We start from the raw sequence: 42,104 nt of genomic DNA on the forward strand, positions 1-42,104 counted from the left end.
AATGTAAACAGGGGCAACTGCCAGAAATTGACCGTCAGGGCTGAAACGAAGATAGTGGGGAGTAAACCAATTTATGCTTGAGGATTTGATGGTGCTGACAGTTCCTTCCTGGTAGTTCCAGAGCTTCACAATCCCATTTGCGCTGGCATATGCCAGGATGGGATCTGTAGGGCTAAAGCTGAGGCAGATGGCAGCATCATGATGTTCGCTTAACTCCTGGTGGAGGCTACCGTCTATTCTCAAAAGTTGAATGCGGCTCTGGAAGCCTTCGGTTCCGTGGTCGATCACAACCGCCAGGATTTGCCCATCGGGACTATAGCAAAGGCTGTTGATGGAGAGTCCATAGATTAATTCTTCATCTTTTGCATCAATCTGGATGGTTCTCAATTCCTGTCCGCCCCTGCTCCAGAGTTTGATGATGCCGTTTGAACTGGCGGTTGCCAGGGCAACGGTAGTATCTAGGCTGACGTACTGGTCTACGCCATTTAAGTAAAGGGCGGAGGATAGGGGAGGATAGCGCAGTTGTTCTGACGTGACGACGAAGTCTTCGATGAAGCTGCGGAGTTTGGGGAGGTCACGGCTTTGCCACTGCAAATCTTCCACAATCCGGCAAATTCGTACCCCCTGATATGCCTCAATGTCTATGGATTTTGCCTTGCCTGAGACCGAAGGAGACGGTGGATTGGTTGGGTTGCTGTTTGGGGTTGCTGTAGGGGTTGGGGTTGGGCTAGGTTCGGGGTCTGGTTTGGCGATCGCCGCATGGTGCAATGCCACCAGATCCCAGTTGGTGTTGAATACGGGACTGCCAGAGGAACCATAGTCCGACACGGCAGAATAGCGCAGGTAATATTTCAGCAAGCCATTGTTGCTGTAATCCAACACGCGGTTGTCGTTCTGCACAATCTGCTTTTGCTGACCTTTGGGGTGCTGCACCAGGAAGACGCGATCGCCCAGAATGGGTTTAGTTTTTACAGATTGACTTACGGCAGAACTATTCCCGCTGTTGGATTGACCGTTCAACTGCTCAACTTGCTCAACGGTTAAACCAGGGGCAATTCGCGTATCGTCGCCCGAAAGTTGAAGCCAACCAAACAGATATCCTGCTTGGCGAGTAAACATTCCCGCCTTCAGTTGCACCAGCGTGTAATCCAGATCGGGGTTCGTGACAAATAAAACTGTCGGATCAAATTCATAATCAACGGTTTGCTGCGTACTCCCCACGGCATCTTTAACGTAGTTAAACTGGGCGACACATTCTGCAGCTTCAATCTCGTCCGAAATGACGTGATGATTTGTCATTAAGTGCGTCCCTCCCACCAAAAACCCTGTGCCAATGGGGATGGGGTTGAGTTTGGCAAGCTGCGATTCGTTCAGGTCTTTCAGTGCATCTAGCGGCGCAACTCCTGGCTTAAAAATCTCGGCAGCGACCTGCTCTGGAATGGTAAAAATTTCTCTGAGTACATCCTCTTTGTCATATTTGTCTGCGTTATGCGAGGCTTTGATGCTGTCGATTAATTGGTCAAAGGTATCCAGAGAAAAGTAACGGGCAATGCGACAAATTGCCTGACTCCGGGCGACTCCCACTTCCAGAAACGAGAGCGGCACAAAATCCGATTGATCCTTATCCTGCGCCACGCTGAATTGGCGAACTTGCCTGCCATACTGCCGTTCTCGGACAATCTCCCACACTCTCGCCAACTCTTCTAGTTCTGGCTCTGCTTCTAACCCTTCATCCTCGCTGACCTCACCGATATCCCCTGTGGTTGCCACCGGAAACCATTTACGCCAGCGCCCTCGCCCCAAATTGCCTTGCAGCAACCATTGCTCTGTCATACCGGAATTGGGACGTTGGGAAAACGAAGTCATGCAGTCACCCTCTGAAGATACAAAACTTGACTACTCAGGAGAGATTTAGATCTGCGAATTGTTTGAGAAGTCGCGGATCTAGAGAGTTTCTAAAGTTTATCTATGAAAATAGAAAATCTTGGAGGTCTAACATATAAAATTTATTTTTCACCTGCTTAATTTATTGATAGTGTTCTAGATCTGTTGTTGGTTGTTGTGGAAGTGCGACTGTGCCGCGCTTTCACAACAACCAACAGCGGGTTTGAAACATAACTAATTTGTTGAACTCGTTACTAAGTTCGTTCGTTGTCTAACTCGTTCAACCAGGAAATATTCTCGAAGCAGGACGTTACAGGGTGACTAGCACTGCAAAACAAGACCAGGTCAAAGATATCCGGGGTCAGCGATTTGACCAGAAATCGCTGCAAGCTGATCTGCAAGGGGCGATCGCCGGACAACCTCCCATAAGAAAAGCACTCCTCACTCTGCTACTGCTTTGCTGTTGTGGTCTGGCAAGCGTTGCTGTTAGTGTTCTATGCACAACCCTGGGATTAGAAGTGTTTAGTCTGGGTAAAACGTTTCAAGAGTCGTTGATACTGAGCGTCATCCTCATCCTCTGGCTGGTAACTGCCATTTTCCAACGTTGGTACAGCAGCTTAGTAGTGATGTTTGTTGGGTTAGGCGTAGCGATCGCTCTCCAGGGAATTTTAGGCAGCTTAGGGTTGATCGACCTAGTCAGCTACTTTTTCATCTCAACTGCCTTCTTGGTTCTTGCCTGTTGGTCTATCTATGCCATGACGTTTTGTCTGGTGCGTTGGGCGATCGCTTCCCTCGATATCCTGTTCCTCCAGCCCCGATTCGTCAAACTCTTGATTCCTCTCGTTACAGTGTTGGGAGCCATTGTGGGTTCTGCTATCAGCAGTAGTCCCGATCTTTACCAGGAAGGCAATATTCCCCCAGCCACAGCCGCACAAGCTTTAATTGCCCGAATTGTAGGTATCACGCTGACTCTGGCGCTGGTGATAGGGGGGTGGTTAGCGAACCAACGTCGCAACACACCCTGGTGCTACCCTGATGGGTTTCGAGAATGGGCATTAGCTTTGGGGTCGTGGGGTGGCACTTCTTTTCAAAATCTAGATTTGAGCAAAGTTAATTTTGCCGGGGCAATGTTGGCGAATACGGACTTAAGAGGGCGATCGCTCTATCGCACTTGTTTCCGCAACGCGCAACGCCTCGATCGCGCCCGTACCGACAACCGCTATCTAGATTTAGATAACCCCAAGGTTCAAGCACTACTCACCCACGGTGCCAGCGACGATCAAGACTTTAGCGGCATGAACTTACAGGGGATAGACCTGCATGCAACGGCTGATTGTCCGGCTGCCGATCTGCAAGAAATGGATTTCACTGGAACCAACCTCAGCGGCGCAGACCTTCGAGGGGCAAACCTCAGCGGTGCCATCCTCATTCAAACTCAACTGGTCAATGCCGACTTAACGGGAGCAATCCTCACCGATGCGTGCATTCAGGATTGGAACATCAATCCCAGCACCCGTTTTAAGGGCGTCAACTGCCAGCGGGTTTTCTTGAAACGCAGCACCAAAGGTCACTTCATTGACCCTCAACCCGAACGGGGTGAATTTCAACCCGGTGAATTTGAAGCCTGGATTGCCGAAATTCAAAGAACTATTAATCTCAAATTTCAAACTCGCTTGCATCCAGAAGCGCTGGCTTTTGCTCTAACCCAAACTGCAATTAACTATCAAGCTCCAGATCTGCTATCAGTACAGAAGATTGATCAGCAGCAAGACGGAGGGGCGATCGCCCAAATTGATATCGCTTCAGAGGCTGTACCTAATATTGATAAAACAGAAGTTCAGCAGGAACTCACGACCCAATACCAGGGAGCAGTGCGACAACTGGAAGCGGGATATCAACTGACGCTGCAAGCCAAGGAAGCTGAAATTCAACGAGTACAGCACATGTTTGCGTCTCAACAACAATTGATCGAACGGTTAACAGGTCAACTGGCAGACCGCAAAGCACAAGTGGTTGTACAGGGCGAAGGCAATCAAATTTACATGATCGAAAACGCAGGAGGCATGACCGTGACCCATAACCAAAACATTAACGCAGGTGGCAACGTTGATCTGTCCAGTGGAACGCGCATCAACGTTGGCGGCGATATCAGCGGCAGTGTGGATCTATCCAGCGGAGCGAAAGTCAGTATAGGGGGAGATGTCGTCGGTTCCAGCATTAATCTTGGAACCTTGAGCGGTCAAGTCACCACTACCATTCAACAGTTGCGAGATGTCAGCGTCAGTGGGGCTGGGGAATTGGCAGACATTCTCACCACCCTTCAGTCCGCCATTACCCAGGATACGGCGCTGTCTGAGAGCCAGAAAAAAGAAGCGCTGGAAGCAGTGGAAACGATTGCGGAGGAAGGGAAAAAACCGCCAGAACAGCGGGTTACAAAACTCTGCTCAATGGCAATGAATGCATTGAAAGGTGTAGCTGCAACTGTTTCGGATGTGAGTAAGCTGGCAACTGTTCTGCAAACTTCTTTACCCGTTCTGCTCTCGCTATTGGGGCTTTAGGAACTTGCAATAAGTAAGATTAAAGCCCAATTTTTTGTAGTGTAGCCAGCCCTTTTGATCTGGGCTTCAACTTCGCTTAGGATCGTGGATTTGATAAAACCGAAGATTTATTTTTGGAAGCGCGGCGGAGCCGCGCTTCCAAAAATAAACTTCCGGGTTTTAATTAATTTGTGATGCTTAGCCTGGATTATTCATGAGGTATCAAAAGAAGATAGAAGTGTATTGAAGAGGGGCGAGACCCCAACAAAATCACGCACAGCCTCAAGCAACTGGTGAACCAACAAGTGTATCCTCCTCGGAGGCTTCCAAAGAAATCGTGCTGGATAACGATGGGTGGGACGACTCAACACACGGAGAGCAGCAGTGGAGTTGTTTTCACGGCTACTATGGGCAGCACATGGACGTTCCAGTGCTGATTGCAATTTATGCAAACTGGAGAGAAGGCACGGTTGTTCGAGGATGTGTACTACGCCGCAGTCAGTTGGGATGAGCCGCGTTGACTGGTGATGAAGGCAGAATGTCTGCCCGAAGGGCGATCGCTTTCATCACCCATCAGTTTCACGAACCAAATAGGATTGCTATACAGCGCTTCGCGAGGCAATGGCGGGGTACAAGATCGCAGGGGGATAATTTGCGCCATCTAGCATCAGTTGCGCCACGGCTGTATATGCCTCTGTCCATGCCGTTTCTAATTCAGGCGTCCAGTCTGCGGCTAAGCAAAATTTCAGGGCTTTGAGCAAGCTACTGCCAATCAATGGGTAGTGTTCGGGTAAAACGCCGTATTTGACATGGCGGGTTCCCAGCCCTTTGAGTGCCTGGGTTAGCACGTCTGCCTGTTTCAAATTGTCTACGACCAACACCAGAGAGGCAAATAGTTTTTGGGCTTGCTGCTCCATCTGAATATGGGCAAACAACGGTTTGATTTGGGGGTAGTCGGCAAACAAGGTCGCGTAAAAATACGTCGTAAAGTCAGCCTGGCGATCGCGAACTTGAGCAAAGCTTGTCTCTAACAATTCAGCTTGTAAACTCATGAAATTCTCCTGTCTAGGGGTTGATGTAGCCTTTTGAGAGAACGGCGGCTCCGCCGCCGTTCTCTCAATCAGAATTACAGCTATGACTCTTAGCCTGACAGGATTGGCTGGAGACTTCTATGAGCTACCTCATGATTACCCTACCGATTGAAAAGTAGTGACGGGTTTAGTGATGACATGGGTTGTGGGTGCCGCACGAAGTGCGGCACCCACAACACATGTCAGCGCTGGATTAAGCAATGCCGTTTAAGACCCGGAGATTAGACCAGGGGCAAAACAATTTCAAATTCCGTTCCTGTTCCGTCTGGGTGTTGTAGGCGTTGGGCGTCCGTCAGACCTGTTAGATTTTCTAAGGGAAAACAGGGCGATCGCATATAGAATTTGCCACCGTGTTTAGCCGTCACAATTTGATAACTCACTGACAAACTCGTTTCTTTTGCCGCTCGGTTTTCGATAGAGAACGACTCGACAATTTTTTGGCGTTGGTCTGCGGATAACCCTAGACTATTGTCTGTAATTCGGATTGACACCCAACGGGGAGCCGTCAATGATGCTGATTGCTCTGCACCTGTTTGCTGATCAGAGGGCAGCATCGTTAGATTAGCTGTTGAGCGATTGCTCGAACGAATTTCAGTTGTGATAGTAATTTGAGGTTTGGCGATCGCCAGCGATTGTGCGCCCATCAGTTGCCGATTGGCAAATTCTTCTGACCGTTCGCGGTAGGTTGCCTGATTAATCAACGCATCAATCGCATTGGTCAGAATATTCATAAAGACCTGGCTCAACTGACCGCCATAACAAGTGACGGGCGGGAGATGCCCATAGTTTTTAATAATTTGAATGTCGCCACTTAGACGGCTTTTGAGCAACAGTAAAATGCTATCTAAACAACCATGCAGATCTGCCGGTTTGGGATAGACTTCATCGATATGGCAAAAGTTTTGCAGGCTACTAACCAATTTTTTCAGACGTTCTGCACCGGAACGGATGCTGTCGATTGTGCGGGGTAAATCGGCTTGCAAATAGTCCAGCTCAATCTCGTCTTTTAACTGAGCGATCGCAGGGGGCACTTGAGGAAATTGGGTTTCATACGCCGTGAGCAGTTCCATTAATTGCCCGGTGTAATTGGAGACATGGGTCAGGTTGCCCCAAATGAAGCCAACCGGATCTAAGATTTCGTGGGCAATGCCATCGACCAAACGCCCCAACCCTGCCATCTTTTCGGTTTGAATCATTTGCACCTGCGATCGCTCGTAACGCACCTGCGTCTCAATGCCCCGAATCTGCCAATAGGCAATATTGAGTTCATGAACACTCAGCAAACAATAAGTTTGGGCATCGATCTGAACGACAATCGGTTCGCCTTGCTGTTCGGGCGATCGCCTGAAGGCTTGTTGGGCAGCTGTCAAAATCGAGATATGGGACGGCAAAACCAAATTTCTGACCTGCGCATAGCTATAAAGCACATCCAGCGGGTTCGATAAAAATAGCTCTAACCCATGGGGTCGAATCAAATATTCCAAGAGTCGCTGACGTGAAATCATTCCCAGAAACTGACCTTTTTGGGTCAAAATTACGCCTGGAAGCAATGGATGCTGCTCGAAAACTCGCGCCACATCTAGCGCTATATGGCTAGACTCAACCTGAAACTGATGTAGAGAGAGTTCTTCTAAGGTTGACTCTAAAGACAAAACTTGTCGCCCAGCCTCAAATAAAGATGGGATCGGCAATCTTTTGGTGGAATGGTTGGTAGACATAGCGTTGCGATCGAGTGAAATAGGCAAAGGCGAATTCCTGAATCCCATGCAGCTAGAATGCCCACGGCTAGACCAAACCAAACGATCGCCAATCGATAAGTAAATGAATCCAGTACTTCGCGCCTGGATGGATTACGGTTGTTGTGAGAGAGCCGCGCGGAGCGCGGCTCTCTCACCAACTTGTACTTCATGGTCAAACCATGAGTCGTTTAAAAGATCTATCGGATGATAGTTTTTCAGATTTGCCTCAGCCCCTTATGCTGACTTTTAACGGACGTCATTGCTTATTTGCGATCGCCCCAGACGTTTTAGAGGTTAACCAGTGGACGCTATTTTGACTCGTGCTAAGGATCTGAAGCTTGCCTTGCTCGATTTTGTTTTTGATGCCGAAGGAGAGTTGGCAACTGCTCTGGAAACCTATAGCGCAGAACGCCTGGCGCAATTACCTCAAACACCAGGTCGTCATCAAGATGATTGGATTGTCGATCTGTTTTTGATTGAAGGTCGGGTCGGTCAGAAAACGCCTTTAGAATTGTTCGTGGATAGCCAACCAGACTTATCAGAAAGCGATCGCCAACTGATTCACAACTGGCACCGTAGCTTTGTCGGCTTGTTTGTGGTGCAGCAGATTGCCACAGATGAGTCGGACGTGACGCTGGATTTGATGAATTGGATGACAGGCAAACCGTATGCGGTCAAACCCAATGGCTTGCAATCGCAAGAGCAGTTAGATCGGCTCAAACCCGGCGAAATTTTGCTGGCTCAGATCACGCCGATAGACGCCGATCAGTGGATGTTGACCGGATCATTGAAACTGTTGGGCAAATTGGGGAAACCCAAACTGGCTGTTGCCATCGGTAATTTCAAAGATCAATACAAAACCCATCGCTACGGGGATGCACCAGAATTATTGGAAGAAGCATGGCAATCTATTGAGCACTATTATCAAGAATTTGTTGACTTTTTTGGCAGCGATGAAGTGACGTTGCCGGGATATCAGCTCAACAAAAAATTTGCAGAATTTCAAGAAATCACTACAAAAAAACGCCTGGAGGCAACCGGGATCGATCCATCGAAGTCGTTAGAAACCTTAGCCGCAGAGTCCGGTGTTTCTAAAGAAGAGTTAGTAGAAACTGCCGCAGACTTTGGGGTAGATGCTAAGTCGATGAAGCAGTTGCTGGATCAGCCAAAAACCCAGATGGTTGCACCTGCGGTGGACTTGCCCGATGCTCTAAAAAAAGCCGAACAGGTAACTGTTCTAGCCCATCCTCGCTGGGGACAACTGTTTTTCACCCAATATGCCCAACTCAAACATCTATTAGAAACAGAGTCGTGGAATACGGCTGAACCGACATCACAAACGACATCACAGTTGCTCCAGACGCTGCTCAAAGATCCAGCCATCAGTGCTTATTTCTGGTATCGCTTGGCAGAGCACTATCCCACCCAATTAGAGCAGGCGTTGCGACAGACGTTAAACCATCCTAACTTTACCCTTGCAACGGATCTAGATAGCCTGTTGCAAGAATTTGGTAAACCGATTGAACCCGATTTACCGGCGATCGCCAGCGTGCCTTTACACCTGCACAATTTATTTCAAGACGCTCTCCAGGACGTCAACAAGAATAAAGCGAAAGCCAAGGTACAACGTAAAGCTGCAACGGGCTTCCAGCGCTAGGGATCACCATTGAATTAACTGGGCATTCTTTTGAGGGAAAGCGACGGCTTTGCCGTCGCTTTCCCTCAAAAGAACTGGGTTTGATCCAATCTGCGGTTCTTATACCGATTTAAACAGACTGCACGGCACATCAATCTTCTGTAAGGGCGCATCGCCATGCGCCCCTGCGGTATCTGGTGCGATCGCTAATGAAATTGGTATGAGTCTTGCTCTTCATCAAAACTTAAGGAACATCCCTCTGCCTCAGTGGGTCATGGCAAGAAGGTTGTGACGAGTTAAACGTACCGACCTCCGTAGAGAGTCAGACATCGATGCCACTGCAAATGCCTGGAATATATTGTCTTAAGCACATTAAAGGCGTTGAATGCGACCAATGGTCGCTCGGAAACATGAGACAAATTGACACAGTCTCAACTTCTAAATCCGCCTCCGTATGATAACTGCCGTAAAGATCAGGACGAGAGTGGATGTGGGGTTCTGCCTGCACCACTGTCCTCTCGACTCTGGCAATTGCCGTCGGTGGTAAATCCTGCCAGAGGTTAAATCCTTTTTTCTGTCCGTTCACCTAACTGTTGGTAACTCTATGAACAACAAGCGCAAGGGCAAACCCCGCATTTCTACTCAACGCCAGGTTGCGATCGCACTGATGGCAGCTACTTTACTCGTGGGTGGCTATAGCCCCAGCCTTTGGGCAACCCCAGAACCCATTGTGATCAGCCAGCGACAAGGAGACTGGGATGCCGTTTTGAATACGGCTCGTGTGTTGAACGACGAGGGCGACGTTACGGCTCTGGTGATGCAATTAGATGTATTGGACAAGCCAGAAACCAGCTATGCCAATGCCGTCTACCAAATCTTTGCGCGCCTAAACGGTCAGTGGCAAGTCATCTATTCCAACCTGGGGGCACGACTGATTGCCAGCCCCGACGGACGGCTAACATTGCCACCCGAAGTGGTGCTGTTAAGCGACCTGGAAGACGAGATCGGACGCAACGTAGACTGGAACAACCTGGAACTGAAATCAGTGGTTCAGGTGCGCTATGACGTTCGGGGTGGACGCCGCAACCAAGAGGTACAGTGGGAACGGGTTCAGTCTTACACTCAACTGGCTCAGACCACAACCACGTCGGTCGAAAATGGTCAGATTGTCGCGATTCAAACTGTCAATACGGGGTCTTCGTCCAGCTCAACCACTCAGGTGACAACTACTCAAACATCAACCACTCAGACGTCAAACACAACCAACTCCTGGCCCGGTGTCGGTGGCTCGGATGAGGATCTGAATGTGCATCGCGGGCACTTTAGTCTGGCGGTCTTGCAATCTCGAATCACCTATCCTGATGTGATTGCCAGAGTGTCGGTGATGTCCAAGCGCCCCGGTTGGTTCTTAGAAGAGCGCTTTATTGGCGATTTTCGCTATCGCATGAACCAGCGGGCACAGTTTATCCGGGGGCTAGACGAAGGCGATCGCGTTGTTGTGCGCTTGTTTGACCTGCAAAATAATCTCATTGGCTACAGCGAATTTGATCTGCTGTCTGACTTCGCGGCGGTGAATTTAGTCCTGCCCAGCCAAACAACTGAGAGTCGTCTCGTCCGCACAGTCTACGGCATTGACGCCAACCGCAATGGTGAAATTGACAACGGCAGCACGGTCTACGATTACTTTACTCGCATGACCGGATCGAGCTACCGCGAATCTCGCGTTACCTTCTTACCCAGCACGCAAGGCATTGATACTAACTTGTTTGCAATTCGCGGTTTGCCCAACCCGTCGCCAACGTGTACGTATACCAATTCCTTCTTGACGGGTAACTTCTCCCTGGTGAGTCGTACGATCTCAGTTTTCCGATCCGCCTTAGCACCTGCTCTGGTGTCATTGCCCGGTGAAGTCACCCAAATCACTACTATCAGCTCATCGTCTGTCTATGAAGTCAGTCGTTTGATTTTGATTAACCAGGAAGTCGGGGTTTCGGAAGGAACCATTGTTGTGATTCGAGACAATGGTGATTATGACTACGGTTGTAGCTATGGCTGCGACGGTGATGATGACGATGATTACGACTACGACAATGACGACGATGATGATTACGATTACGATGATGATGACGACGATCGTCCGGGTCGCCGCAACTGCAACCAGGGCATAGGCAACGGTGCGGAAGGCTGTGATCCTGGAAATTCTCGCCCTCATGGAGGCAGCAACGATGAAGGCGGACGTACACCGGGTCGGGGTGCCGGACGGGGTGGACGCTAGAGTCTGTTAGATGGATTAAGGTTGTTGTGAGAGAGCCGCGCTCTGCGCGGCTCTCTATTGCTGATTTGAATGCCCTCAACGCTAGCACTTCACACTGGGATAGATTACGGTTATTTGTAAGGATCACAGATGAATTAACCTGTAATTCTTTTTGAGAGAGCGACGGCTCCGCCGCCGCTCTCTCAAAAAGAATCGGGTTTTATTAAATCCACGATCTTAAGGGCTTCGTTCAGCGAAGCTCTTACAAAAGACTGTGAACCCTGACGCATCTAGATGACGTAGATATAGATAGTTTTATGGAAGCCAAGCCTTTCATCACCGTTGATGATGAATCGATCAGTCTGGGGCGAGCCTTTCGTTACTTACAGACAGCCGGACGCCTGGACAGTACCATTAGCGCCATTTTGCGGCAGCATGTTTTAGAAAAAGCATTACAAACTCAGCCAGAATTGGCGATCGCCCCAGAGCAAATCCATCAAGTTGTCACTGACTTTCGCTTACAAAACCAACTGTTAGACGCACAGCAATTTCAGCACTGGTTAAGCGAACAGGACTTGGATGAAACCCAGTTTCGGGCTCAGATTTTACGCGAACTGCAAATCCGTAAACTCAAAGAAACCGTTGCCCAGACAAAACTCCAAGAATATTTCATTGAACGGAAACTGCTCCTCGATCAAGTGGTGCTCTCTCGCATCACCGTTTCTCAACAGGAGGTGGCAGAAGAGTTAAGAGAACAACTGAACGAAGGAGCCAGTTTTGAAGATTTAGCACGAGACTATTCGCGGGCTGAAGAACGATTTTTTAACGGCATGATGGGGCTTGTCAGCCGGGGGGAATTGCCCGATGTCTTGAGGGCAGCACTCGACCGGGCGGTTCCTGGCGATATTGTGGGTCCCTTTTATTTAGAAGAGGCTTGGATGCTGTTTCGGCTGGAAAAGGTGTTGTCGGCTTCATTGGATCAGCCACAAGTCCTGCAAACTTTGCAAAATGAGCTATTTGACCGCTGGTTTGTAGAGAAATTGCAGAGTATGACGATTGAAATTAACCTGGATGAAGAGATTAACTAGTGCTTTGTTAAGTATTTTCTGACGGGTGATGTACCGCGCTTCGCGCGGCACATCACCCGTTTTCACCGTCAATTTTTATATGGATAGACTACTGGCGTGTTGCCGCATTTTCTGCCGCATGATGGCGATGAACAAAATCGGCTAACCAATCTTTAACCCGATAGGTTGCTCGACAATCGTCTTCGTTATAGCGCAGGATGGCATTCAAAAAAGAGCGATCGCCTGTTTTTAGCCACTGTGCATACCAATAGATCGACTGTGCCCCGTTCGATTCCGGGTCACGCCAGTTAAACCCAATCCAACGGGCGATCGGTTTTAAGGCATAACTTTCGACGGGCAATGTCACCACCCGCGTCACGCGTTCATGCAAATCGACAAACCGACCCAGTAGCGGTTCTATCTGACTGTAGGGTGTATGGTAATACTCCGCTAACCGTTTCACCGTCTGCACTTCATAGGGACAAAAATGAAAAATCGGTGCCGTAGGGTAGCGCCAAACCAGGTCTAAAAAGTGTTGCCAAATAATAATTTCGTCTTCCGGGCGATCGGCAAGCAATGCATGAAACGTTTCGGTTTGATCCTGGCGATCGACGACTAACACGCCATGCAAATAGACCAGATTTTGTTCGGGTGCGGCTTCAATGTCAAAGTAAAGCTCAATCGGTGCCGTTGGCAATTCTTCTACAGACAACAGCGGTGGCGAATAGGAGAGGTTGGGGTCAGCGGGTCGAGCCAGGGCACGGTTTTGTAGCTTAGACTGAGCCTGTAAAACGAGCTTGTGAGCCACCTGACTACCAAACCCTGGCAAGATTTCTAACCGTTGGGGTGGCATCTCTGCCAATGACTCTACGGTCGTCAGCTGCAAATCTTTGAGGTAGGTGTAGCGGCTGGGTGTTACCCCCGGCAACAACGAAAGATGCTCAGACTCTTGAGCAATCTGATAACAATGGCTAAACCAGTGGCAGAGATCGCAGCGGCTGTGGGCAATAAATACATCGGGTTCTTGCTGCGAGACTAATGTTTGAATGCATTCGTCCAAAATATCTTGCATTTTGGGCAAAATTGCTGCCAGGTCTACTTCATAAAACCCACGCTGCCGGAGTACCAGCCAGCTTTTTTCGCTCCAGGTGCCCTGAACGGCTGCCAACACATACGCATGAAAGGTTGCGGCAACCTGGTAGTCTAGCTTTGGGCGTTTACCCAGCTTAATTTCGGTGGGAGCGTAGACCCAATCGCCAAAAATCGATTGTCCCGGCTGCCGGATCAGCAAATCTGGGCAGCTAACTAACGTGATGCCATTCTCTTGCTCAGACAGCAACACGGCGCGGGTAATGTATTCCACCCCTTGTTGCATTAACTCCAGGGTGGCGTTTGCCCCTGCCCGCCAGTTGCGAGATGGATAATGGGCTTGGTGGGTAGGATGATCTGCCAGGACTGTGAGTTGGTGCGATAGACTATCCTGGCGTAGCTTCATTAAGTAATCGCTGGGCGGATCACGTAAACTACCATCGGCATAGGTATCTAAAAAGGCGCGTCGATGACAGCGCTGGTAGTTCAGCAACAGGTCGTCTGTGATCCACAAAGTTTTGGGGCTCGTCGAAGGATTAGACGGATCGGGCACTACAAACTCAGAGGCTGTAGAGTGTGTGCCAGCCTCCTCAAGATTGGGTCTGTGGACGTTAACGTTCAAAGTTCCCGTTGAGTCGGACATAGGCACATGCAAGCCGCAAATGGGTTCGCCTCCTTATGATTGATGGCTTTATGGGTAACCGTTGAGGGAAGCAAAGCCTCCCAACTGCATCGGGGCAACATTTGGCGATCGCAACGTTCACCCGATCGAGCGCCACAGCAAAATTTTCTGGATGGCAAAGACTCCAGAAAACAGGGATAGCTGTTTGCGTTGCACTTGGCATGGGAGAGGTCTTCTGCGATAGGTGCTGGTGTTACAGAAGTTATTACAGACTCAGCCGCGCTCGATTCAAATTGAGATGCCCTTATGAGTATAAACTTTAGCGGGTATTGCTGATTTTGGGTATGCTTTTGTCTTCAAGACCTACATTTTAATAGAAATAAAATCCCTGTTTTGTGGAGGCGCGGCTTCGCCGCGCCTCCACAAAACAGCGGTGATGCTCTAGGTCGGATGTTATTTTTTTGGAAAGGCGCGCGGAGCGCGCCTTTCCAAAAAAATAACCGTAGAGAAACACACCCGCAGTTGAAACTTCACATCATTGGTATCAAGACGCATGGCAACGGTTCTCAATCCATCTGAATTAGCAGCGTTCCGGCAAACATTTCCGGCATTGCAGAATAAAGCGTATTTTAATTACGGCGGTCAAGGACCAATGTCGCAGGACACGATCGCCCAGATTTTACAGGCGCATGACTATAGCCAAAAAATGGGTCCCTTTTCCAATGACGTGAATCTATGGATGCATCGGGAAACAGAGCAAACGCGTGCGGCGATCGCCGCAGAACTCTCTGTCCCGGCTGACACGATTACTCTGACCGAAGATGTTACCGTCGGTTGCAATATTGCTATGTGGGGCATCGATTGGCGCGAGGGCGACCATTTGCTGCTGTCGGACTGCGAACATCCCGGTGTGATTGCCATTGCTGAAGAACTCCGCAGACGCTTTGGTGTGAAGCTGTCCTACTGTCCGTTGATGGCAACCTTGAATCAGGGTGATCCTGTCAACGTCATCCTGCAACACCTGCGCCCGACCACTCGCCTGGTAGCCATCAGCCATATTTTGTGGAATACGGGGCAGGTCTTACCTTTAGCAGAGATTGTCACTGCCTGCCGCAGCTATCCGACCCACTATACCCCCATCAAAATTCTGGTCGATGCTGCCCAGTCTATGGGGGTGTTGCCGTTAAACCTCTTGGAACTGGGGGTTGATTTCTATGCGTTTACCGGACATAAATGGTTGTGTGGACCGGCAGGAATCGGTGCCCTTTATGTCAGTGCAGACGCATTTGCTACACTCCATCCCACCTTTATTGGCTGGCGAGGCACCATCAAAGATGCCAAAGGGTTTCCCACCGGGTCAGTTGCCAATGGACGTCGGTTTGAAATTGCCACTTCAGATTTCACCCTTTATCCCGCGTTAAGACAGGCGATCGCCTCTCATCATCAATGGGGTACAGCTGGCGATCGCTATCAACGCATCAAAACCGTGAGTGCTTATCTCTGGCAACACTTATCGGCACTGCCCCAGATTACCTGTCTGCGGACAGCACCACCCGAAGCGGGTTTAGTTTCTTTCCGGGTGCAAAGCGAAACCGAGGCGATCCATAAACACCTCGTTCAATCCCTGGAACACCAAGGCTTTTTCCTTCGCACCATCCTTGATCCAGATTGTGTGCGGGCTTGCGTCCACTACTTCACCCTGGAATCAGAAATTGATCAACTGATTGCAGCGATTCAAAGCCTGCTATAGGTTTTATTTCCATTTAATTAGAAGCCACTTAAGAAAGTGCGATCGCACCAGCCACTAGTCAGCTTGTCTTTAACTACCCCAAATTGATAGATATGTGGAAAAATTCCATCTAACTTCTTTCCCAGAGGATATTATTTTCCCAAATCTCATCTAACATACGCTATGGGGGAATTAGATAGAATTTGTCTGTCTAATTTAAATTGTTATGCTACCTACCTATGCACTCTCGTACAGCTAAATGTTGATGATGCTTTTTGACTCTTAAAGAAAATAGTGCATGTAATTTTTTACTTGCAAAATTTTAAAGAAAAGCCTTTACCGCTAATGTTTCCAATTCTCAGCTTCCTTGGAAAGTAGTGTTGTATCCTGATATTAGTAAATTGCTTGTTAATAAAAACTGGGGAAATATATGAAAAATTCAAAATATCAACATCTGGTTGATGTTCTTGATAAAATAGCCGGACAAGCTCCAGAGAGCTATAAATCCTATAGATTGCCTGAAAACGATGAGAACAGACGTAATGAAATAAGGGCAAGAGCTTATATCCATCTTCTTCTACTTTCTCGATTCGGTGTTACCGATTTTGAGGAGAGAGAAAAGTTGATGACAGATGGTACAAATGATGGAGGAATAGATGGTTATTTTGTCGATTGTGAATACAGAACAATTTATTTTATTCAGTCTAAATTTAGAATAAGTTCTCAAAATTTTGAAGAGAAAGAAATACGTTTTGAAGAGCTTTTAGCAATGGAAGTCGATCGAGTATTAAAAGGTGAGGAAACTGGAGAAAATGGTTCTAAATATAATGGAAAAGTTATTAATTTAATTAAAAAAATTAGGGATATTAGTGATATTGCCAGGTATCAATATAAAATTATTGTCCTTGCAAATATAAAAGATGTGTCAAAAGAAAAACTTTTCAGACTTTCTGGAGGATTTACAACTGAAGTAATTAACTACGCTAGATGCTACGAAGAAATATTATTTCCTGTGTTAACTGGGACTTATTTCAATTCATCGCATCTATTTATTAATTTGAACTTATCAAATAAACAGTCTGGGACAAAGATTAGTTATTCTGTCGAAACAGTCGCTGGCATTGTTGATATAACTGTTGTTTTTGTGCCAGCTTTAGAAATTGCAAAAACTCTATCAAAATATAAAAATTCTATCTTGAAATATAATCCACGATGCTATTTAGAATTTTCAGAAAACAAGATAAATTCAGAGATTATTGCAAGCATTGTAAATAATCAGACAAATGAGTTTGCACTATTTAATAATGGCATAACAATGCTGTCTGAAGAAACTTCGATAAATGAAAGAATTGGGTTAAAGGACAGAGCACAACTTCTAATTAAAAATCCTCAAATTATCAATGGAGGTCAAACCGCTTTTTCTCTTTCAAGGGTTCTCGATCAACATTTAGATGATTACCAATTAATCTTTCAAGGCAAAGAAGTATTGCTTAAAATTATTACTATTAGAAATGACAATATTGGTAAGGAGGAAAGTTTATCTTTGATTGAATCTATTTCTAATGCAACTAATAAGCAAAATGAGGTTACATATGCTGATAGACATTCTAATGACAGAGTCCAGTTAAACATTCAAAAAGTCTTCTATCAAAAATTTGGAATTCTATATGAGAGAAAAAGAGGTGAATTTGCTGATGCTATCAAGTTTGGTTATATTGATAGAAGTATCATCACTTCTAGAACTGAGATTTTGCGTATTTCAAGGGCTATAGATGGGAACCTTGACAAAAAACAATCAGGTAAAAAATACTTTAATGATGAGCAATATTACAAGCGCTATTTCAAAGAAGAAGATGTTCCTAAGTACTACTTTGGATTGATTTGCTTAAGAGAATTGCAAAAATATATAACGGATAAACATATGAAATCCAGTAGTAGCGAAAGGGCTTTGAGGTTTGGCTCTTATTTTATAATATTTATATTGTCGCGAATAATTCCCGACATAGAGAGAATTTCTCGAGATGAAATAGTTAGCTTCATTGAAAAAATGTTGGATGGATGGATAGATTTTGAGAAGTACATAGTTGAATTAGAAAAAAACAAGAGATTTGTCAGAACGATCTTTGATAAAGTGCTAGAAGAAGAAAACCAGGTTTTTAATTATAAACAATACTACCGAAGCAAGGACTTTTTAGGAGATATGGAAGATTATTTTCTTAAGACAGATGGTCCTTAACTTAACTAGATTTCTTTTTTTGTTGCCTTTATCTTAAAAACCACTTTGGCTATAGAATTTAGCAGTATAACAATTCTACTGCACTAGAACAAATTCAATACATTTTGGGATTCAAGCGTTATCTGCGTCCGGTAAGCAGGAACATTAGCCAGCTTTAATAGTGCTCTTTAAATCCAGGTGTCGCAGGTTGGCGTATTCCCTGTAGCTTACTCATAGCTAAAGAATACTGATGAGGTGGACTATGACGTCTTCTAATATTTGCTCCAGTGGGCTTTTGTTGATTGCCGCTGGAATTCTGTTCGGGGGCTTTATGTTTTTCCATCCTGCCAACAATTCACAGGGGGCATTGGAAGCAATCTGGGTTCCGACACATTTTGCCTGGTTTCTTTCCTATCTGCTAATCATTTGCAGTTTCATACCCCTGTATGTTCCCCTTGCCACAACACAGAATTCTCTGACAGCGATTAGCTATTGGCTGTCTTTCGTTGGGACTGTTCTTTCCTTACCGATTGCTGTCTGGGACTCATTTGTTATTCCCTACTTGGCAAAGCACGCACCAGATTTTATCCCTCAGATTGAGGAGATTTCTTCTGAAACTCCAGTTTTAGTTTTTAGAATAATTGTTTTTTTAACAGTATTCATATTTTCGCTAGGCTTTTTTCTCTATGGTACTTCGCTTGTTCGGGCACATATTGTGCCCATGGTAGTGGGTGTATGCCTTGCTACAGGAGCGCCCTTGTTTTGGGTTGGTGCCCTTTTTGTGAGTAAAGGTTCTATGGGTAATCTGATAACAGAACTTGGCGCATTCCTATTTGGGATTGGTCTTATAATTTTTGGCGCAACCTTATTTTCAAAACCTTTTCGGTTCGCTCAGCAGGAAATGCCATCAAAGCAATCAGCCGTCTAACAACACCCATGTACATCGACTGCCAAAGGTTGATTGTTGTGATGCAAAAAATATCGCTGGTGAGTGATGGATGATGTTGTGCCAATTTTTTATGGAGACACGCCAAACCTATGCTCCCCGTAGTTTCCTTGGCAAGGGGAACGGCGACAGCCGGGGGTAAATCAGGCGCAGCCTCATATAAAATATGCCGCAAATTCTCGGTAGGGCAATTCCTGAAGCTTATTTTGCCGTGTTTGGCATCCAATTGTCTTGACGTTATCATTAGGGAGCAAGACGCTTCAGCTTCTTCAACCAAGAATGGTACAGATCTTCCTGCGGACAAACGTTACAGTAGTTTTAAGAAAACCATACGTTTTGTTCAGCGAGCAGTCAGAAGCCTGTGAGGTGGAGTTGATATGACTATGGTAGCGATCGAATTACCGATGGAAAAAATTGCAGAGTTCTGTCACAAATGGCAAGTGATCGAATTTGCTTTATTTGGTTCTGTCTTACGGGATGACTTTCGCACAGATAGTGATATTGATGTAATGGTGCGATTTCATCCAGATGCTTACCCCACCTTTGGCACGCTAGACCAAATGGAAGCAGAACTCAAAGCTATATTCCACCGAGAGGTGGATCTGGTCACTCGTCGGGGTATTGAGACCAGTCGTAACTACTTACGCCGTCACGAAATCTTGTCTTCTGCTCAGGTGATTTATGCAACGGGATCTTCAATTTCTGCTTGATATGCTTCAATCTGCGGAGTTGATCCTGACCTACACGACTCAGCATTCAAAAGACGACTTCATCACAAATGTGCAACTTCAAGATTCGGTCATTCGGCGGCTGTTGGTCATCGCTGAAGCTGCAAGACGCATTTCAGACGTAACTAAGCAGACGTTGCCGAATGTCTCTTGGCAAGAAATTAATGGTATGCGCAATCGGCTAGTGCATGAATACGACGACGTCAACCTCGATATTGTCTGGAATGTAATCCAGTTCGAGATACCACCGTTGATTGAGGAACTGAAGTTGCAAATTCCCCCTGCACCTTGAAAATTACTGGTGGGGCGATCGCTGAGAGAGCCGCGCAGAGCGCGGCTCTCTCATAACAACCGTAATTTATCCCGGCGAAAAGCACTATTAAACCTACGTCCCTAAGTCAGACGTACCCATTTAGCGATCGAGGGAACGCCTTGCTGGTCGGTGATAAACAGCATGTACCAGCCTGGGGGAGCCAGATTGGGTTCGTTGATCAGGTCAACTTTGAGGCGATCGCCACTGATTTGCATAAATGATAGATCGACCAGACGTTGCTCGGTGTCGTGGGTATGGGTAGGGGCAGCCGGTTTGATCAGGCTAACCCATTGAATATCGGCTGCCTGGGACGTTTGAATTTCCATGACACCCCCATAGGAAAGGGTCTGGGGAGCCGATGCAATTACAGGACGGGCACCCTTAAACAAGTAGGGTGGATAGTACATTTCCAACCGCAATTCTTCGTCTTTGCGGGCGGGGTTAGATCCTGCTGTAATCACCCGCCCATCGGGCAACAGGATAGCAACCGAGTGATACAGACGCGGCACTCTAGCCGCCGCAACTTCTGTCCAGGCGTTGGTGCTGGGGGTGTAGAGTTCGGCTTCCAGGGTGGCTTCAGCTCGTGATTCATCTGCCCCACTGCCACCGCAGGCGAGGACGGTGCGATCGGGGAGGACGACTGCCATAGCGTGAGTCCGGGCATGGTGAAGTGCCGGAGCCGGTTGGTAGACCGGAGTGGCAGCTTTTAGATCAACGATATCCACATGATTGGTTGCGCCCTGGGCGTGCTGGTGGGCTGCTCCACCGCCCAAAACACCCCCGCCCATGATCATGACTTTCTGGTCTTGCACTGGGGGCAACAGCACGCTGGCTGCCTGGTTGCGGTGGTTGGGTTCACTCAGTCCGGTGACGGGTGTAACGGTATTGGCTTGCAGATCTATCAGGCTGGGTGGGGTGCCTTCATTCACGCCGTATTGCGCACCGGAATAGAAAATGCGCCCATCCTCCAGCAAGAACAGGTGGGCATAGAGGGGGTAGCGACGGTTCAGAGCCGGGGGCAGGGTTGTCCAGCCCACACCATCCTGATACATTTCAGCGGTTTCGTTGAGGTTGCCGTTTTTATCTAAGCCAGATACTGTGAACACTCGTCCATCTGCCAGGGTTACCAGGGTGGGATACCAGCGGCCATCTGCCATGGATGGTTGCTTTTCCCATTGCTCGGTGAGGGGATTGAAGGTGTAGGCATCGCGCAGCCCGATGAAGGGATGCCCAACGTCATATTCTTCGGTACCTCCAGCCACTAGCAGCCGACCGTCGGGTAAAAAGGAATGTCCGGCACAAAAGAAGTCGGCGGGCGTATTGGGAAACTGGAAGGTGTTATCGGTGTAGTCCCAAACAACGCTACCAAATTCACCATTGGCGTTGTCGGGGTTGTTGCTAGACCCGGAAAAGAATAGCACTTTGTTCGTATGCAACAACGCGGCGTGGATCGCTAAAATTTGCGAGGTATCGGGCAATAATCGCCAGATGCCTTGACTGGGTGCGGTGTCTAAATCGAGTTGTACATCGAGGGTCCGGTAGTAGCCCTGGTTTGCCTGGGGTGGGGCGTCGATGTGCGCCAGAATCAGTTCGGGACGCTGGCTATTGTCGAGATTGGCGATCGCCAGTCCTGCGCCTTGATTTTCCCAGTAGCCCCAGTCTGGAATTGCCGTCCAATTACTCCAGCCACCTGCGACGTTGCCTGTGGCATCGAGATCCCAGCCGATTTGATAGAAGCCTTGATTGGCTCCGGGGGGATTGTCGATCTGAAAGACCACCAGTTCGGGGCGTCCATTACCATCCAGATCGGCGATCGCAATGCTGGCATCTTGATTTTCCCAGGAAAACCAATCGACATCCGTCCAATCACTCCAGCCACCTGTGACAATGCCATTGGTGCCTAAATTCCAACCGATGCGGTAATAGCCTTTGTTGGCACCATCGGGACTATCCACCTGAAACACCACCAGTTCCGGTCGTCCGTCATTATTCAAATCAGCAACGGCAATGCCACCGCCTTGATTTTCCCAGGAAAACCAACCGGGCACGGCGATCCAATCACTCCATCCCCCGGTAACATTGCCAGCACCATCCAGATTCCAGCCAATGCGGTAATAGCCTTGATTGGCACCGGGAGGACTATCGATTTGAAATACAATCAGTTCCGGTCTACCATCATTGTTGAGATCGGCGATCGCAATATCTGCGCCTTGATTCTCCCAGGAAAACCAGTCGGGTACGGCAATCCAATTGCCCCAACCCCCCGTCACGGTTCCAGTTGCATCTAAATTTTTACCGACTTTGTAAAATCCCTGATTGGCACCCGGAGGATTGTCGATTTGAAACATCACTAAATCCGGTCTGCCATTGCCATCCAGGTCTGCCACTGCAATGCCTGCCCCCTGGTTTTCCCACGATACCCAACCGGGAATGGGAAGAAAATCGGTTGCCATGATGTACCTCTTGTTTGGTTCGAAAATGGATGCTTGAATGTGGGCGATCGCCAATCAATTCGGGCAACGTCCTGATGCATTGGCGATCATTAGCGGGTTATTGATACATAATCAGTGCTTGCCGAGTGCCAACCGGAAGCCGGACTTCATTGCCGTTCACCGCTAGGGATTGACCATTGGCAGTAGCCGATTGCACGCTGCCAAATCGACAAGGATAGACAAACGCCACGTTCCCCAGAGGAGGTTGCAGAATGTTGATTTCAACCGTTTTAGTTGATGAGTGGTGAGTGAGTTGATAGCCAAACGTACCCCCAAAAACCGTTGGTGCATGCGAAACTCCCACCGACTGTCCATTACCAACCCAGTGCGGCATCACACCCGGAGCCAGATAGATATGGGGGCTACCGTCTTCATCCGCTTCAAAAAATAGGATGTCGCGTAGCAATAGCGTGTATTCGGCGCAAGCCCAACCATGGGGAATGTCGCCCATATACCACCAGCGTCCCGGAACTTCGGCAAAGTCTTTGGCAATGGGGTAACAATGTTGCTCATTCCAGGCACCCAAAACCACCTGCCAGCGATCGCTACTACCGTCATAACGACTGACTTTGCTATATCCGGCGTTGTCCACGACCCAACCGAGGCACTGATCCATGCGCTGGATATCGCCAATCAACAAAAAGGCGTGGGCTAATTGCAAAGTTAGATAGGGACCGTAGCAATTCCAGGCAGAATCGTGGCGGAACCCGCCATCCATAAACCGACTCCAGATGGTTTCTAGCGTTAGCCGAGCAGCTTGATCAAGATCGGAACCCAACTTTTGTCCCATATACAAACGACAGGGATGGAAGTATGCCAGCACACCAATAATGGTGGAATCAAGTCGTCCGACATCACCGGGACCTGTTGCAATAAAGGTCTCCCAAAATCCGCGTCGGCGTTGCTCATCCAATAGCCACCGAATCGAGTTTGCCGTGGCGCGCACCATATCGTCATAAATTGCCCAAATTTCGCGGGCTTCTTGGCTAGCCCCAATGCGCTCAGCGAGCTTAGCTGCTTCGTACAACCCGGCGATCGCCCAGAAGTCATCCCAATAGTGGGGTTTGTCCTTATCACCGATATGTTCGGCACTCCAACCACTATGCAATAAGCCATAGCCATCCCGGTTATCGCGCAACCACCGGGCACCTTCAATCACAAATGGGGTAAACATCCCAGCACCAAAAGCGCGATCGCGTCCCATGATGCGGTCAAACCGACTGATTGCCCACAAAGCTTGCCCATTGCTATCCCATTCCCGGTCATTTTTCTCATGCTCACCGCCAAAGAAGCCTCGCAGAGACACTGGTCCCCAGCGATCGTAGCTATAGTTGAAAACGTTAGGATAGTGTCGCCCAAACTGCTGTTCTGGTAAATCAGTATCCCCACTCAACGCACAGGCGATACCTTCTATGGATGAATCACGCACCCAGAAGGAATCATAAATAGTTGGACCGGGATGAATCTGTCCATCATCGGCAAGAATCAACAGATTGGCACGACAGGTGCGATAGAGATCAAAGAGATGCTTTATGGAAGCGGGTAAGGTCGCTTGCAACCCATTTTTGTCAAGTTTACCTGTCCAAAATGCTGTATTGTTGGCTTCTAGCAGATTGGCATCAGCAGATTGCAATTCGATCAGATCGGAATTACCGCGATAATCATCCACTGGAAGTTTCACATCCAGTGAAAAGGAAGGATTAGCGCTGTTGAGATTGAGTTTCCAGGCAAATACTGCGGTACAAATGCCAGCGACGCGATCGCTTGTCGTATCGCGTTCATTTAAACGTCCATGACTCAGTAAATCTTGATAAGGACTGTGATCCAGATAGTGATCGGGATTGTAGGATGTCTCTTCATTGCCATACAAACCATAGGTATCGGGGGACGTACCCAATAACGGACCCCATTTGCTATTCACTTCAACCCGCTGTTCGCTCGACAAATAACGCAAGAAAGTTAAACGTTTGTCTGCACTATAGCGCCCAGCTTTGTCATGACGCTCGAAACCTGTTGGTCCTAAAGGCGACACAGCAACGCACAACCATGCATTTGATGAGAGGGCGCTGGTAAGTCGTGCTGTAAACCGAGCTAACACCACACTCCGCTGACGTAGTCCGACTGTCGTGGCGATCGCTTTTTCTTCTACTTCAACACCCATGGGCGATCGATAGGTGGTTTTGACTACGGGTAAATAGCCATCGTCCAGGGTTTGTGTTAGCGGCGAACCACTCCCACTCGTTTTGGGGAATTGGGGAAAATGCAGGTGTTTGGTTTGTGGATCAAACAAGAAAAAGCTGAGAGTATAGTGATCATAGACAGGTTCAATTTCCCCCGCCTGACCTACCAAACTTTCCTGATGATGGTCTTTGACCCCGACCATATTCCAGTAGCGATAGTTGGCGTTTGAGGCAAAGGCACCTTCTTTTGAGTCAAACAAACCCTGATCAAACGAATCGCTCCAACGACGAAAATATTGCTGCACCCACCAGGGTAGAGGATAGACCTCACCTCTGGCTTTGGCACGCCACATCAGTTCATAAAACATCCACTCATGGGTTTGAGGTTGGGGCATTGTTCATCTCCAAATAGGGAGTAGACACTTGCAATCGGGGGGACTTTAAACCGGAAATCAGCACTCCTTGATATGCAATAAGCTCTCTCTTAAAGATCGTGGATTTGATAAAACCGAAGATTTATTTTTGGAAACGCGGCTCCGCCGCACGTTCAAAAACAAACGTCCGGGTTTTAATCAATTTGTGATCCTTAAGGAGGGAACTACACGTCTCATGCTGTCAAATTCAGATCTGCCCTCACATGACCCACACGGGTACCTTCCACGCGCTTATTTTTGGGGGACACGGGGTGATGAATACAGTCTCTAATGCTGAAAACTGTTGGTAATTCTGGATTAATTGGACTGGCACCTGCACCGACATCCTGGCACAACAGCCGGATGGTTCCCTGTTGATTCATCCGCTTTTGTCAGAGAACCCTGAACGATATTCTGGTACAGAATTGTAGGAGATTCACAACCTGTCGGGTCTACCAGTCGCCGATCCCATTCCATTCCCATCCCCCATCTTCCCCATCCCCTTCATCTCCCCCACCTCCCCATTCCCATCCCCGAAACATCAGGGAAAACTGGGTAGCGTGACAATACCCCAATCCAATCGGGTCAGCCAAAAATTAAGAAAGCCCATGTGCCGACGTATGCGCACTTGAAAAAGTTGCACACCCCAAGCAACGAAAGGGTGCTTCCGTTGCCATGATGAAAATTAAGAGCAAACGGTTTGGTGTGGTTTGTCATACCGATTTAAACGAATTGTTGGGCACCTGGAAGTTCAGGAGGGGCTTGGCACTGCCAAGCCCGTGCAGAAATCTGTCGTGCTCTTAATTCAATTGGTATAAACCCCTTGGTTTTGCGAACTGCGCATCTTAGTCTGAAACTGTGTTGCGGGCTAGAACTAACCGGATTTAGCTATGACTCGTTTGAAATTGGTATTAAGCATCTAACCGAAAAGTAATAAGAAGAGTTGATTGTTTGTGTCCAAAGGGCACGAACAATCAACTCTCCGGCTAGACTCTAAGAGGTGCTGAAAAGCCGGGACTTGGAATATTGAGGAGATGAGCGAAACGTGACCCAAGAGTTTCACATTTCGTTGACCCCGGTGGGGAATGATTCGTATCTGGTGCGGACTGAGCGGGTCACGCAGGGTGTGCCATTGGCAGAAGAACAGATTTCTTTCCCTGTAAAAGATTGGCTGGTGCAGGCACGCCGTCTCATGAGCGATCCGTTGCTGGGCTTGTTACAGGGCAATGGCGATAGTAATGGGGTGCCGTTGACTGGCACTGTGTCGCCGGGTCATGGGCAAGTGTTGCCCAAAGACCTGAGAGAGTTTGGGCAATATCTGTATAGCACGCTGTTCCAAAAAACGCTGCGCGATAGCTGGGTGATGGCTCAAGGCATTGCCCAAAATCGCGGTGAAGTGTTGCGTCTGCGATTGGGTTTAAAGGGGCTGGATTTACCCCGTTTGCCCTGGGAAGTGATGCATAGCTTTGAAGCGTCTATCAGTAAATTGGGTCAGCCCTATGCTGGAAGCAGTGTTTCGCGACCGTTGGCGGCAGGCACCGATATTATTTTTTCGCGCTATCAGGCAGATATGGGGCTACGAGCTGGAGCCATATTGCCAACCCTATTGCAGCCCGGTCAACCGCTACGGCTATTGATGGCGATCGCCACTCCGTCTGACCAAGTCCGACTCAATTTACAACAAGAAGCAAGACAGCTTCAGCAAGAATTGGCAGCGCATCACCGAGCTTCGATGAATGGCACGGGGACTCATGCTGAAATTGAATTGGTCATTTTAGAGCAACCGGGGCGAGAGCAACTCACCCAGGCACTGGAGCAAGGTCATTTTCAGGTGTTTCACTATGCCGGCCATAGCAATTTATCGGAAGTCGGCGGCAGTCTATATCTGGTCAATGAGCGCACTGGATTAACAGAAACCCTGAGTGGTGAAGACCTGGCAGGTTTGCTGGTGAATAATGGCATTCAAATGGCAGTGTTTAACTCGTGTCAGGGAACCTATACTGCCACCGATGCGGCTCATCAAAAGGGACGAAATTTAGCCGAAGCGCTGGTCAGTCGAGGAATTCCAGCCGTTTTGGCAATGGCAGAAAATATTCCCGATCAAGTGGCGTTGAATCTCAGCCGTTTGTTTTATCGCAACCTCAAACAGGGCTACCCGATTGATCTGAGCCTGAGTCGGGCACGCCAGGGGTTGATTTCATCCTATGGATCTGAGCAATTGTATTGGGCATTGCCCGTGCTCTATCTGTCGCAAACCTTTGATGGTTACCTTACTGCGGGCGATCGCTCTGTAGATAATCCTGCCGATCGGCTGCTGTTATCATCGCCCACAGCCCAAGCTGCTGCCAACCGCTTAGCAACCGATTTAAAACCCACTAATACCAACCGTCTGACCGCATCAGAGATCGATCCTGAATTGGATATGATTTCCAATGCCGTATTAGCCGACGATGATTTGGGTGATCTGGTTGAAGACTACATCAATCCGAATAAATTGGGATTAGACGACGAACTCAGCTACGAGGAAGATGCGTCAGAGTTAGCTTCTTTAATTCAACAACTCTCGCGATCGCAACCTGAGATCGAACCGTTGATTGCGGCAGATAATAATGAGAACTTATTGCCCGATACCGACGATCTGATCCTGTCGCTCTATGAAGAATTGCCCGAAGACCCACGCTATCGGCAACCAGCGGATATGGGGCAGTTGACACCTGCCAATCGCAGTTCGCTAACCCGACTCTCTGATGACGAGATGGGCGGCAGTCTGGCAGTTTCTACCCACGGAGATGGTTCGATCCATGCGTTTAACGCCAATCCTTACGGGCAAGCCCGAGTCACGGAAGAACCGCCTAAACCATCCCGGCGGCGGTGGCGAAAGGGTTCTCCTGTGGTGGTGGCAGCGTTAGTCAGCGCCGGAATCACAGCGATCGCCTTAAGCGTTTTGTTGATTCCTGGTTTGCGGTTTTGGCAAACTGGCTCTGGAGACGGACGCCCCACCACCGGGGTCTCGCCATCTCCTGGGACGACGGCAAATCTCAATGATCTGAACACGGCACAAGATTTTCAAAAAGCCGATACGGGAGTTTTAACGCAATTTGCCGTGTTGCAATTTAGCCGCAATGAGTTGACTAAGGGTGAACAAGCGGTGACTGAACTACTCGATCGGGGTGCTTTGCAAGAAGCCAAAACGGTGTTGCTGGGGGTTCCTCAAGCCCAACTCGACAAAGCCCCGATTAGCTTTTTGTATGGTCGGTTGGGCTGGGAATTTATCAAACGGCAAAATCCAGATTATGGGTTATCTGATGTTCGTCGCTATTGGGCATCTGCGGTCAAAGCAGACCCCCAATCGATTGACTATCAAACTGCTCTGGGGTTTGCTTACTATGCTGCCGGAGAAACTCAACTGGCACTGGAAACCTGGTGTACAGCTGTAGGCTTAGCCGCTGGAGATGGTGCGACCTCTGCCCCGATTGCTAATGAGATTGGCACCATTCAATGTCCCCTGGCTGCTCAATTACCAAATCCAGCGATCGCCAATGCCTACGCCGGAATTTCGATCGCCTTAGCGCAATTAGCGTTAGACAATCCTACTTATCTGCCGTTGGCAGGTAATATTCAGCAGGTGGTGTTGTCGAGTCAGGCAACCCGATTTGCCCCACAAGCGCTGAGTACGAGTCGTGATGCAGGTGATTGGATTTGGACAGAATCAACCATTGATCAGTGGCGTGTATTGATGGAAGTGACGCAGTAAGCACTGATTTGAACCATTGATGCTTGCCAAATGTATTTTGAAAGCCGCGCTCCGCGCGGCTTTCAAAATACATTGAACTGTATGCGCCAAATTGAAAGCGGAGTGCCGGGGGCAACGCCCCCGGCACTCCGCGTAGAAAGTTGCAGGTTAAGGATTGGGAAAAACTTGCGATCGCTTGACTAACCGACGGGGCGTATTAGATTGTTTGATGCGATGGGAAATCATAGACGAACCCAGGGCACAGCCAATGGCGATCGCACCCAGCGACCAGGCTGGATTAGAATCATGCCCTTTGGCAATGGCAACTGGCGGTGCAATCCGTTCGGCTTCAGCCAGTTTTGCCTGGCGATCGGGTCCTAAACTCACCAAACTGAATGTAGCAATGCCACCCACCAGAACCATGGCAACCCAGGCACTGGTCAACATAAGCCGAGGTCGATGGCGAATGAGTTGTAGCAGTGGGTGCGTCTTAAGCCGTTGCAGCTGATCGATCAGTTGGTCGGTGTAGAATTTGACCCCTGGATGAGTCTTTTTTTGGCGATATCGGCTATTGCTCTGCTCATCCATGGTTTATCCCTCAACGCCCCTGGTGTTTAAGCTACATCAGATGTGCCATCGTGGCGATCGCTACGTATCATAATTCTAACCTTCGGTTTTCTCCATGGTTAATCCAGGAAGAGGTTTGATGACCCTATGCGTTTAGAACCTATCTAAAGAGGTGGATTTTTCTGCTGATAGTAACCGTCGAGACGGTTAAATCAGGAGGTTGTGTGAGAACCCGCGCGGGTTCTCACACAGCCTTTGTCCTCATCAACCCCTCGACTGCTATAGCGATCCTATTTGATTTGTGAACCTGATCAGTTGTGAAAGCGCCCGCCCTTCGGGCGGGCGCTTTCACAACTGATTTAGGATTGCTATATAAAGGACTATCTAGCCACAGATTCACGTAAGGTTTGCTCTAGTTTGAGTAAATTTTGCACCCGCTCTTCTGTGGCAGGATGGGTCGAAAATAAGTTGCTGAATAAGGTTTTAGGCAAAGCGTTCGTAATCAGTAACGGTTCGAATGCTGGATTTCCGGCTAACGGCAGTTGTTTAGCACTGGCTTCCAGACGTTGTAAAGCTCTGGCTAACGCCCGAGGATTTCCAGTCAACCGCGCGGAGCCTGCATCTGCCTCAAATTCACGAGTCCGAGAAATGCCCAACTGAATCACCGTTGCGGCGACGGGAGCCAGGAAAATCGTGAGTAATAAACCCAATGGATTCGCACCATTTTCATCGCGAGACGATCCGCCGAACCACAAACTATAGCTGACGATTTGTGCCAGGAAAGAGATGGCTCCAGCAATTGTTGCTGCGACCGCTTGGGTCAGGGTATCGCGGTTATAAATGTGGCTGAGTTCGTGGGCAATCACGGCTTCCAGTTCATCTTCAGGCAACAGATTGATGATGCCCTGGGTTACAGCAACAGCCGCGTGCTCCGGGTCACGCCCTGTGGCAAAGGCATTAGCCGCAGGCGTAGGCATGATGTAAACCGCAGGCATTGGTAATTGGGCGCGATCGCTCAATCGTTGTACCATGCGATGCAGTCCGGGAGCCTGACTGGGTGTAACGGGTTGAGCACCATAGGCAGTCAGGGCGATCGCATCGGAAAAGTACCAGGACCCCAGATTCATCACAGCTGCCAGACCTACTCCCATCAGCGCACCCGTGGCACCCCCAATCAGCCAATAGCTGATGCTGATCAACAGCGCACTCAACAGCCCTAATAAAGCAACCGTTTTAAATTGATTCATACCCCACATCTCCTTTGGGTTCAATGCCCGTAAAGCATTTCATTTTTCTTTCATTATTACGAGTTCCCCTTGAGAAAGCACGTCAGAAAACCCTAATGCTCAGGTACGGATTTATCGACCTCAGGATCGTGGATTAAATTAGATCGGTTAATTGGCTGATCCTTATTAAGATTCCCCTAAGCAAGATTCAGGGACGATCAGCTTACGTTTAATATGCGAGTAGCTGTTCTTGGCAAAATAGCCGTATGCAACCCCAACAAATACAGGAAATCATCGACCTTCGTGCCCGCAATTTAACGCCCAAACAAATCGCCAGAAAGATGGGATTGCGCGTTTCAGACGTTGCCGGAGTGATCAAACATCATGCCGCTGAGGCTACTCTGGCAGCCCAAAATTCTGGCACGTTGCCTCCTCTGTCGGAATGTTTGGCAGATATCGCCTGTGTTCGTACCTTACTAGGGGAAGACGCGATCGCCCCTGAATATCAAACCACGTCTACAAACAGCACCCAGACGACCGATGACAACGCCGAGTCTGATAGTGAAACCGACCAGTTTGGTTCGGGGTTGGGGTTAGTGATTGTTACCCGTTCTACCGGATTTAATCGATTTCTTTCCGCTAGCTATTTAGTAGACTATTGGTGTTTGGGGGTCAAGAGTTGTATTCCACCCCGGCAATTGAATGGCGATCGCTATAGCGACTTTCTCCAACATGCGTATTCCGGCTTTCCGGAGGGTTATCAACCGATCTCGTTAGATCAGGCAAGAGCCATTGTTTTAGGGGCAGTCGAGTATGCCGACCGTCTTGGGTTTAAGCCCGACCCCGATTTTGCCCAAGCCAGAGCGCATCTGGGAGACGACAGCGAATTTGAACGCCTCACGTTTGGACGCAACGGCAAACCGTTTTATTTCTGTGGTCCCTATGATGATCAAGATAAAATTATTGCGACCTTACGAAAATCGGTAGGCGAGGGCAATTTTGACTTTCTCACGGCACTGGGAGACGATCCGCTAGGGGATTTATTTTTGGATGATTATGAATGATTTTGCTCTGGAGTGGGACGAATGAGATTGATCATGCTGGGTGGACCTGGAGCGGGTAAAAGTACGCAATCACAACAGTTATGTACAGATCTGGAGATTGCCAGAATTTCGACGGGAGATATTTTGCTAGAGGCGATCGCTCAGGACACCGAACTGGGGCGACAGGTGCAGGTTTATGTCGAAAAAGGAGAACTCGCCCCCGATGAAATCATCATCGAGTTTATTCGCAATCGGCTTCAGCAATCGGATGTGCAATCGGGTTGGTTGTTAGATGGGTATCCTCGCACGGCATTTCAAGCGGAAGAACTAGACTTTTTGTTAGATGATTTGACCCAAAAGCTAAGTTGGGCAATCTGGCTGGATGTGCCAGAAGCAATATTAGTAGAGCGATCGCTCAATCGTTCACGGGTGGATGATCAGGCAGATGCAGTGCAACGTCGCATTCGGGCATTGCATGAACAAACGATTCCGATGCTGGACTATTACGAGCGTCGTCAGCGGTTATTGCGCGTCAATGGCGACCAGCCGTTAGAACAGGTGCAAGCCGACATTCAACAGGCGATCGGGCGATCGCGTTGAGCGGATAGCGAGGAGGTTGGAGGGCGATCGCAGGTTAAAGAAATTTGTGCTGGCAAATTGCTATGACCCCCAAATTGCTTGTCTCAAGTTTGAGCCATTGTGAAGGGATTTAGATCCCCAGCATCTTAGAGATGCTGGGGATCTTGGGGTGGTGCCAGGTATCAAATTGCTGAACATAAGAAAAATCATGTAAAAGCAGCGTGTTTACAAACTTTAAAAATGCCTAAGACTGTTGCGTGCTACAGTCTACAAGTCTTTGCAAGAGAAAAGAGACTACAACGCTACCTACCACCAACCCAACCCCCCTATACAACATTATCAAAGGAAATTCTCCACGAGGAGAGATTACGATATCAAAAGTTAGTTTGTCGCAATGCAACCAGTTTCCTGCCTTGCGCCAGCCGACGCGATCGCCAAACTTTTCCCAATCGCTATTGTGATCCATCGGGCTGCCGCACTCTTCCCAGATTCTTTTTTGCACACTAAAGCCCCATTTACTGTTGCTATAGGTCAGCCACAGGCGATCGAGGGTGCGCAAATCCTCACAGGGGAACTTCAGCAGATCCTCTCTCTCAACATTCCACCAATTTTTTTTGCCGATAATTTTTAACATCTGGTCAGAGGTTTCTTGATCGGCTTCTTTCCAGCGACCACCTGCCAGATAGTTGAGCAAAGCTCGATAGCGATCAGGAATTTGCTGGCGCACGACCCATAGAGCATTACCAGGGATTTGAGGGTCGGTTGTCCAAGGGCGTAGGGGCGCAGGGCTCTGCGCCCCTACAGATGTGATTTCTGTCGGAGTTGGCAATCGATAATAGTAGACCTTTTCTTCTGAAGTGATCTGGGTTTGGGTGGCTAACCAGGCACAAAACCAGACTGCATCTTCCCAAGTAATCCTGGTAACAGGTTGATTCAGTTGTTCGGGTGAAAACTCAATCAATTGGGCTGTTGAATGAAACTGTCCATTCTGCTGATCTTCAAGAAATTTTTGATATTCGCCGCAAGTAATATAGCTTTCGGTGATAGCACTATGCTCGCTTAGAGCAATGGTATAACGAAGCTTTTGCACCAGAAACATATCAAGTATTTCAGAAATATCAATATCAGATACGTTTGAGACTATCATTGATTTTGAGTATGATCCTAATCTGAAATCAGCTTTAGAAGCATTTAAGATCAATGATTCTAGCCGATCGAGAGTTTTTGAGTCTAGATTTTGACTTTCATGTTTACAGCGGTTTGCCAGTTTCAATACATATACTTTTTCGTCGGATCTATAGGAATCCAAATTGTCTAAAATCGCATTAATTAGTTTGGCAGCATCGCTCATGGCAGCATAAAAACAGATCACTTCTTCCCAGTTGGGGTCTCGCAAGTGTTGCCGCACCACCCTGTCGCGTCCTGTCTGCTTCAGTTCAGCCGCTGCCAGATATTCTTGAAAGGTCTTGTGGGTAAATTCATACAACCCGCTTTCACCACCTGCCAGCAATCCGGCAGTGGTCTGGATTTCTCGTAAAAAGCGCTGGCAAGAGAGGGGTTGGTCGGCGGATGTTTTTTCGGTCAGTCGTTTTTGCATCCAATCGGTTGCATGTTGTGGGGTAAATTGCGTTTGATTTTGCTCAACCAAGTTCAACGCTAACGCTTGCAAGACAGATTGGTTATCTTCGGCACTGGTTAGCGTCAGGCGAGTTTCGCGGCGATTGGGTCGATCTTCTAGCAACAGCGCAAAAATTTTCTGATAGAGCGTGACCCGACGAGTTGGCAACGATTCATAGGCTTCATGGGTGGCAGCAATAATGGTGATCAGCAACGGATTTTTTGCCAGATCACTGAGCGATCGGTTAGCAAATAGTTGGCGGCGCAAGTCTTCTGCTGCTTTTTGGGCATCGGCTTGGCTCTGGGCTTCAGCTTGCTCTTGAGACAGGCGTTGTGCAGGAGGTTTCTGCTGACTTTCGTCCCAGTTGGGTTTCCAGGTCAGTTCCCAAGTGATGAAGCGATACCACTTGTTGATGAAGTCTTCTTTTTCGTCATTGTTGAAGTCCTGAATCTCAACCCGTTGTACCCCTTCAAACAAGCTACTGTCATAGCCGTGCGGTCTGGAGGTAAGGATAAATTGACTGGCATAGTTTTGCAGTTGCCAGTTTGCCCAACGGCTGACTAACTCTCGCCGAGAATCGGGCACTTCATCTAATCCATCGAAAATTACCAGACACTCCCCTTGTTCGAGCCGTTTTTTAAACCAGGCAGTAGAACTGCGAAGTTCCTGGCAACGAGGAAGTTGCTGGATTTGCTACGATCAAATCGGGCAGAGAGGGCGTGGTGATGGTTTGAATCTGGGCGTGAAACTCTCGAAACAGCAACAGCACGGGAATCAATTCCCGCGCATTTTGGGTTTGATAGGTCTGGTTAGCATAGCTGAGGCTGAGATATCGAGACAGCGTGGTTTTGCCATATCCAGGGCTGGCGATGATAGCAATCAGCCGATAGGGAAATGATGCTGGAGCATGGCTGACTTTGGGCAATAAATCCCAAATGTCTTTGACAAGATGACGATGAATGGATTTCCCTGGATCAGCATCCAATCGCAAGGGTACATAGACTTCTTCGAGTGCCAACCGGGGTAAATATCCCTTAAACCCTTCGACTTTGAGGTTATAGCAGTGGGTTTTGAGCGCTTCGAGATAGCGTTGTTGAAATTGAGAAAACTGGCTAAGGGTTCGGTTGATCTGGGCTTCGGTGCCATCCAGTGTGTGTTCGACCATGCGATCGACTTTTGGCGCTAATCTGCTAACCACCTTAATGCCAAACCACACACCAGCCGCTACTAACAAAAATTGTCCAGCGTTAAACCATTGTCCTGCAAACGCTTTACTAATTGAGATACCCGCTAAGACTCCAGGTATTCCAGTATTGATCAACTTGGAATCCAGTAGTTTTCGGACATCTTCGAGAGTAATGGGGGTGTAGCCAGGTTGCGGTGGTGGGACGGATGGCTGCGACATAAGCACTGAGCAAACCTGCTGGACGGAAAACAGGTTCTAAGATTCTAGCCTTGCGATCGCAATCAAGACGAAATTTTCTCGGTGCCTCCAGGCTCATCACACGGGCAAATCAGCCCGAGGATTAAAGGATTCTACCTGACGCAATTTTTCGTAGAGGTCGCGTTCTTGGGGCGTTAGCTCTTTGGGCATGATGATTTGCAATTCCACGATCTGGTCGCCGCGTCGTCCGTCGATCGGGTAGCCTTTGCCGCCCAGCCGCAATTTTTGACCGGGACGCACCCCAGAGGGGATCATCATTTTCACTAAACCATCCAACGTGGGCACTTCGATCGCCCCTCCTAGCACCGCTTCACTGGGGGTAATCGGCACTACACAATAGATATCCGACCCCTCTAGTTTGAAAAAGGCATGGGGTGCTACGTCAATATTCAGATACAAGTCGCCACCGGAGACGCCTTGACCGCGCAACCGAATTTTTTGCCCTGATACCATGGCGGGTGGCATATTGACTTCAAGCGATCGCCCGTCTTCCAGGCGAATGCGTTCGCGCCCGCCCAGATATGCCTTATCGAGCGGCACGGTCAGCCGTGCTTCGGCATTGCGGGGTCCCGGACGAGTGACGGTATAGGCAGTTTTGCTGGTTCCGGGTCGATAGGGATCACGAGCCGCCACATCAGCAGCAGTAGCCGTGCGCGTCGTGGTCGTGGTGGCGGCTTCCGCACGACGGTTGAGCAGTTGATCGACAAAGGTATTGAAGTCAGAAAACTGGCTAAAGTCAGCTTCATCCAGAGGCACTCGACCCCCGGAACGCGTCCCCCAATTTTTGGCACGCGGCGTCGATCCACCCTGAAAGGCACCTTTGTTCCAGTACTGGCTAAATTTGTCGTATTGCGATCGCTTGGTCGTATCCGAGAGAATTTCGTAGGCTTCGCCAATATCTTTAAATTTTTCTTCCGCAGCTTTATCACCCGGATTCAGGTCGGGATGATACTGCCGTGCCAGTTTTCGGTAAGAGCGCTTAATGTCTTCAGCGGTTGAATCTCTGGGAACACCCAGAATTTGATAATAATTGCGGAAGTTTTGCATGGGTAGTCAACGACAGGCGATGGTCAATTCCTGAGAGTTAAAGGTGGAGTTGGATACGTTACAACCACTCATCCTCATCTCCCCAGTCTTCATCGTCATAGCGATTGGGGTCGTTGTTATAGGCAGGACGACGACCGGGTTGAGATGACGATCCATAGCGATCGCGGTCGTTCACCGAGGTTCGGCTGTTGCGTGGGTCGCGGTCATCCCATTGATCGCGGGGTGCAGGGCGATCGCGGGGTGCAGGGCGATCGCGATTTTCCCAATCATTCGGGGGTTGGCGATCGCGATCGTCTTTAGGATTGCGGACAGCTGGGCGATCGTCCCATTGATTGCGGACGGGCTGGCGATTGGGGTCATTGCGCATCGGCTCTCTGGGCAGATCACGCGGTTCCCAGCGATCGTCACGGGGAGGTTGCCGATCCCAGGAGTCGCGCGGTGGCTGACGATTCCACGACTCTTGCCGATCCCAGCTATCACGCGGCGGTTCGCGGCGGGTATCCCAGGAGTCGCGGCGAGTATCCCACGGGTCCGGGCGATCGCGGCTATCCCAATAATCCAGGTCATCATCATCGCCAAACAGGGTGCGTTTGATCGATCCGAGAAATCCCCCTTCTTGCTCTTCTTCCTTATCGAACTGATACACTTCCCGGTTGAGTTCATAAATCGCGTCTTGCAACCCCGCCTGAGCGATGTCGATACCCCGCTCATCACCTTGTTGCAGACAGTTGCGCAAATCTTTGATCAAATTTTCGATGCGGCGACGATGCCCACTGGCAAACTGCATGCCAAAATCCAGCGCCACTTCGCGCAGCAACCGTTCTGCCTGGAAGGTCAACGCTTCTGCCCGTGTTTTTTTCTCTACCCGCTCCCGTCGGGAGCGATCTTGATCGGCAAACCGTTCTGCATCCAGGATCATCCGCTGCACTTCCGATTCACTCAGCGTCGAGGCACCCTGAATGGTGATGCCTTGCTCACGTCCGGTGGTTTTATCGACTGCGGTCACTTGCAAGATGCCGTTGGCATCAATATCAAACGACACCAGCACCTGAGGTACCCCACGCGGAGCCGGAGGAATGCCCATCAGTTTGAAGCGACCTAGGGACTTGTTATCAACCGCCATTTCCCGTTCGCCCTGAACGATATGAATTTCGACCAGGGTTTGGTTATTTTCGGCAGTCGAAAACACATCAGATCGACGTACGGGGATCGTGGTGTTGCGCGGGATCAATTTTTTCATCAAGCCGCCGATCGTCTCTAGCCCCAGAGATAAGGGCGACACATCCAGCAGCAAAATATCGCGCACTTCCTGAGTCAGAATTCCCGCTTGAATTGCTGCACCGACAGCCACCACTTCGTCGGGGTTAACATTTTCGTTGGGTTCCAGATCGATCAGCGATCGCACCAGTTGCTTAACCATGGGCATCCGGGTAGAACCGCCCACCAGCACCACTTCATCGATACGAGCAGGGTTGAGCTGGGCATCACTCAGGGCTTGCTTGACAGGCCCCCGCAGACGAGCAATTAAATCGCCACACAACCCTTCAAACTGCGATCGCGTCAACCGCGTTTCTAAATGCTTGGGTCCATCTTCCGTCGCCGCAATAAAGGGCAGGTTAATCTCTGTGACGCTGACGCCCGATAGCTCGATCTTGGCTTTCTCGGCGGCTTCCATCAACCGTTGTAATGATTGGCGATCGCGCCGCAGATCAATTCCTTCCTGTTCTAAAAACTGATCGGCTAACCAATCGACAATTTTTTTGTCAAAATCGGTACCGCCCAATTGGGTATCCCCGGCGGTCGCCCGCACTTCAAAGACGCCATCGCCCACATCCAAAATCGACACGTCAAACGTGCCACCACCCAGGTCAAACACCAGGATGGTTTGATTGTCTGAGCGATCGAGTCCGTATGCCAGCGATGCCGCTGTCGGTTCATTTAAAATGCGCAGCACTTCCAGCCCTGCAATCCGTCCGGCATCACGGGTGGCTTGCCGTTGCGAGTCGTTGAAATAAGCCGGAACGGTAATCACTGCCCCTGTGACCGGCTCGCCCAGGTAACGGTTGGCTTCGTCTGCCAGCTTCCGCAAGATCATTGCCGAAATTTCTTCGGGGGCAAACTCCCGCTGCACGCGAGGGCACTTAATTTTAATGTTGCCATTCTCGTCTTTACGAATCGTATAGGGAACCCGTTTCGACTCCGGGTTCAGCTCGGCATAGCGGCGACCGATGTAGCGCTTGACGCCAAAGTAAGTGTTTTGCGGGTTGAGCACCGACTGCCGTCGTGCCATTTGCCCAACCAGTTGTTCGCCTTCTTTGCTAAACCCTACGACCGAGGGCGTCGTCCGCATCCCTTCTGAGTTGGCAATCACCACAGGTTTGCCGCCTTCCATGACGGCAACCACTGAGTTGGTTGTCCCCAAATCAATGCCAACGACTCTTCCCATGCGTTGCGATGCTCCGTGTTTTACAGTGTCTTACAGATTGTTGCGAACATTTGTCTAACATATTGTATCTTGCTACCGAGAATGCTCAGTAGGTGAGATAACCGTCAAAATTTTTCAGGGTCGGTTATGCCGCTCCCGGAACCGCTTTTGTTAACGGGTATTGTTGAATCCTGGTATGAATTTGAATGGGAAACCTTCGGTTTCCCATTCAAATTCATACCTAAAACCAACAACGCCTGTTAACGAGATGCCCGGTTTAAAAATAAAGTCACCAGGCTCTCAATCAAGCGATCGCGTTCCATGGGAATGACATCGTTGCCATGTAAAACATCTTGAGCAAGAAAAAAGGATACCAGAGATCCCATAAAAATTCGGGCAGCTGCTTCTGGGTCGGGTAGATCTAGCTCTGGGCGAGATTTGAAATACCGGGATAGTACTAGTTGAGATTTTTGAATAACAGTGCGGCAATAGAGTTGGGCAAGGTCAGGGAAGCGATTCGATTCAGCAATAATAATGCGAAACAGCGCCAGATAGTCTTCATTGGTCATTTTATTGAAGTAGGCATGCGCTAAACGCCGTAAGACAATATCGGGTTCTCCTTCCAGGACTTCCGTCCCAAACTCCAGTTTGATGCGTTCGATCGTGACGCGCCCAATTAACGCTGTAAATAACCCCTCTTTATCTTGAAAGTGGCTGTAGATCGTCTGTTTTGAAACTTTTGCCGCCGCTGCCACCCGATCCATACTGGTCTCGGCATATCCCCGACTGAGAAAAACTGCCAGTGCCCCCTGCAAAATTTGATCTCGTTTTTCGACGTGACCCACCTCTGGATTGGCTGAATCGTCTACAGGCTTGATCATGCTCCATTGTAAAAATAAAAACGGCGTTGCTGATTTGGGGTATGACACTTGGTGTGAGTGCCTCGCTTTGCGAGGCATTCACACCAAGTGTCATATCTGAATTAAGCAATGTCATAAAAACTTGCGTAAGACGCTTGCTCGTTTGTAATGAACAGCCTAGTATGATTCATACTAGACCGTCCAGTTTGATCAGGCTAATATTTGCGACCGTTACAAATTAATGGGGTGCTGATGTCGGGAACGAATGTGAAATCGTTGGTTTCACGGTCACATTCATCCCAATATTCAGCAATACCTAAATTACTGGATGAAAATCGGGGTTACTGCTTATGACCCAATCGTTGTCGGAACCCTCGCCACAAACTGAGGTGGCATTACCGCCCAAAAAACGGGCTAACCCCCGTATCTTGATCCCCATAGCATTACTCCTGGCGGGTGTGGGCGTGGCTGCCTGGTACTGGCTCTCTCGTCCCGAAACCGACCATTTAGAATTGAGTGGTCGGATTGAAGGCTATGAGACCGACATTGGCACCAAAGTGGCGGGTCGGGTTGAAGAAATTACCGTCCGAGAAGGAGAGACGGTCAAATCAGGGCAATTGCTGGCGAAATTGGATGATGCGGAGCTAAAAGCGCAAATCCAGGGGGCGATCGCCGCTGTGAATGCGGCGCGTCAGCAAGCTACCGATGCCCGCTTACAAATTTCTGTGATTGAGAGTCAGATTGCGGAAGCACAATTGAATCTGCAACAGTCTCAGCAAGATAGCCAGGGTCGGGTGTCTCAGTCAGAAGCTCAGGTGGCATCAGCGATCGCCCAGTTACGACAGGCAGAAGCTCAGGTGGTGCAGGCACAATCTGAACTGCGGTTGGCACAGCTCAATCGCGATCGCTATGCGCAGTTGGCACGTGATGGCGCAGTCACCCAACTGCAAGCAGATCAGGCAGTGACAACGTTTGAAACGGCACAGGCAACCCTACGCAGCCAGGAAGCGGCGGTCGAAGCGGCTCAGCGACAGGTAAACGCCTTTCAAGGGGGCTTAGCCCAATCTCGCTCCACCGATTGGAATCCAGATATTCGCCTCGCCCAGATCAACCGCCTGAACACTCAACTGCAACAAGCCAGAACTCAACTCGCTGCTGCCCAGGCAGATGTTGCCAATGCTGAAGCCAATCGCGATCGCATTCAGGCACAGCTAGACGATCTGACGATTAATAGCCCGATTGATGGTGTGGTTACCGTTCGCAGTGTCGAACCGGGTACCGTTGTTACCACCGGCAAAACGTTACTCACCCTGGTGAATTTGAACACGGTTTATCTACGCGGCTTTATTCCAGAAGGTGAAATCGGTCATGTGCGGGTGGGGCAAGCTGCCCAGGTTTTTCTCGATTCCAATCCCGATCGCCCGTTTACAGGACAGGTAGCTGCTGTCGATGCCCAGGCATCGTTTACCCCGGAAAATATTTACTTCCGTGACGATCGCGTGCAACAGGTGGTTGGCATTCGCATCCAGCTTGATGACCCGGCAGGCTATGCCAAACCGGGGATGCCAGCCGATGCCGAGATTGTGTTGGATGATCAAACGGATCCCAATTAACAGGGATCCCCGGAACGCGCAATCCACCGCGCCTTCATACCTCGACCTGGATTGAAAGATTGCTTGCGATCGCCCTCTGATCAAAGAATTCTGATCAACGAATGGGGTTCATGGCGTCTCCATATCCCTGCCGATCCCATTCCAATTGGGACAGCGATCGGCTTCTACGCCAATAAACGCGCCCGATCGCGGCTCTCCCGTTTCACTGTCTCTCCCTGCTCCCCTCACGCCTGATGTGCCATGACCTATCTGCAACGTTCTGAGCTAGAGTCTGCCGCTCACCCCTCTTCTCTGATGATTCAGGTACAGGGGTTAGAGAAGCGCTACGGCAAGACGCTGGCAGTGCGGGGCATTCATTTTCAGGTGAATCGGGGTGAAATTTTTGGGCTGATTGGCCCCGACGGTGCCGGTAAAACCAGCACGTTTCAAATTCTGGCGGGGGTGATGCAGGCAAGTGCTGGAACTGTTCAGGTGTTGGGGCGATCGCCCCGTGATGCGAGGTTGGGAATTGGCTATCTCACTCAGCAGTTTTCTCTATATCTGGATTTGAGTATTGATGAAAATCTGCGCTACAGTGCGGGCTTGCGAGAAGTGCCAGCGGAACGGTTTAAACAACGGCGCGATCGCTATCTGCGGTTAATGAATTTAGATCAGTTTGGCGATCGCCTGGCGGGAAGACTGTCGGGTGGTATGAAACAAAAATTGGCGTTGTGCTGTGCGTTGGTTTCGCAACCGGATGTCTTATTGCTAGACGAACCGACGACGGGGGTTGATCCGGTTTCGCGACGTGAATTTTGGGATGTATTGGCAACCCTGGCGAATGATGGGGTGACGATCGTCGTTGCCACGCCCTATCTAGATGAAGCCGAACGCTGCAACCGCATTGCGTTGATGTATGACGGGGAAATTCAGCAAACCGGCACGTTGATCGAACTGCGGCAAAGTCTGGGTTTACATCGCCTGGAGGTGCGGACAAGTCAGTTGGAAGCAGCAGAGCAGGTGTTGTTGTCGGTG

31 protein-coding genes (1 of these 31 only partly in view) are annotated in these 42,104 nt (G+C 49.1%); 16 read left to right on the forward strand and 15 right to left on the reverse strand.

What is annotated here, in order from left to right:
* Positions 1-1,866: the 5' end (the start) of a LamG-like jellyroll fold domain-containing protein gene (locus tag ACR6Z4_RS20060; protein ID WP_479719088.1), read on the reverse strand. Its footprint begins 3,285 nt before the window's first position; only the first 1,866 of its 5,151 coding nucleotides appear in the window; its start codon is at positions 1,864-1,866; its stop codon lies off the left edge, out of view.
* A 335-nt stretch (positions 1,867-2,201) separates the two neighbouring features.
* Here ACR6Z4_RS20060 and ACR6Z4_RS20065 point away from each other — a divergent pair, with 335 nt between their 5' ends.
* Entirely contained in the window at positions 2,202-4,442 is a 2,241-nt protein-coding gene (locus ACR6Z4_RS20065) for a pentapeptide repeat-containing protein (protein ID WP_479719089.1), read from the forward strand.
* A gap of 578 nt (positions 4,443-5,020) precedes the next feature.
* Here the strand turns inward: ACR6Z4_RS20065 and ACR6Z4_RS20070 are convergent.
* Both ACR6Z4_RS20070 and ACR6Z4_RS20075 read right to left on the reverse strand, forming a co-directional pair.
* Entirely contained in the window at positions 5,021-5,473 is a 453-nt protein-coding gene (locus ACR6Z4_RS20070; protein WP_479719090.1) for a globin family protein, read from the reverse strand.
* Between the two features lie 260 nt (positions 5,474-5,733).
* Complete coding sequence (locus ACR6Z4_RS20075; protein ID WP_479719121.1) at positions 5,734-7,230, reverse strand: sensor histidine kinase; 1,497 nt, start codon at positions 7,228-7,230, stop codon at positions 5,734-5,736.
* A 200-nt stretch (positions 7,231-7,430) separates the two neighbouring features.
* On the opposite strand from ACR6Z4_RS20075, the gene ACR6Z4_RS20080 reads away from it, so the two are divergent.
* Together ACR6Z4_RS20080 and ACR6Z4_RS20085 are read left to right on the forward strand one after the other, a co-directional pair.
* The gene (locus tag ACR6Z4_RS20080; RefSeq protein WP_479719091.1) at positions 7,431-7,568 is read left to right on the forward strand and encodes a hypothetical protein; all 138 of its coding nucleotides are present in this window, start codon (positions 7,431-7,433) and stop codon (positions 7,566-7,568) included.
* Complete coding sequence (locus ACR6Z4_RS20085; protein ID WP_479719092.1) at positions 7,553-8,908, forward strand: hypothetical protein; 1,356 nt, start codon at positions 7,553-7,555, stop codon at positions 8,906-8,908. The genes ACR6Z4_RS20080 and ACR6Z4_RS20085 overlap by 16 nt, the downstream gene beginning before the upstream one ends.
* 301 nt (positions 8,909-9,209) lie before the next feature.
* Here ACR6Z4_RS20085 and ACR6Z4_RS20090 read toward each other — a convergent pair whose 3' ends face one another.
* Positions 9,210-9,473 carry a hypothetical protein gene (locus ACR6Z4_RS20090; RefSeq protein ID WP_479719093.1) on the reverse strand — a complete coding sequence of 88 codons (264 nt, stop codon included), beginning with the start codon at positions 9,471-9,473 and terminating at the stop codon, positions 9,210-9,212.
* An 18-nt stretch (positions 9,474-9,491) separates the two neighbouring features.
* Here ACR6Z4_RS20090 and ACR6Z4_RS20095 point away from each other — a divergent pair, with 18 nt between their 5' ends.
* Both ACR6Z4_RS20095 and ACR6Z4_RS20100 read left to right on the forward strand, forming a co-directional pair.
* Positions 9,492-11,162 carry a hypothetical protein gene (locus tag ACR6Z4_RS20095; RefSeq protein ID WP_479719094.1) on the forward strand — a complete coding sequence of 557 codons (1,671 nt, stop codon included), beginning with the start codon at positions 9,492-9,494 and terminating at the stop codon, positions 11,160-11,162.
* Positions 11,163-11,458: 296 nt separating this feature from the next.
* Complete coding sequence (locus ACR6Z4_RS20100; protein ID WP_479719095.1) at positions 11,459-12,229, forward strand: peptidylprolyl isomerase; 771 nt, start codon at positions 11,459-11,461, stop codon at positions 12,227-12,229.
* Between the two features lie 88 nt (positions 12,230-12,317).
* On the opposite strand, the gene ACR6Z4_RS20105 is transcribed toward ACR6Z4_RS20100, so the two are convergent.
* The gene (locus ACR6Z4_RS20105) at positions 12,318-13,940 is read right to left on the reverse strand and encodes a TM0106 family RecB-like putative nuclease (protein ID WP_479719096.1); all 1,623 of its coding nucleotides are present in this window, start codon (positions 13,938-13,940) and stop codon (positions 12,318-12,320) included.
* 42 nt (positions 13,941-13,982) lie between these two features.
* On the opposite strand from ACR6Z4_RS20105, the gene ACR6Z4_RS20110 reads away from it, so the two are divergent.
* The 6 genes from ACR6Z4_RS20110 (at position 13,983) to ACR6Z4_RS20135 (ending at position 19,829) form a co-directional block, all read left to right on the forward strand.
* Positions 13,983-14,120 carry a hypothetical protein gene (locus ACR6Z4_RS20110; RefSeq protein ID WP_479719097.1) on the forward strand — a complete coding sequence of 46 codons (138 nt, stop codon included), beginning with the start codon at positions 13,983-13,985 and terminating at the stop codon, positions 14,118-14,120.
* A 352-nt stretch (positions 14,121-14,472) separates the two neighbouring features.
* The gene (locus ACR6Z4_RS20115; RefSeq protein ID WP_479719098.1) at positions 14,473-15,669 is read left to right on the forward strand and encodes an aminotransferase class V-fold PLP-dependent enzyme; all 1,197 of its coding nucleotides are present in this window, start codon (positions 14,473-14,475) and stop codon (positions 15,667-15,669) included.
* A 409-nt stretch (positions 15,670-16,078) separates the two neighbouring features.
* Entirely contained in the window at positions 16,079-17,884 is a 1,806-nt protein-coding gene (locus ACR6Z4_RS20120) for an AIPR family protein (RefSeq protein ID WP_479719099.1), read from the forward strand.
* 241 nt (positions 17,885-18,125) lie between these two features.
* Complete coding sequence (locus tag ACR6Z4_RS20125; protein ID WP_479719100.1) at positions 18,126-18,791, forward strand: hypothetical protein; 666 nt, start codon at positions 18,126-18,128, stop codon at positions 18,789-18,791.
* A 395-nt stretch (positions 18,792-19,186) separates the two neighbouring features.
* Complete coding sequence (locus ACR6Z4_RS20130) at positions 19,187-19,519, forward strand: nucleotidyltransferase family protein (RefSeq protein WP_479719101.1); 333 nt, start codon at positions 19,187-19,189, stop codon at positions 19,517-19,519.
* Complete coding sequence (locus ACR6Z4_RS20135) at positions 19,491-19,829, forward strand: HepT-like ribonuclease domain-containing protein (protein WP_479719102.1); 339 nt, start codon at positions 19,491-19,493, stop codon at positions 19,827-19,829. Before ACR6Z4_RS20130 ends, ACR6Z4_RS20135 begins: the two co-directional genes overlap by 29 nt.
* Positions 19,830-19,930: 101 nt before the next feature.
* Here the strand turns inward: ACR6Z4_RS20135 and ACR6Z4_RS20140 are convergent, their stop codons facing one another.
* The 3 genes from ACR6Z4_RS20140 to ACR6Z4_RS20150 form a co-directional block, all read right to left on the reverse strand.
* The gene (locus tag ACR6Z4_RS20140; protein ID WP_479719103.1) at positions 19,931-22,303 is read right to left on the reverse strand and encodes a galactose oxidase-like domain-containing protein; all 2,373 of its coding nucleotides are present in this window, start codon (positions 22,301-22,303) and stop codon (positions 19,931-19,933) included.
* Positions 22,304-22,400: 97 nt separating this feature from the next.
* Positions 22,401-24,917, reverse strand: a complete 2,517-nt coding sequence (locus tag ACR6Z4_RS20145) for a hypothetical protein (protein ID WP_479719104.1) — start codon at positions 24,915-24,917, stop codon at positions 22,401-22,403.
* A gap of 470 nt (positions 24,918-25,387) precedes the next feature.
* Positions 25,388-25,528, reverse strand: coding sequence for a hypothetical protein (locus ACR6Z4_RS20150; protein ID WP_479719105.1), 141 nt, complete (start codon positions 25,526-25,528; stop codon positions 25,388-25,390).
* A gap of 452 nt (positions 25,529-25,980) precedes the next feature.
* Between ACR6Z4_RS20150 and ACR6Z4_RS20155 the strand changes: the two genes are divergently transcribed.
* Positions 25,981-28,689, forward strand: coding sequence for a CHAT domain-containing protein (locus tag ACR6Z4_RS20155; protein ID WP_479719106.1), 2,709 nt, complete (start codon positions 25,981-25,983; stop codon positions 28,687-28,689).
* A gap of 147 nt (positions 28,690-28,836) precedes the next feature.
* On the opposite strand, the gene ACR6Z4_RS20160 is transcribed toward ACR6Z4_RS20155, so the two are convergent.
* Entirely contained in the window at positions 28,837-29,256 is a 420-nt protein-coding gene (locus ACR6Z4_RS20160; RefSeq protein WP_479719107.1) for a hypothetical protein, read from the reverse strand.
* A gap of 359 nt (positions 29,257-29,615) precedes the next feature.
* Complete coding sequence (locus tag ACR6Z4_RS20165; protein WP_479719108.1) at positions 29,616-30,482, reverse strand: M48 family metalloprotease; 867 nt, start codon at positions 30,480-30,482, stop codon at positions 29,616-29,618.
* Positions 30,483-30,727: 245 nt separating this feature from the next.
* On the opposite strand from ACR6Z4_RS20165, the gene ACR6Z4_RS20170 reads away from it, so the two are divergent.
* On the forward strand, positions 30,728-31,525 hold the full coding sequence (locus tag ACR6Z4_RS20170) for a DNA-binding response regulator (RefSeq protein WP_479719109.1): 798 nt from the start codon (positions 30,728-30,730) through the stop codon (positions 31,523-31,525).
* A 21-nt stretch (positions 31,526-31,546) separates the two neighbouring features.
* Positions 31,547-32,104 (forward strand): adenylate kinase, encoded by a 558-nt coding sequence (locus tag ACR6Z4_RS20175; protein ID WP_479719110.1) that lies wholly within the window; start codon positions 31,547-31,549, stop codon positions 32,102-32,104.
* Between the two features lie 223 nt (positions 32,105-32,327).
* Here the strand turns inward: ACR6Z4_RS20175 and ACR6Z4_RS20180 are convergent, their stop codons facing one another.
* The 5 genes from ACR6Z4_RS20180 to ACR6Z4_RS20200 form a co-directional block, all read right to left on the reverse strand.
* Positions 32,328-34,286, reverse strand: a complete 1,959-nt coding sequence (locus ACR6Z4_RS20180) for a GUN4 domain-containing protein (RefSeq protein ID WP_479719111.1) — start codon at positions 34,284-34,286, stop codon at positions 32,328-32,330.
* 52 nt (positions 34,287-34,338) lie between these two features.
* Positions 34,339-35,106 carry a hypothetical protein gene (locus ACR6Z4_RS20185; protein WP_479719112.1) on the reverse strand — a complete coding sequence of 256 codons (768 nt, stop codon included), beginning with the start codon at positions 35,104-35,106 and terminating at the stop codon, positions 34,339-34,341.
* Positions 35,107-35,202: 96 nt separating this feature from the next.
* Positions 35,203-36,192, reverse strand: coding sequence for a DnaJ C-terminal domain-containing protein (locus ACR6Z4_RS20190; protein WP_479719113.1), 990 nt, complete (start codon positions 36,190-36,192; stop codon positions 35,203-35,205).
* Between the two features lie 58 nt (positions 36,193-36,250).
* Positions 36,251-38,638, reverse strand: a complete 2,388-nt coding sequence (gene dnaK / locus ACR6Z4_RS20195; RefSeq protein ID WP_479719114.1) for a molecular chaperone DnaK — start codon at positions 38,636-38,638, stop codon at positions 36,251-36,253.
* A gap of 239 nt (positions 38,639-38,877) precedes the next feature.
* On the reverse strand, positions 38,878-39,498 hold the full coding sequence (locus ACR6Z4_RS20200) for a TetR/AcrR family transcriptional regulator (protein ID WP_479719115.1): 621 nt from the start codon (positions 39,496-39,498) through the stop codon (positions 38,878-38,880).
* A gap of 329 nt (positions 39,499-39,827) precedes the next feature.
* Here ACR6Z4_RS20200 and ACR6Z4_RS20205 point away from each other — a divergent pair, with 329 nt between their 5' ends.
* Positions 39,828-41,090 (forward strand): HlyD family secretion protein, encoded by a 1,263-nt coding sequence (locus ACR6Z4_RS20205; RefSeq protein ID WP_479719116.1) that lies wholly within the window; start codon positions 39,828-39,830, stop codon positions 41,088-41,090.
* A 240-nt stretch (positions 41,091-41,330) separates the two neighbouring features.
* On the forward strand, positions 41,331-42,104 hold a 774-nt coding region (locus ACR6Z4_RS20210), incomplete at its 3' end, for an ABC transporter ATP-binding protein (protein WP_479719117.1).

It is taken from the genome of Calyptranema fuscum S582 (assembly GCF_055793305.1).

Coding starts and splice junctions, on each gene's coding strand:
- ACR6Z4_RS20205 (WP_479719116.1), top strand. CDS start 39,828: ATGACCCAATCGTTGTCGGAACCCTCGCCACAAACTGAGGTGGCATTA.
- ACR6Z4_RS20075 (WP_479719121.1), bottom strand. CDS start 7,230: ATGTCTACCAACCATTCCACCAAAAGATTGCCGATCCCATCTTTATTT.
- ACR6Z4_RS20170 (WP_479719109.1), top strand. CDS start 30,728: ATGCAACCCCAACAAATACAGGAAATCATCGACCTTCGTGCCCGCAAT.
- ACR6Z4_RS20080 (WP_479719091.1), top strand. CDS start 7,431: ATGAGTCGTTTAAAAGATCTATCGGATGATAGTTTTTCAGATTTGCCT.
- ACR6Z4_RS20185 (WP_479719112.1), bottom strand. CDS start 35,106: ATGTCGCAGCCATCCGTCCCACCACCGCAACCTGGCTACACCCCCATT.
- ACR6Z4_RS20110 (WP_479719097.1), top strand. CDS start 13,983: ATGGCTTTATGGGTAACCGTTGAGGGAAGCAAAGCCTCCCAACTGCAT.
- ACR6Z4_RS20125 (WP_479719100.1), top strand. CDS start 18,126: ATGACGTCTTCTAATATTTGCTCCAGTGGGCTTTTGTTGATTGCCGCT.
- ACR6Z4_RS20115 (WP_479719098.1), top strand. CDS start 14,473: ATGGCAACGGTTCTCAATCCATCTGAATTAGCAGCGTTCCGGCAAACA.
- dnaK (WP_479719114.1), bottom strand. CDS start 38,638: ATGGGAAGAGTCGTTGGCATTGATTTGGGGACAACCAACTCAGTGGTT.
- ACR6Z4_RS20130 (WP_479719101.1), top strand. CDS start 19,187: ATGACTATGGTAGCGATCGAATTACCGATGGAAAAAATTGCAGAGTTC.
- ACR6Z4_RS20120 (WP_479719099.1), top strand. CDS start 16,079: ATGAAAAATTCAAAATATCAACATCTGGTTGATGTTCTTGATAAAATA.
- ACR6Z4_RS20105 (WP_479719096.1), bottom strand. CDS start 13,940: ATGTCCGACTCAACGGGAACTTTGAACGTTAACGTCCACAGACCCAAT.
- ACR6Z4_RS20175 (WP_479719110.1), top strand. CDS start 31,547: ATGAGATTGATCATGCTGGGTGGACCTGGAGCGGGTAAAAGTACGCAA.
- ACR6Z4_RS20135 (WP_479719102.1), top strand. CDS start 19,491: ATGCAACGGGATCTTCAATTTCTGCTTGATATGCTTCAATCTGCGGAG.
- ACR6Z4_RS20165 (WP_479719108.1), bottom strand. CDS start 30,482: ATGAATCAATTTAAAACGGTTGCTTTATTAGGGCTGTTGAGTGCGCTG.
- ACR6Z4_RS20190 (WP_479719113.1), bottom strand. CDS start 36,192: ATGCAAAACTTCCGCAATTATTATCAAATTCTGGGTGTTCCCAGAGAT.
- ACR6Z4_RS20145 (WP_479719104.1), bottom strand. CDS start 24,917: ATGCCCCAACCTCAAACCCATGAGTGGATGTTTTATGAACTGATGTGG.
- ACR6Z4_RS20070 (WP_479719090.1), bottom strand. CDS start 5,473: ATGAGTTTACAAGCTGAATTGTTAGAGACAAGCTTTGCTCAAGTTCGC.
- ACR6Z4_RS20200 (WP_479719115.1), bottom strand. CDS start 39,498: ATGATCAAGCCTGTAGACGATTCAGCCAATCCAGAGGTGGGTCACGTC.
- ACR6Z4_RS20100 (WP_479719095.1), top strand. CDS start 11,459: ATGGAAGCCAAGCCTTTCATCACCGTTGATGATGAATCGATCAGTCTG.
- ACR6Z4_RS20160 (WP_479719107.1), bottom strand. CDS start 29,256: ATGGATGAGCAGAGCAATAGCCGATATCGCCAAAAAAAGACTCATCCA.
- ACR6Z4_RS20140 (WP_479719103.1), bottom strand. CDS start 22,303: ATGGCAACCGATTTTCTTCCCATTCCCGGTTGGGTATCGTGGGAAAAC.
- ACR6Z4_RS20095 (WP_479719094.1), top strand. CDS start 9,492: ATGAACAACAAGCGCAAGGGCAAACCCCGCATTTCTACTCAACGCCAG.